This is a genomic window from Acinetobacter sp. YH12097 (genome assembly GCF_013419225.1).
Taxonomy (GTDB): Bacteria; Pseudomonadota; Gammaproteobacteria; order Pseudomonadales; family Moraxellaceae; genus Acinetobacter; species Acinetobacter amyesii.
Window position 1 is genome coordinate 1 of the sequence record NZ_VPAN01000015.1, and the last position, 57,671, is coordinate 57,671.

At 39.6% G+C, this 57,671-nt stretch carries 52 protein-coding genes and 1 pseudogene (1 of these 53 running past the window's edge); 34 read left to right on the plus strand and 19 right to left on the minus strand.

Going from position 1 to position 57,671, the window contains the following annotated elements; genetic code table 11:
* Window positions 1-347 precede the first annotated feature (347 nt).
* Entirely contained in the window at window positions 348-1,310 is a 963-nt protein-coding gene (locus FTU37_RS08330; protein ID WP_180004207.1) for a TauD/TfdA family dioxygenase, read from the plus strand.
* A gap of 117 nt (window positions 1,311-1,427) precedes the next feature.
* On the plus strand, window positions 1,428-2,132 hold the full coding sequence (locus FTU37_RS08335) for a Crp/Fnr family transcriptional regulator (RefSeq protein ID WP_180124163.1): 705 nt from the start codon (window positions 1,428-1,430) through the stop codon (window positions 2,130-2,132).
* 62 nt (window positions 2,133-2,194) lie between these two features.
* On the opposite strand, the gene FTU37_RS08340 is transcribed toward FTU37_RS08335, so the two are convergent.
* Window positions 2,195-2,683, minus strand: coding sequence for a TIGR00645 family protein (locus tag FTU37_RS08340; protein WP_078189122.1), 489 nt, complete (start codon window positions 2,681-2,683; stop codon window positions 2,195-2,197).
* A gap of 327 nt (window positions 2,684-3,010) precedes the next feature.
* Between FTU37_RS08340 and FTU37_RS08345 the strand changes: the two genes are divergently transcribed.
* Genes FTU37_RS08345 through FTU37_RS08355 form a run of 3 tightly spaced genes read left to right on the plus strand, consistent with a single transcriptional unit; the run spans window position 3,011 to window position 5,911 of the window.
* Window positions 3,011-3,802: a tellurium resistance protein gene (locus tag FTU37_RS08345; RefSeq protein WP_180085848.1), complete on the plus strand. Its 792-nt coding sequence runs from the start codon at window positions 3,011-3,013 to the stop codon at window positions 3,800-3,802.
* A 16-nt stretch (window positions 3,803-3,818) separates the two neighbouring features.
* On the plus strand, window positions 3,819-4,949 hold the full coding sequence (locus FTU37_RS08350; protein WP_180009477.1) for a toxic anion resistance protein: 1,131 nt from the start codon (window positions 3,819-3,821) through the stop codon (window positions 4,947-4,949).
* A 41-nt stretch (window positions 4,950-4,990) separates the two neighbouring features.
* Entirely contained in the window at window positions 4,991-5,911 is a 921-nt protein-coding gene (locus FTU37_RS08355; protein ID WP_180124183.1) for a hypothetical protein, read from the plus strand.
* Between the two features lie 94 nt (window positions 5,912-6,005).
* Here FTU37_RS08355 and FTU37_RS08360 read toward each other — a convergent pair whose 3' ends face one another.
* The gene (locus FTU37_RS08360; protein WP_257225246.1) at window positions 6,006-6,401 is read right to left on the minus strand and encodes a DsbA family protein; all 396 of its coding nucleotides are present in this window, start codon (window positions 6,399-6,401) and stop codon (window positions 6,006-6,008) included.
* A gap of 48 nt (window positions 6,402-6,449) precedes the next feature.
* Entirely contained in the window at window positions 6,450-6,608 is a 159-nt protein-coding gene (locus tag FTU37_RS16705; protein ID WP_257222656.1) for a hypothetical protein, read from the minus strand.
* 433 nt (window positions 6,609-7,041) lie between these two features.
* On the opposite strand from FTU37_RS16705, the gene ahpF reads away from it, so the two are divergent.
* Complete coding sequence (ahpF, locus tag FTU37_RS08365; RefSeq protein ID WP_180009476.1) at window positions 7,042-8,607, plus strand: alkyl hydroperoxide reductase subunit F; 1,566 nt, start codon at window positions 7,042-7,044, stop codon at window positions 8,605-8,607.
* A 286-nt stretch (window positions 8,608-8,893) separates the two neighbouring features.
* On the opposite strand, the gene FTU37_RS08370 is transcribed toward ahpF, so the two are convergent.
* From FTU37_RS08370 to FTU37_RS08380, 3 genes are all read right to left on the minus strand, one after another.
* Window positions 8,894-9,148, minus strand: a complete 255-nt coding sequence (locus tag FTU37_RS08370) for a YfhL family 4Fe-4S dicluster ferredoxin (RefSeq protein ID WP_180009475.1) — start codon at window positions 9,146-9,148, stop codon at window positions 8,894-8,896.
* A 9-nt stretch (window positions 9,149-9,157) separates the two neighbouring features.
* A complete protein-coding gene (gene yegQ, locus FTU37_RS08375; RefSeq protein WP_180010889.1) occupies window positions 9,158-10,552 on the minus strand; it encodes a tRNA 5-hydroxyuridine modification protein YegQ in 1,395 nt (464 codons plus the stop codon).
* Between the two features lie 80 nt (window positions 10,553-10,632).
* Complete coding sequence (locus FTU37_RS08380) at window positions 10,633-11,049, minus strand: Cd(II)/Pb(II)-responsive transcriptional regulator (RefSeq protein WP_168379319.1); 417 nt, start codon at window positions 11,047-11,049, stop codon at window positions 10,633-10,635.
* Window positions 11,050-11,125: 76 nt separating this feature from the next.
* Here FTU37_RS08380 and FTU37_RS08385 point away from each other — a divergent pair, with 76 nt between their 5' ends.
* The 7 genes from FTU37_RS08385 (at window position 11,126) to FTU37_RS08415 (ending at window position 20,073) form a co-directional block, all read left to right on the plus strand.
* Window positions 11,126-11,761, plus strand: a complete 636-nt coding sequence (locus FTU37_RS08385) for a cation transporter (RefSeq protein WP_180009473.1) — start codon at window positions 11,126-11,128, stop codon at window positions 11,759-11,761.
* A gap of 302 nt (window positions 11,762-12,063) precedes the next feature.
* Entirely contained in the window at window positions 12,064-12,627 is a 564-nt protein-coding gene (locus FTU37_RS08390; protein ID WP_168379321.1) for a TetR/AcrR family transcriptional regulator, read from the plus strand.
* A gap of 690 nt (window positions 12,628-13,317) precedes the next feature.
* Complete coding sequence (locus FTU37_RS08395) at window positions 13,318-16,152, plus strand: type VI secretion system Vgr family protein (RefSeq protein WP_180124164.1); 2,835 nt, start codon at window positions 13,318-13,320, stop codon at window positions 16,150-16,152.
* Entirely contained in the window at window positions 16,152-17,153 is a 1,002-nt protein-coding gene (locus FTU37_RS08400) for a hypothetical protein (RefSeq protein ID WP_168379323.1), read from the plus strand. The genes FTU37_RS08395 and FTU37_RS08400 overlap by 1 nt, the downstream gene beginning before the upstream one ends.
* A gap of 26 nt (window positions 17,154-17,179) precedes the next feature.
* Entirely contained in the window at window positions 17,180-18,448 is a 1,269-nt protein-coding gene (locus tag FTU37_RS08405; protein ID WP_168379324.1) for a type VI immunity family protein, read from the plus strand.
* Between the two features lie 35 nt (window positions 18,449-18,483).
* Window positions 18,484-19,455 (plus strand): PoNe immunity protein domain-containing protein, encoded by a 972-nt coding sequence (locus FTU37_RS08410; RefSeq protein ID WP_180124165.1) that lies wholly within the window; start codon window positions 18,484-18,486, stop codon window positions 19,453-19,455.
* A gap of 264 nt (window positions 19,456-19,719) precedes the next feature.
* Window positions 19,720-20,073 (plus strand): hypothetical protein, encoded by a 354-nt coding sequence (locus tag FTU37_RS08415; protein WP_373685140.1) that lies wholly within the window; start codon window positions 19,720-19,722, stop codon window positions 20,071-20,073.
* 73 nt (window positions 20,074-20,146) lie between these two features.
* Here the strand turns inward: FTU37_RS08415 and FTU37_RS08420 are convergent, their stop codons facing one another.
* Window positions 20,147-20,926: a ferredoxin--NADP reductase gene (locus FTU37_RS08420; RefSeq protein WP_078189109.1), complete on the minus strand. Its 780-nt coding sequence runs from the start codon at window positions 20,924-20,926 to the stop codon at window positions 20,147-20,149.
* 106 nt (window positions 20,927-21,032) lie between these two features.
* On the opposite strand from FTU37_RS08420, the gene tsaA reads away from it, so the two are divergent.
* The gene (gene tsaA, locus FTU37_RS08425) at window positions 21,033-21,743 is read left to right on the plus strand and encodes a tRNA (N6-threonylcarbamoyladenosine(37)-N6)-methyltransferase TrmO (protein WP_180124166.1); all 711 of its coding nucleotides are present in this window, start codon (window positions 21,033-21,035) and stop codon (window positions 21,741-21,743) included.
* A 39-nt stretch (window positions 21,744-21,782) separates the two neighbouring features.
* On the opposite strand, the gene FTU37_RS08430 is transcribed toward tsaA, so the two are convergent.
* Window positions 21,783-22,754 carry a hypothetical protein gene (locus tag FTU37_RS08430; protein WP_180124167.1) on the minus strand — a complete coding sequence of 324 codons (972 nt, stop codon included), beginning with the start codon at window positions 22,752-22,754 and terminating at the stop codon, window positions 21,783-21,785.
* 186 nt (window positions 22,755-22,940) lie between these two features.
* Between FTU37_RS08430 and FTU37_RS08435 the strand changes: the two genes are divergently transcribed.
* The 4 genes from FTU37_RS08435 (at window position 22,941) to FTU37_RS08450 (ending at window position 27,292) form a co-directional block, all read left to right on the plus strand.
* The gene (locus FTU37_RS08435; protein WP_078194425.1) at window positions 22,941-24,698 is read left to right on the plus strand and encodes a GspE/PulE family protein; all 1,758 of its coding nucleotides are present in this window, start codon (window positions 22,941-22,943) and stop codon (window positions 24,696-24,698) included.
* A gap of 105 nt (window positions 24,699-24,803) precedes the next feature.
* Window positions 24,804-25,166 carry a NirD/YgiW/YdeI family stress tolerance protein gene (locus tag FTU37_RS08440; RefSeq protein ID WP_168379331.1) on the plus strand — a complete coding sequence of 121 codons (363 nt, stop codon included), beginning with the start codon at window positions 24,804-24,806 and terminating at the stop codon, window positions 25,164-25,166.
* A gap of 133 nt (window positions 25,167-25,299) precedes the next feature.
* A complete protein-coding gene (locus tag FTU37_RS08445) occupies window positions 25,300-25,968 on the plus strand; it encodes a response regulator transcription factor (protein ID WP_180124168.1) in 669 nt (222 codons plus the stop codon).
* A 4-nt stretch (window positions 25,969-25,972) separates the two neighbouring features.
* On the plus strand, window positions 25,973-27,292 hold the full coding sequence (locus tag FTU37_RS08450; protein WP_180124169.1) for a HAMP domain-containing sensor histidine kinase: 1,320 nt from the start codon (window positions 25,973-25,975) through the stop codon (window positions 27,290-27,292).
* A 174-nt stretch (window positions 27,293-27,466) separates the two neighbouring features.
* Here the strand turns inward: FTU37_RS08450 and hemP are convergent, their stop codons facing one another.
* Complete coding sequence (hemP, locus tag FTU37_RS08455; RefSeq protein ID WP_078189103.1) at window positions 27,467-27,637, minus strand: hemin uptake protein HemP; 171 nt, start codon at window positions 27,635-27,637, stop codon at window positions 27,467-27,469.
* 147 nt (window positions 27,638-27,784) lie between these two features.
* Here hemP and FTU37_RS08460 point away from each other — a divergent pair, with 147 nt between their 5' ends.
* On the plus strand, window positions 27,785-28,684 hold the full coding sequence (locus FTU37_RS08460) for an NUDIX domain-containing protein (RefSeq protein WP_180124170.1): 900 nt from the start codon (window positions 27,785-27,787) through the stop codon (window positions 28,682-28,684).
* A 390-nt stretch (window positions 28,685-29,074) separates the two neighbouring features.
* Here FTU37_RS08460 and FTU37_RS08465 read toward each other — a convergent pair whose 3' ends face one another.
* Together FTU37_RS08465 and mrcB are read right to left on the minus strand one after the other, a co-directional pair.
* Entirely contained in the window at window positions 29,075-29,692 is a 618-nt protein-coding gene (locus FTU37_RS08465; protein WP_257220948.1) for a tetratricopeptide repeat protein, read from the minus strand.
* On the minus strand, window positions 29,634-32,027 hold the full coding sequence (gene mrcB / locus FTU37_RS08470) for a penicillin-binding protein 1B (protein WP_180124171.1): 2,394 nt from the start codon (window positions 32,025-32,027) through the stop codon (window positions 29,634-29,636). Before mrcB ends, FTU37_RS08465 begins: the two co-directional genes overlap by 59 nt.
* A 152-nt stretch (window positions 32,028-32,179) precedes the next feature.
* Between mrcB and FTU37_RS08475 the strand changes: the two genes are divergently transcribed.
* Together FTU37_RS08475 and FTU37_RS08480 are read left to right on the plus strand one after the other, a co-directional pair.
* The gene (locus FTU37_RS08475) at window positions 32,180-33,118 is read left to right on the plus strand and encodes an NAD(+) kinase (protein ID WP_078189100.1); all 939 of its coding nucleotides are present in this window, start codon (window positions 32,180-32,182) and stop codon (window positions 33,116-33,118) included.
* A gap of 2 nt (window positions 33,119-33,120) precedes the next feature.
* Window positions 33,121-33,387: a YeaC family protein gene (locus FTU37_RS08480; protein ID WP_078189099.1), complete on the plus strand. Its 267-nt coding sequence runs from the start codon at window positions 33,121-33,123 to the stop codon at window positions 33,385-33,387.
* 91 nt (window positions 33,388-33,478) lie between these two features.
* On the opposite strand, the gene FTU37_RS08485 is transcribed toward FTU37_RS08480, so the two are convergent.
* Window positions 33,479-34,477, minus strand: coding sequence for a glycosyl transferase family protein (locus tag FTU37_RS08485; protein WP_180124172.1), 999 nt, complete (start codon window positions 34,475-34,477; stop codon window positions 33,479-33,481).
* Between the two features lie 408 nt (window positions 34,478-34,885).
* Between FTU37_RS08485 and FTU37_RS08490 the strand changes: the two genes are divergently transcribed.
* Both FTU37_RS08490 and FTU37_RS08495 read left to right on the plus strand, forming a co-directional pair.
* The gene (locus tag FTU37_RS08490; protein ID WP_168379336.1) at window positions 34,886-36,232 is read left to right on the plus strand and encodes a dicarboxylate/amino acid:cation symporter; all 1,347 of its coding nucleotides are present in this window, start codon (window positions 34,886-34,888) and stop codon (window positions 36,230-36,232) included.
* Between the two features lie 171 nt (window positions 36,233-36,403).
* On the plus strand, window positions 36,404-37,546 hold the full coding sequence (locus FTU37_RS08495; RefSeq protein WP_078189096.1) for an acyl-CoA dehydrogenase family protein: 1,143 nt from the start codon (window positions 36,404-36,406) through the stop codon (window positions 37,544-37,546).
* A 145-nt stretch (window positions 37,547-37,691) separates the two neighbouring features.
* Here the strand turns inward: FTU37_RS08495 and FTU37_RS08500 are convergent.
* Window positions 37,692-38,222 (minus strand): annotated as a pseudogene (locus FTU37_RS08500) (DJ-1/PfpI family protein).
* 572 nt (window positions 38,223-38,794) lie between these two features.
* Between FTU37_RS08500 and pheA the strand changes: the two are divergent.
* The 4 genes from pheA (at window position 38,795) to FTU37_RS08520 (ending at window position 43,802) form a co-directional block, all read left to right on the plus strand.
* Window positions 38,795-39,904 carry a prephenate dehydratase gene (pheA, locus tag FTU37_RS08505; RefSeq protein ID WP_078194414.1) on the plus strand — a complete coding sequence of 370 codons (1,110 nt, stop codon included), beginning with the start codon at window positions 38,795-38,797 and terminating at the stop codon, window positions 39,902-39,904.
* Window positions 39,905-39,973: 69 nt separating this feature from the next.
* Window positions 39,974-41,065: a histidinol-phosphate transaminase gene (gene hisC / locus FTU37_RS08510; RefSeq protein WP_180009484.1), complete on the plus strand. Its 1,092-nt coding sequence runs from the start codon at window positions 39,974-39,976 to the stop codon at window positions 41,063-41,065.
* Window positions 41,066-41,068: 3 nt separating this feature from the next.
* The gene (locus tag FTU37_RS08515; RefSeq protein ID WP_180124173.1) at window positions 41,069-43,318 is read left to right on the plus strand and encodes a bifunctional prephenate dehydrogenase/3-phosphoshikimate 1-carboxyvinyltransferase; all 2,250 of its coding nucleotides are present in this window, start codon (window positions 41,069-41,071) and stop codon (window positions 43,316-43,318) included.
* A gap of 112 nt (window positions 43,319-43,430) precedes the next feature.
* Window positions 43,431-43,802: a hypothetical protein gene (locus tag FTU37_RS08520; protein ID WP_180077544.1), complete on the plus strand. Its 372-nt coding sequence runs from the start codon at window positions 43,431-43,433 to the stop codon at window positions 43,800-43,802.
* An 83-nt stretch (window positions 43,803-43,885) separates the two neighbouring features.
* Here FTU37_RS08520 and FTU37_RS08525 read toward each other — a convergent pair whose 3' ends face one another.
* Complete coding sequence (locus FTU37_RS08525; RefSeq protein WP_180124174.1) at window positions 43,886-44,410, minus strand: hypothetical protein; 525 nt, start codon at window positions 44,408-44,410, stop codon at window positions 43,886-43,888.
* 284 nt (window positions 44,411-44,694) lie between these two features.
* Complete coding sequence (locus tag FTU37_RS08530; protein WP_180124175.1) at window positions 44,695-45,321, minus strand: alpha/beta hydrolase; 627 nt, start codon at window positions 45,319-45,321, stop codon at window positions 44,695-44,697.
* 125 nt (window positions 45,322-45,446) lie between these two features.
* On the opposite strand from FTU37_RS08530, the gene yaaA reads away from it, so the two are divergent.
* The 4 genes from yaaA to FTU37_RS08550 all read left to right on the plus strand — a co-directional run bounded on the left by yaaA (window position 45,447) and on the right by FTU37_RS08550 (window position 50,007).
* A complete protein-coding gene (gene yaaA / locus FTU37_RS08535) occupies window positions 45,447-46,229 on the plus strand; it encodes a peroxide stress protein YaaA (RefSeq protein WP_180124176.1) in 783 nt (260 codons plus the stop codon).
* 956 nt (window positions 46,230-47,185) lie between these two features.
* Complete coding sequence (locus FTU37_RS08540) at window positions 47,186-48,508, plus strand: NCS2 family permease (protein WP_180124177.1); 1,323 nt, start codon at window positions 47,186-47,188, stop codon at window positions 48,506-48,508.
* Window positions 48,509-48,574: 66 nt separating this feature from the next.
* Window positions 48,575-49,576: an adenosine deaminase gene (locus tag FTU37_RS08545; protein ID WP_180124178.1), complete on the plus strand. Its 1,002-nt coding sequence runs from the start codon at window positions 48,575-48,577 to the stop codon at window positions 49,574-49,576.
* 56 nt (window positions 49,577-49,632) lie between these two features.
* On the plus strand, window positions 49,633-50,007 hold the full coding sequence (locus tag FTU37_RS08550) for a hypothetical protein (protein ID WP_180124179.1): 375 nt from the start codon (window positions 49,633-49,635) through the stop codon (window positions 50,005-50,007).
* A 52-nt stretch (window positions 50,008-50,059) separates the two neighbouring features.
* Here FTU37_RS08550 and FTU37_RS08555 read toward each other — a convergent pair whose 3' ends face one another.
* Window positions 50,060-50,617 carry a cytochrome b gene (locus FTU37_RS08555; RefSeq protein WP_180106855.1) on the minus strand — a complete coding sequence of 186 codons (558 nt, stop codon included), beginning with the start codon at window positions 50,615-50,617 and terminating at the stop codon, window positions 50,060-50,062.
* 212 nt (window positions 50,618-50,829) lie between these two features.
* Here FTU37_RS08555 and FTU37_RS08560 point away from each other — a divergent pair, with 212 nt between their 5' ends.
* Both FTU37_RS08560 and rnhB read left to right on the plus strand, forming a co-directional pair.
* Window positions 50,830-51,219 carry a hypothetical protein gene (locus FTU37_RS08560; protein ID WP_078189082.1) on the plus strand — a complete coding sequence of 130 codons (390 nt, stop codon included), beginning with the start codon at window positions 50,830-50,832 and terminating at the stop codon, window positions 51,217-51,219.
* A 93-nt stretch (window positions 51,220-51,312) separates the two neighbouring features.
* Window positions 51,313-51,882, plus strand: coding sequence for a ribonuclease HII (rnhB, locus tag FTU37_RS08565; RefSeq protein WP_168379347.1), 570 nt, complete (start codon window positions 51,313-51,315; stop codon window positions 51,880-51,882).
* A gap of 91 nt (window positions 51,883-51,973) precedes the next feature.
* Here the strand turns inward: rnhB and csrA are convergent, their stop codons facing one another.
* From csrA to alaS, 3 genes are all read right to left on the minus strand, one after another.
* The gene (csrA, locus tag FTU37_RS08570; RefSeq protein ID WP_078189080.1) at window positions 51,974-52,228 is read right to left on the minus strand and encodes a carbon storage regulator CsrA; all 255 of its coding nucleotides are present in this window, start codon (window positions 52,226-52,228) and stop codon (window positions 51,974-51,976) included.
* Between the two features lie 249 nt (window positions 52,229-52,477).
* Window positions 52,478-53,758, minus strand: coding sequence for an aspartate kinase (locus FTU37_RS08575; protein ID WP_078189079.1), 1,281 nt, complete (start codon window positions 53,756-53,758; stop codon window positions 52,478-52,480).
* Between the two features lie 346 nt (window positions 53,759-54,104).
* Window positions 54,105-56,798: an alanine--tRNA ligase gene (gene alaS, locus FTU37_RS08580; protein ID WP_180124180.1), complete on the minus strand. Its 2,694-nt coding sequence runs from the start codon at window positions 56,796-56,798 to the stop codon at window positions 54,105-54,107.
* Between the two features lie 574 nt (window positions 56,799-57,372).
* Between alaS and FTU37_RS08585 the strand changes: the two genes are divergently transcribed.
* On the plus strand, window positions 57,373-57,671 hold the 5' end (the start) of the coding sequence (locus FTU37_RS08585; RefSeq protein ID WP_180124181.1) for a type I glyceraldehyde-3-phosphate dehydrogenase. Its footprint extends 730 nt past the window's final position; only the first 299 of its 1,029 coding nucleotides appear in the window; it begins with the start codon at window positions 57,373-57,375; its stop codon lies beyond the right edge, outside the window.

Genomic DNA, 57,671 nt, shown 5'->3' on the forward strand with positions numbered 1-57,671 from the left:
GGAGTTAGATCACTTAATTGCGGAATCTATTATGATTTATAATTGCTATAGACCACATTTAAGTTTAAATATGAACACCCCGAATCAGACGTATGAGCAAACTAAAACCGAGCTAATTGCTTAACTCGGTTTGAAGTGGAATACTGTCAATCTATTTCAGGACAAGACATTATTGCATTTTTAGATATGAAATGTGCAAATGTTGTTAAGCAGATTTCATTACAACCATAGCAGTTTAACTTGGGAAAACTGTCAAATAATTGACAGAGTCATGGGCACGAAGTCGGCACACTTTATTTCAACAACACCATCGTTGCTTAATAATTTGAAGAATAAGGTAGAGCCCTATGACACAATTAGAATCGAATCATTACAATCCAGACTATCAATATCAGCATATTGAAGTAAAACCTGTAACCGGTCGTATTGGTGCCAAAATTTCTGGCATTCAGTTGTCTGGAAATTTAGACAAAAGCGTGGTCGATGAATTTAATCATGCACTATTAAAATATAAAGTTGTATTTGTGCGTGGACAGCAAGATCTCACAGATTTAGAACAAGAAGCCTTTGCACGACTTTTAGGAAATCCGTTGAATCACCCAAGTGTGCCACTCAAAGATGGTACAGCACATACGTTGTCAATTGACTCACGTGGTGGGCGCGCAGATTCATGGCATACCGATATTACATTTTTACCCAATTATCCTAAAGCCACAATTTTAAGAAATGTAGTTGCACCTGAACATGGTGGCGATACGGTTTGGGCCAATACCGTGACCGCTTATGAAGATTTAAGTCCTGAGCTGCAAAAGTTGGCGGAACAATTACGCGCGGTGCATAGCAACAGTTATGACTATGCGGCGCCGAAAGGTCAGTACAATGAAGAAGGTCGCCATTTATTCCGTACTGCAGTAGAGGTGGAAACTGAGCATCCTTTGGTGCGTGTACATCCTGAAACAGGTGAAAAAAGTTTGGTGTTGGGTCACTTCTTTAAACGCTTCAGTGGATATAGTCCGGCACAGTCACGTCGTTTATTTGAACTGTTTCAAGAGCAAATCGTGCAATGGGAAAATATTGTGCGTTGGCGCTGGGCGGTAGGTGATGTTGCGATTTGGGACAATCGTGCGACGCAGCACCGTGCCATCAATGACTATGGTGATGAGCTACGTATTGCATCACGTGTCACCATTGAGGGTGATGTACCTGTCGATGTAAATGGTCAGCCGAGTACGGTGTTGAAAAACATTCAAAACACCGACATTTCAAACTTGCGTTCTGAAGCTGGCCGTATTTATGAGAAAGCATCTTAAGTATTAGAGCGTCATTTAAAACAGCATAAAAACAGATAAATAATGCGAAAAACAATGGTTTTACATTTTTCAGCACTTGCCTAAGATCAATGAGATCTTAGGCATTTTTTTATAGACGTGAGCGATCAAAAGAACACAGCCCAACAGCATTTGTTGCAAATTTTGCGTAATGAAGACATCTTTCAGGGCTTTAGCGATCAGACTTTAGAACAGCTTGTACAACAGGTGAAATATTCACGTTTTCATGCACAGCAGCACATCTTAAAACAACAACAAATCGTGCAAGATATTAATATTTTGCTTTCAGGTACGCTACAAATTGGTTGGTTGCAAAATAATGGTGAATTGATTGTAAATGACTATATCCGTCGCCAGTCGGTATTTAATTTTGTCGCAGTCTTACAACAAAAGCCTTTGAATTATGATTATTTTGCTGCGACACATGTTGAGGTGGCAATCATTTCTGGAACAACGTTTTTAGCGGTTTTACAGCGTGATCCACAGGCGCTTTGGAATGTCGTGCAATCTCTCAGTCGACGTATGTATTTGATGTTTGAGCATAATCGTTATTTGAGAACGGCAACGCTAGAGCAGCGCATCGCAAGACATTTGATTCGACTCTATGAACAATATGGATGTCGGCAGGAAATTCCCCTGAAACTCAGTCAGCAGGAATTTGCAGAGTCATTTAATATTTCACGGCAAACCTTGAATAAACATTTACAGCAATTTGTCCAAACACAGGTGATCGCGTGGAATTATGGACAAATCGCGATCTTGGATCTTGATCGTTTAAGGCGAATAAGTGAACTTGATGAATAACTAGATTTGAAATTTGACGAGAAGCCATGATCGCAAATGGCTTCATTGGACTTGTTTTTAGATTAGTGCTTACTGATTTTATCCAAATAACCCATCATAAAAGCAGAAAAAACAAAGGTTAAATGCATGATGATGTACCACATGATTTTGTCATTGGGGATGTTTTTCGCATCCATAAAAATACGCAATAAATGAATCGAAGAAATTGCCACAATTGACGCTGCAACTTTGAGTTTTAATGAATTGGCATCCATAGTACCGAGCCAGTTCAATCGATTGGTCGATTCATTTATTTTCAGTTGGGAAACAAAGTTTTCATAGCCAGAAAACATCACCATTACAATCAGTCCGCCCACCATAGTCATATCGACCAAAGAGAGGATGACTAAAATCAGGTCAGCTTCTGAATATTCTAAAATATGCGGAAGGACATGAATGACTTCTTGGAAAAATTTAATCGCGAGCAGTAGCAGTGCAAAGGATAAACCAAAGTACACGGGAGCCAGAATCCAACGTGCTGCATACATTGTGTTATGGAAAAAACGTTCCATTTAAGCCTCTAAAATTATTGATCTAATATTTGGTTCTAAAGTATATGGATTAAATTTTACGATAATTTTAATAATAATTCATGTAGAGTCAGTTGTTTAATTTAAATCTAGATTGAATCTTTGGGTATCTTAAGCTTGAATTCATCTGTGTAGGTCATCATATCCATTGAAATGATGCCGTATGGCTGCTTAGGAGGATCTATATGCGACGGTTGAATTTAATGACGAAATTTGACTGATGAAATAGATGTATTTTTTGCAAAATACTACAAGACTTTTATGGCAAAACTTGTAGTATAAAAATGATTTTATTGAGTTTAATTGGCTATGTCACAAATTGATGTATTGGTGCCGTTAAAGGATATTACGGTAGATCGGGCGGAAGTGCTTTCGATTAAGCGGAATGACCTTGTGCCATTACTGACCGATCAATATCGTCTAAATCATTATGCAGATCAATTAATTCAAGCACAGTCGGTGCTGCTAGATGGTGTTGACCCTCAGTTGACGAAACAACTTAGTCAAACCATTGAGCAGTTGATTCAAGCCTTAGCCAATTCAAAAAAATATTTAAAAACACGCAAATTTAATGCCCTGCAAAAATGGTTAGGCATTGATTTGGAGTATGGTTCAGGACAAGTTGAATATTATAAAAATCTAGATCAATTACTTGATCGGGCAAATCATCTGAGCCAAAAGTTACAGTTAGAAATTCAAAAGTCTCAAGCACGTTTTAATCAATTGCAGGGTTTACGTGAGCAAATGGCGCGTTATATCGTCGCGGCTGAAGAGTTTTTGGTGGAATACCCACAGTTTGTGAAAAATCAGCATCCGCTTGACAACTTTGCAGAGCGCTTATCCAAAAAGGTGAATACCTTGCAAACCTTACAAGCCAGTAATGATATTGCAATTACGCAAATGCAGCTTTCTCAGCAGCTTTCTTTTGGATTATTAGATCGATATAAGGAAGCTCAGCAGGTGTTGATTCCAGCATGGCAATATCATGTGAAACAAAGTCTTCAAAGTAACTCGACAAGTTCATTGGAAAAGCTTGATAATAGCCGTGAAAATTTGATTAAAACTTTAAAAAAATCATTAGAGAATTCCTCTAAGTCTTAGAAATATAAGGTGAGTTATGACCGATTTAGATGCCAAAAATTTACCCGTTGAAGTTAGCAAAGAATTGACTGAAGAAAAGTTTCAGCAACTCAATTTGCAGGAAATTGGCTTACAAACTTCCGATTTTCACGAAGTCGAAGCTGCACGTAAGGAATTGGCAGATTTAAGTCATAATAGTGTTGCTGAATATGGTAAAAACATTGCCACCAAGACGTCGACCTATACCGATGAATTATTAAATTTGGTGCAAAATAAAGATCTAGATGCGACAGGTCAAAAGCTCAATCAGGTGGTACAAGTCGCACAGCAGCTAAACACTACGAGCATTTTAAATAAATCTAAAAGCTCAGGATTTTTTGGTGGGTTACTGAGTAAATTTAAAGGTGCCAAGCAAAGTTTTGATCAGCACTTTAATACCACCAAAGAGCAAATTGATGCTTTGGTCAAAGAAATTGAAACTTCGCAAAATGGCTTAAAAGCGCGTGTAAATACCTTAGATAAAATGTTTGAAGGCGTACAAGACGAATATAAACAATTAGGGGTGTATATCGCCGCAGGTAAGTTGAAAGAGCAAGAAATTCAACAGGAAATTGCAAGCTTAACCACTCAAGTTCAAGATCAAACCACTACGCAAAAAATCTATGACCTCAATCATTTGGCAAATAATCTTGAAAAACGTGTGAGTGATTTACAGATCTTGCAACAGTCTGCGATGCAGACCTTGCCGATGATTCGCATTATTCAATCCAACAATTTGATGTTGGTTGATAAATTTTATGCTATTAAAAATATCACCTTACCGGCTTGGAAAAACCAAATTAGCTTGGCGATTTCATTGCAAGAACAAAAGAACAGCGTGCAATTGGCAAATAGCATTGATGATGCGACCAATGACCTGTTAAAACGTAATGCAGATTTGTTGCATCAAAACTCTGTCGATACAGCGAAAGCCAATCAGCGTTCAGTGATTGATATTGACACACTTGAACATGTGCAAAATACCCTCATTAAAACCGTTAATGATGTGATTCAAATTCAGAAAGAAGGTGTACAAAAGCGTGAAGAAGCGACGACACGTATTCGTGCCTTACAAAACAATTTGAATCATTTAGTAATTGAATCGAGTGGTTCAAACCCTTCTTCATAAACGGTGAGGGAGGTGAAAATATAATCTGAAGGAGTATGTCTTTGCCTCCCATTGATGAATATGCGCTAAATCCGCAGCAACTGGAAACAGGGCTTCAAACCATTAAGAAGCGTCAACGCAATTTGACGTTATTGACCTTAACCAGTGTTTCTGTGCTGATCGTTTCAGCTGTGATGTTGTTTATTCAGCATGATATGGTTTATAGCTTTTTTGGCCTAAGTTCTAGCGTACAGCAACTGCATATTCCCGTCAGTGCAGGTGATTTGACATATCAACTTGGTGAGTCCTCCGACTATTTTTCAAATTTTTTATCCTTTATTGGTTGGTTATTTCTCAAACTCATCGTTTCATTTATTGGCGCATTTTTCTTGGTTGGATTTCTAAAGAAATTTCAATTTTTTAGAATTCGCTTCCAATCTTTTGTATTGAAATTTGTCGGCTGGATTTTATCGTTTATTATGCTTTGGTCAGGCTTAACTTATGTGCAATATGACCTTAATCATGATGATCGTGCAGCAGATCAAAAATTGGTACATTATGAAAAAAATATTCAAGAAAGCCCGTTGGCTTTCGAGATGGAAGATGCACAATTGGCAAAACCTGTGCAAGACTATTTACTTGCACAAGCTGCTTTGATGCATAAGCCTGTAGATCGTGCGACAGCCATTCCTTTGGTGCAATCCTTAATCAATGCCGAGCAACAAAATCCAGCAAAATTCCGTGAATACGGTTTTCAGCCTGAACAGCTCTGGGCAATGCAAAATCAGCTATTTGATAAAACCATGACACCGATGGCGCAAAGCGTGGAAAAACAAGTTCAGCAAGCCAATGTAGTAGAAGTTGTTGTACGTTGGGTGTTGATCGCCGTGATGGTACTCACGCTGGTTTTGAGCTTAATTTTGTATCTACTATCTCAGCATTTCAAATCACGGATTAATCGAATTGAGCAGGGACTTCATTAACAGGCCTATTTTCTTTTTAGATCATTGCATTGCTCAGAATAAAAATCCCCATCAAATTGTATGGGGATTTTTGATCTTAGGTAGATTAACTTGCTCAATGAAACAGTTGTCGGAGTTCCTGTGTAGAAAAAGTCTGATCATTCACTTCGCCATCCACAAGGTAAAAAGGAATGGGGTGCTGTCCCTTTGATTTTACATATTGTGTAATTTCATGCTGACGGTCTGCAATATCTTTATGTTGAATTGAGCGCAGTACTTTTGAGCCATCTAAACCAATGCCTTCAATGATGCTTTTTAAAACCTGAATATCAGCAATATTTTGACCGTGTGCAAATAATGCATGGAATAATAAGGCTTGAGTCAGGGCATATTGATCCAGAATATTGTCCAAGGCCAAAATACCTTGATGAGCCAGTTGACTGTTTGGCATACGTTTCATGTGCTCAATATTGACAATCACATCTTCGCTATAAGCGGCAAACTTTGTCATTTCGAGTTTTCGATTTGCTGCACTTGCGCCATACTTATTGGTTAAATACTACAGCACATCTAAGCCTTGTTCAGGAATTTCAGGAACGCGTTGAATCGGCAATAGCTCTACACGGGTTGCGGTATGTTCATTCCAGTTTTGTTTTAACTTTTGAAATGCGACATAACTCATGGGATAAACAATATCAAAGACAAATTCAATTTTCATTATTCTGCTCACTGTTGATTTTATACTTGTAGATCGATGGCTGATTGATGCAAGGGATTGATTGTGGCTTTATTGATGGAACTCAAAAGCAGTCAAATCACCTGATATTTCATTTGATTTAATGCCGTCTTGCTGAAATGAAACTTAAAGCTTTATAAAGATTTTGTAATTAATCAGGACGTAAGTGGGTCTTGCGCAGGCTTGGTGTGATTTCAATAAAAAAGAAAAAAATGAGGGATTTATCACGATATATATGTACGAAATAAATCATTTTAATGTTAATATAGGCCCATATATTTATGATTTAGAAAGAAATTTAATCATTTGATTTGTAAAACCGATTAATTTTATAAAAACAAACCGTTTCACCTATTTAATGGTTTGTTCTATCATTCTCTCATCAAATAAATTTACTCCTCTGGAGACGTTAGCAATGTTAGATCAAAATACTTCTGCTCAATTAAAAACCTTACTTGAACGCCTTGAAGGCCCGATTGAAATCGTCGCGACTTTAAACGGCACTGACAAATCAGACAAAATTAAAGAATTGGTGACCGAAGTTGCTGCCTTATCTGATTTAGTGACTGCACGTTTTGACGGTAACAACAGCCGTGCGCCAAGCTTTGGTATTGCAAAAGCAGGTGAAACACCACGTGTATTCTTCGCAGGTCTACCGATGGGCCACGAATTCACTTCTTTGATTTTGGCATTGTTACAAACCTCTGGTTATGCACCGAAAGTTTCTGACGAAGTACTGAATACCATTAAAGGTTTAGGTCTTAAAACTGACTTTGATGTGTTCGTATCACTCAGCTGCCATAACTGTCCTGACGTGGTTCAAGCCTTGAACCTAATTGCGATCTATAACCCAGGTACAACTGCAACCATGATTGATGGTGCATTCTTCCAAGACGAAGTCGAAGAACGCAAAATCATGGCTGTACCAATGGTATTCCAAGACGGTGAGCACATTGGTCAAGGTCGTATGACCTTGGAAGAAATCATTGCTAAATTAGACACCAACTCTGCCGCAAAAGATGCTGAAAAGTTAAATGCCAAAGAAGCCTTTGATGTTCTTGTGATTGGTGGCGGCCCTGCGGGGAATACTTCTGCAATCTATGCAGCACGTAAAGGCATTAAAACAGGTATCGTGGCTGAACGCATGGGCGGTCAGGTCATGGATACGATGGACATTGAAAACTTCACGTCGATTCAAAAGACACAAGGTCCTAAGTTTGCTGCTGAAATGGAAGCACATGTACGTGAGTACGGTGTGGACATTATGAACTTGCAACGTGTATCTGACATCAAAGGTGCTGACCAAACAGCCAATGGTCTAGTTGAAGTAACTTTAGAGAATGGTGCAAAACTTGAATCTAAAACAGTGATTCTTTCAACAGGTGCACGTTGGAGAGAAATGAACGTTCCGGGTGAACAAGAATACCGTACACGTGGTGTTGCATACTGCCCACACTGTGACGGTCCATTGTTTAAAGGTAAACGTGTTGCGGTGATTGGTGGTGGTAACTCAGGTGTCGAAGCGGCGATTGACCTTGCAGGTATTGTGGAACATGTAACACTTGTTGAATTTGATACCAAACTTCGTGCTGACCAAGTCCTTCAAGACAAGTTAAACAGCTTACCGAATACCACTGTGATCATGAATGCATTATCTACAGAAGTGGTTGGTGATGGTTCACAAGTGACTGCACTGAACTACAAAGACCGTGCAACTGATGAAATCAAAACGATTGAATTGGCAGGTATCTTTGTACAAATCGGTTTGTTACCAAACACTGATTTCTTAAAAGAAACAGCAGTTGAACTTTCAAACCGTGGTGAGATCGTAATTAACGAACGTAACGAAACCAATGTAAAAGGTGTATTTGCTGCCGGTGACTGTACAACAGTACCTTACAAACAAATCATCATTGCGACAGGTGAAGGCGCGAAAGCTTCATTGTCTGCTTTTGATTACATCATCCGTTCGGGTCAATAAAAGAAAGGCCAGTGTGTTTCGAGAAACACGCTGGCCGCGCTGAATGTTGTCATTTGAATATTATTTTTCTTAATATTCTCGTTTTACAGGAACTTTGGATGCTAACACCGGAGTTCCTTTTTTTGTCTGCAAAATTAGGATTCAAAAATGTTCCCACACATTTTGAATCCTATTCGTTGCCCAGCTATTTTTGTTTTACAACCTTATTTTTATACTTTCCCCAAGGTTGTTTCTCTATAAAATATAAAGCGGAGTAAGCAATTAATATACCAATCACATCACGAATTTAAGATTTAAATAAATTCAAGCCTTTAAACTTCTCCATTAACTGCTCATCTGTCTCCACATGTTCAGGATGAGGCACAATGCACTCAATCGGACAAACTGAAACACAAGTTTGGTGCGCATAGAAACCGACGCATTCAGTACAACGTGCGACATCGATTTCATAAATCTTTGAGCCTTCATAAATGGCATCATTGGGACATTCAGGTAGACACATGTCACAATTGATGCATTTGTCTGTAATCAACAAAGCCATAAAGTAAACTCAAGCCTGATAAGCTAAAGTTGAAGCCGAAATATCCACTGTCGAATTGGGTAAGTTACGAATCAGTAAGGCGTATCGCATATCCACATCGGCAGGTACAGGAATATCCACGATATGACCTGAACCTTTGGCATCGTCGATTAGATTACCTTTTTTATCTTTCATTTCAGTTAAAACGAAGGTGATGTTGCCTGAAGTGGTCATCAGTTCTAAAGAATCACCTACAACAAAACGGTTTTTCACTTCGATTTTAAGAGAGTCACCATTGCGTTCTAAGACTTCACCTACAAACTGTTGATGATCAAAACGTGAAGAGCCGGTTTCATAGTTTTGATATTCACTATGTACATGGCGGCGTAGAAAACCTTCGGTATAACCACGGTTCGCAAGACCTTCAAGCTGAGACATGAGAGCAGGGTCAAATGGTTTACCAGAAAGGGCATCATCGATGGCTTTACGATAAATTTGAGCGGTACGCGCACAGTAGAAATAAGACTTGGTACGGCCTTCAATTTTTAAAGAATGAATGCCCATTTTGGTTAAACGGTCAACATGCTGTACAGCACGCAAGTCTTTCGAGTTCATGAAATAAGTGCCATGTTCATCTTCTTCGGCAGCAAACATGTCTTCTTCATTGCGTTGTAATAAAACCGGCTCGCCGAATTGGTGTTGTTCTAGGGCGTGTTGCTCATCGGCATTTTTATTATTGCAGCATGATGATTCTTTAATTTGTGTGACTGGAATAACATCACCAGTTTCATCTTCAACTGCATCGTGAATTTTATAATCCCATCGGCATGCATTGGTACATGCACCTTGGTTTGCATCACGTTTATTCATATAGCCAGAAAGTAAGCAACGACCGGAGTAAGCCATACATAATGCACCATGTACGAAAACTTCAATTTCCATATCAGGTACATTGTGTTTAATTTCTTCAATTTCTTCGATTGATAATTCACGTGACAGAATGACACGTGTCAGTCCCATATTTTTCCAAAATTTAACCGTTGCCCAGTTCACCGCATTGGCTTGGACAGACAAATGAATGGACACTTCTGGAAAATGTTCACGCACCATCATGATTAGACCAGGGTCAGACATGATCAGTGCATCAGGATTCATGGCAACCACAGGTTCAAGGTCACGGATGAAATTTTTCAGTTTTGAGTTATGCGGTTGGATGTTTACCACCACATAAAACTTTTTCCCTAAGGCATGAGCTTCTTCAATGCCAATTTTTAAATTGTCATGGTCGAAAGCATTATTGCGCACACGTAAGCTATATCGCGGCTGACCTGCATACACGGCATCTGCGCCATAAGCAAAAGCGTAGCGCATATTTTTTAAAGAGCCAGCAGGTGAGAGGAGTTCGGTTACGTGTTGAATCGTCATGTCAATAAAGGCATAAAAAATTTATGGCTTTATTGTAGTGATCTAAAAAAAGGATTCAACCAAGTATTTTAGTTGGGTTTTTAAGATATTCCGTTTTCCAAATGTTTTAAAATTTGGCAATCATTAATTTGACTGGTTTCATTACAGCTAGCACGGAGCTTACTTAACTGTATTTTAAAATTTTCTAATTCTTTAATTTTTTCAGAAACTTGACGAATGTGATTGTCAATTAATTCATTCACAGCATGACAGCTTTGCGTAGGGGATTGCTCAAGTTCAAGCAGGGTTTGAATCTCGGTGAGAGAAATATCGAGGTTTCGACAGCGCTTAATAAAAACCAAACGTTTGTACATTTCTTCATCATAATAGCGATAATTGTTGTCTGCGCGGAAGCTAGGTTTCAGCAGTTTTTTCTTTTCATAAAAGCGAATACTGTCAATGCTTACCCCAGATTTGGTGGACAATTCTTTAATCAAATAATGTTTTTGTACGTTCATGCTTGACCTTGGAGTGAGTCCATAGTTTTGAATAAGAGTAATACAAATCCATTGATTTTAAAATTGGAGCACATTTATGGCATGTACATGTAGTCATGAGCCAGCACCAAACAAACCCAACAGTAAATTTCGTATCGCACTTTGGATTGCCTTAATCATTAACGCCATGATGTTTTTGGTGGAGCTGATTGGTGGGGCTTATGCACATTCTTCTGCGCTTTGGGCGGACTCGTTAGATTTCTTTGGTGATGCTGTAAATTATGGGGTTTCATTAGCCGTGCTTGGCGCCAGTTTATATTGGCGTGCAACAGTTGCCTTGGTGAAAGGTTTTGTCATGGCAGCGTTTGGGATCGTTGTGATTGCCAAAGTGCTCTATGCCTATGCCAATGGGATCGCTCCTGAACCAATCACCATGGGTGTGATTGGTATTCTGGCCTTAGTCGCTAATGTCATCTGTGCATACGTCTTATATGCCTTCCGTGAAGGTGACTCCAATATGCAATCCGTTTGGCTATGTAGCCGTAATGATGCGATTGGTAATGTCGCAGTGATCTTGGCTGCAGTCGGGGTGTTTGGTACAGGCAGTCTATGGCCAGATTTGATCGTGGCCGCAATCATGGCGATCTTAGGTTTAACGGGTGGTTATCAGGTGATTCGAAAAGCACTGCAAGAGCGTAAGCAAAAAGATATTCTGAGTACCCCTTGCTCTTAAAATACTTACTCTTAAATCCACCGTTAATGGCATTCATTTTATCCATGTTTTTAACGCAGATGAATAGTCGTTAAATCGCTAGTTGAAATTAAAATAGCAGTCAGTTTTATACGAAATTTTCCTGACTGCTATATCGATAAATCATCTGAAATCAGACTGTATTTAATAGGGTGCTGAGGTTTTATCTACAGACTCCAATTAAGTTATGCTTTACAATAGCGCGCGAAAATCATGTTTAAAAATTAGGTTTTCTACCTTGAAAGCTTTATGTTTAGGCCCCATTGGTGCATCAGGTAAATTAAATGTCGAAAAAGCAAGACATCATTAACGTTGCGCTCCAACTCTTCAATTCTTATAGCTATAACTCGATTGGTATAGATCGAATTATTGGGGAATCGGGCGTTGCTAAAATGACGTTTTATAAATATTTCCCCTCTAAAGCCAAATTAATTGAAGAATGTCTCGTGATTCGAAATCTTAATTTACAGGAATCACTTGAAGCTGCTATTGCAGAATGTGATCCAGAAGACCATCTTTCGCATATTAAAACCATTTTTGCTTGGTACGATGCTTGGTTTCATACTGCAGATTTCAATGGTTGTATGTTTCAAAAAGCAGTAGAAGAAATATCTAAAGTTTATCCTTCGTCATTACAACCTGCGATCGATTATAAAGACTGGCTCAAATCAAAACTAAGTACTGCTTTGCAAAATCTGGGCATTCAGCAAACTGAACAACTAGCTGCATTTCTGAGTAGTATTTTGGATGGCATGACCATCCAAGCCCAAATTGACCCCAACCAAGTGCATTTAGCAGATTATTGGAAGCGAGTTGAAACCTTAATTCGTTTGGAATTGGCTGCTTAAAAATTTGTTTGTAGGCATCTAGGTTTTAAATCTAGCGACGACTTATTTGTATTGATTAACCATCAATTTTTTTCACATGACTTAAGATTCTAAGAAAATAAAAAGCGCGATTATTTGGGGTAATCGCGCTTTGCTGACAATTGTGCGTTCAAATCATTCACTTTGTTAGCTTAAGTCAATGATTTGATTTTCGAACGTTTTATACGTTTTCTCTCATTTATATTTTTACCCTCTGAATGCTAAATTCATTCGGTTTTTGCAGCAAAATAGACAGACTTGTCTGTTTTTTTTGAATTATAGGAGATCTTAGGTGAATTACAAGACAGGAAAGAAAGGGTTGTGTGTTTTTTAATCTGACTTGAGTTTAAATTAATCTACTATTTTTAAAGATAATATTAAAAAATTAATCATTAAGCTCGGTGCTAATTAGACGATAAACTATTTTTACACTTGTGTGAATGACGTTGCTTGTTGGATGCAAGTGCATGGTCTAAGACCATTTGGTGAATATTTTATATGCAAGAAGTATTTAGTGAGTGGGTTCTCAGCTTTTTAGTTTTAAGTGAATTTTTGAATCGTGGATTTTACATAACGAAACATCTTCTATGGTTTTAAGCATTAAGTTTATTGATGAATTTGACTAAACTAGCAGCAAAATTATTTCCATGATTACAATTTAGAATTTTTATTATGTTAGGCAAAATATTTGCTGTATTAGAACAATTGGGTCTATCCGCCCAAAAACGTGCCATTCATGTGCAATTTTCCAACCCTGCGTTGAATGATGAGCTTTTTATTCAACGTATTGATGGGGAGCATGTCTTAAACCAAGGCGTGCAAGCGACTTTGATTTGCCTATCTACGAATGCACTTATTCCACTAAAACAATTTATTGGCGCACAGGTCGCCGTTGATCAAGTGACTGATCAGGGCGAACTCTTCCGCACCACGGGTATTATTACCGAAGCCACCCAAGGCCAGAGTGATGGTTCACTCACGCTGTATAAACTCACTTTAGAAGATGCAACTTCACTGTGGCATAAACGCCGCAACAGCCGTGTGTTTATGAACAAATCTGTTCGCGATGTCAGTGAAACTCTCTTTAAAGAATGGCAAAGCAAAAGTCCGCTCTTTGCTGCCAGTCTAACGCTAGATCTAAGCGGTTTAAGTCAGAACTATGATGTACGACCTTTCATCATGCAGTCGAATGAAAGCGATTATGACTTTTTAACGCGTCTTTGGCGCAGTGAAGGCATCAATTGGCTCATCGATGAAGCGCAGCTGAAAGCACCACATTCCTCAGCGCCAATTGAAAAACAAAAACTTCGCCTGATTGATGACAATAGCCAATATCAAGCACTCAGCCGTCGTAGCATCCGCTTTCATCGCTCTAGCGCCACAGAAAAACAAGACAGCATCACCAGCTTGATCGGTGAGCGTAGCATTCAACCGACTGCGGTCCATGTGCAGCGCTGGCAAGCCGATGGACTCAGCCAAGAAGAAGGCGCAGGTTCAGTTCAAAGTAAACATCAGCATAGCCAAAGCCAAGACAATGCCAGCTTAAGTTTGGAACAAGCATGGCATGTCAGCCCTGCATGGATGCAAGATTTAAAAGGTGAAGATCAAGCCACTGCTTCATCCAATAGCCAAATTGAAAAACTGAATCAAAACCTAACGCGCTATCACGAGCTACAATCGAAAAAATTCAATGCACAATCGACTGTGCGCGATACCCAAGTCGGCTATTGGTTTGAGCTGAATGAACACCCAGAAATCGATCAACACAGTGGTGCAGACAAGCAATTTTTAATCACAGAAAAGAAATTCTATAACCAAAATAACTTACCCAAAGACCTTACTGAACAAGTCAATCAACTGATTGAACAAAGTCAGTGGAACATTAAACCGATCCATGAACAGGCCGAGCGTCAGGCCAATCAGCTCACATTACAACGCCGCAATATTGCGACGGTTCCTGAATATAACCCACTCGAACACCGTCCAAGCACCCATCCGCAACGTGCTAAAGTCGTTGGTCCAAGCGGTGAAGAAATTCATGTCGATGAATGGGGACGTATCAAAGTCCGCTTCTTATTTACCCGTGGTAATGACCACAGCCATGATGGCGGTGCAGGCAGCAATGACAATGATACGGACTCTGCATGGGTAGATGTACTTACTCCATGGGCAGGCGAAGGCTATGGCACACGCTTCTTACCGCGCATTAATGAAATCGTGGTCATCGATTTCTTTGACGGTAATATCGACCGACCATTTGTAGTGGGGCGCATACATGAGGCACAGCGCAGTCCAACCCAATTTGATAGTAAAGGCAAACTGCCAAACACCAAAAAACTGGCTGGAATAAAAAGTAAGGAAGTCCAAGGTGAAGGCTTTGGACAACTGCGCTTTGATGACACCACAGGACAAATCTCGACACAATTACAAAGTACCCATGGTGCCACTCAGCTCAACCTAGGAAACCTCAGTCATCCCAAAGAAACCGCAGAAAGTGAGGGAAGAGGCGAAGGCTTTGAACTGAGAACCGACCAATGGGGCGCAGTGCGTGCAGGACAAGGGCTCCTTGTCAGCACACACCCACAACAACAAGCAGCAGCAATGCACCTCGATGCACAAGCTGCGAAAGAACAAATCGAAGCGAACTTAAACAGCAGTAAAGCCTTAAGTGAAGTGGCGAAAAATCAACAAACTGACCCACTTGAAGTCTTAGATAATCTGAAAAACTTCCTTGGACAAATCGAAAAAGGCAGTAAAGAAAAAGCTGATGCCTTTAAACAAGCCCTAATGATTTTATCTGCACCAAACTCAATTGCTGTAAGTAGTCAGGAAGATATTCATCTTTCAGCAGATGGACAGATCAGCCAAAGTGCAGGCGATAGCATCAATCTCAGCAGTCAAAAATCCTTAATTGCCCATGCACAAAGCAAGATCAGTCTATTTGCAGCACAAGAAGGCTTACGTGCGTATGCGGGCAAAGGCAAAGTTGAAATCCAAGCCCAAGGCGATGGGGCAGATTTGATTGCACGAAAGGGTATTCAAATTATTTCCACGGAAGAAAATGTTGATATAAAAAGTCCAAAGGAAATTATTCTTACCGCTGGTGGGTCACAACTTAAAATTACTAGTGCCGGGATATTCTCAACGACTGCGGCAAAGTTTGAAGTAAAGGCGGGGCAGCATAAGTTTGTAGGTGGAGCAAAGCAAGCATTACAATTACCGAAACTACCCCAATTAGTCCTTGCTCAAGGCCCTTTCTCTGGGAGGTTTCAGCTTTTTAAAACAAATGGCCGAAATTTCGAAGGTTACAAATATTCTATTAAAGATAAGAGTGGGAATGTTTTAAAAGAAGGCATAACTGATGATCAAGGTTTTACTGATCAAGTTGTAACTGAAATAAGTACAAAAATTGAAGCATATAAATCAATTATGAGAGAAAGTGAACGTATTACAGAAAATTGGGAAATTAAATTAGACTCGATGGCTAAACGTACAGGGGAAGATTAATGGCAGTTCCTGTTATCTTGGGGATTATTAAAATTGCTGGCTATGCGATTGCAGCCTATGAGCTTTATCATGTAGGAATGAATATATATACAGAAGTTGAAGCATATAAAGATAATATTAATAAAGCTAAAGATGAAATGAAAAAAATGATGAAATCTTTAGATTTGGAGATTTCAGATAATATTGATAAAAGAACAGAATTAGCTCAACTTAATGCTATAACAGGATCAGATAAACAACGTCCAGTTACAAAAAATCCTTCAGGTCGAGGTGCAAGTGTAGCTGGTATTCCTGCGGCCATTATGCAAAAAATTCCTTTTAGACCTGTAATTAGTAAAGTATGTGAAACAGCTGATCAATTACCAATGGTGCAATTACGTGCAAAGCGGGGGCAAAAATTTAAGGATGTTATTCCAAAAAGTAAAGTAGATGTTGTTGCTAAACTACTCAGTATGACTGCTGAAGAGTTTGCCGATGTTTCAATTGAAGAATTTACCATTGTTCGATTAAAACAATTGGCTGTTAATTTCATGATTGAATGTATGGATGAACTACTGACATGGCGGGGGCCTTTAAAAGCTGAAGTTTGCTTTCCTTTTAATGCAAGAATGAATAAATTTCAAAATCCACCTATGGATATGGCAACACGTTTAAAACGCGCTGGTAGTGATATTAATCCATTTTGGCCTATGCCAAGTCGTGCACGTGGCACAATTAGTGCGGATATTGCAATTCCAGAATACAGAGCTGAACCACTTTCGCTGACGAATATTTTTGCTTTGGTAGAAATTAAATTTCAAGGAGATACAATTCAACAAAAGCAATTTGATGAATATGGAAAATTAAATAATCAATCTAAAGAAGCAAAAAGGGTAAGTGGAGTCACGGTTAGTGAGGGTTTTAAACTATCATTATTTCGGTATCCTGAAGACAAGTCACCAGAATCTAACGATGATAAATCACAAGGCAATTCATCTAATAATCGTCGTGGAAGAAATTAAATAGCTTAAATAATTAGGATTTATAGATGAGCACATCAACTTTATTTTTGACTGATCAAGAAATAGAAGAATTAGTTCGAGATATTCCTCTTGATACATCAATAATTTATGGGGAAGAAAAAAAAGAGTTCGGAGTTTGCCCTTATATTACATTTTATATTGATCAAAAAAAAACAAATGCGCAAGAATTTTTGATAAAAGTAATTGATATTTATGAGAAATTTGAATTCGAAATAATTGATAAGCCATTTCATTTAAGATTTCGATGTGATACTGAAGTTTGGAAAAAGGCAATTTCATGGATTAGAAGTCGTGAAGAAATATCAGCTGAAATGGCAAAAATTTATAAAAAATATTTCATTTACTATTTAGGTGCAACATCTGCACAATCTCAAGATCAAAGTCCACGTTGGGCTTTAAGTGCAAAGATTAGAGACTCTAGTGAGCGCTATTCTAGTCTAAAATTAACTTTTGGTGATCAATGGTATAGATCCAATAAAGATATTTGGTACTCATTTGTTCAAAAATGTCTAGAAATGCTTAACCCAATTCAAGCATATAGTGGATATGAAATTGGAAACACAAGTCAATTTGCATTTGTTTCTCCTGAATTTGAAACAGTTGAACGGACTTTCACGGATTATTTTTACGGGCTCGATATTGATCATCCTGGTATGGAGTTTTCTCATGAAAATATGTTTATTGCAGAAGATCGGGATGGTTTAGGTGGCGGTATTCGTACCCCAACATGGTGCTTTTTACTTTCTCCCTACTGGCTAGAGAAACTAGGCTTGAGTGAAGAACAAATTCGTGAAAAACTGGATGATCCACGAATTGAAATTACTAAAATTATAGACCTAGAAGATTCAACAAAATACAGCTTATGGATACGTTTGGGAGAGCTTTCACTTTATCCAGTTGAAGAAGGTGTTCCTGATTTATTGGTGATGGCAAATGAACTAATTAAACCGATACGTTGTGATAACTTAAAACTGACCACTTTAGATGCGTGGTCAGATGATCCAAATCCACGTTTTGATGCCGTAAGTTCAAAGCAATGGATTGCACGATTTGATGAAGACAGCACTTGGCCTGAATTAAAACGAGTGAAAGTTGAAGTTCAAGAACCAGAAAGAATAGATATTGTTATTGCCGGTAGCCCATGTCCTCACGCAGGATATTGGTATACTTTTGCTAAAGAAAACTCACGTCAATATTTTAAACAAGGTGATATATTCCCTGATTTTGAAAGTGATTGGGGTGATGTGTACTGGCAGTTTGATGGTGAAGAATGATTTATGCCCTTCGGGGCATTATTTTTGGAATAAGAATGATTTTTGATAAAAAGAAAAGACAATTATTTTTAACAGATGAAGTTTACAATAGAGTAAATATATTTTTAAAAGAATTACCCATTGAAATTTTAGAAAGTAAAAAAATATATGAAGACAGTCCATCTGATATAAGAAGATTAGATTATTACTTATCACTACATTCTTATGATTTATTAAGTCTAAATTTTACTGCTGGGTTTGATATTTCTACACTTAGAATTCAATTAGAAGATGTAATTACGAAATATGAAGAATATACAATAGCCTTGCGCAAAGACGAGGAGGATGAAGATTGGGCACCATTTTATTTTACAGCTATAGATGAGTACGAAAGATGTATGCAGTTGATAGGACTGTGTTATCTATTACACAGAAGGGACTTATTACCTCGTATTGCAGCGATGCAGGACAAAATTTACCATGAGCAAACAGACCAATTAGATACACTGTATGAGGACTTTTTATCATTTGAGTTGACGGATAGATATGATGTAGATCAATGGTTTTTTGATAATCCATATCGCCCATTAATTTTTAGTAAATATAGAGATACTAAAGAAGAGAGTATTCAAGATATACAGGAATATTTGAAATTATGGTATCCCGCATTTGAAAGTGCAGCTTGGCATGATACCCATAAAATGGATGAAGGTTTGTACTTTGGATATTGGGCTATAGAAGCTGCTGCTTATGTTTATTTGTTAGATTTAGATGATAGCGAAATAACACATATGATTTATCCAAAAGATTTGGTTAAATTTGCCCGAGAATTTGTACCTTTCGAAAATGATATAAGTAACCCATGTGTAAAAACGCTAAGATGCGAAGCAGGACAAATTTGCCCTAAAACAGGTGAATGGTATAGTCCTGCGAATAACATGGAAAAACGTCATTTTAATCAAGGAGAAGGTATGCCTGAGATTAAAGATAACCCTTGGGGTCTAACGATTTGGTATCTGACTGAATAAGTAGATGCCATTCGGGGCATTTTGGAATGGGTGGGGATGTGTACTGGCAGTTTGATGGTGATGAATAGGATAAATTTTCCTTTTGGTTATTCGTTTCTAATGGATAATATTTTTAATTTTCTTTGATTATTATTTTTAATTAAATAAATTAAAACCCCATATTTTTTAAAGGATAATGATGAATTTTTAAAAACGAATTTAATACTTATCATACTTTCAGCAATAATTTTAATAGGGTGTAATACTAATTCAACAAAAACTTATGTGTTGACCACAACATCTTATGGTTATGATGCAAGATATATTCCTTATATTGTTGAATTAAATGGAGAAGAGTTAGGTGGAGGGCTAGGTAGTGGAACGAAAAGATCAGCAGTGATAACAGGAACTCAATATATTAAATGGGGAGAAGGTAATAGCTCTAAAAAGCATATTGCAACCAATGTCCCCACATTGACGAATGAAAATTTAAAAGATAAAAAATATTTAGCTGTACATATATATCCAGATGACAGTGTGGAAATTAATTTATCGAATGAATTACCTGATGCTACTGAGAAAGGTTTAGAGTGGAGAGCAAAAATTATTGATGAATTGAAGGTAAAAGAAGAAAAATAGCTGTATCAGTCATTAGTGGCATATAGATAAAAAAAAAGCGCATGATGACATGCGCTTTTTAATTTTCAGCTAATTATTTTTCAACGAATGCACGTTCAATCACGTAGTCGCCTAGAACGCCCATCTTAGGAGATTCTTTCAGACCGTGCTGGTCAAGTAGTGCAGCAACGTCGTCTAGGAATGCAGGTGAACCGCAAAGCATTGCGCGGTCAGTTTCAGGGTTGAAACGTGGAAGCCCAATTTTTTCGAAAAGTTGTCCAGATTCAATGGCAGTTGTTACACGGCCTTGAGTATGGAATTCTTCACGAGTTACCGTAGGGTAGTAAACCAATTTTTCTTTCGCGCCTAATTCACCAAAGAATTCGTGGTTAGGAATTTCATCTAAGATTAAATCTTGATAAGCCAATTCCGAAATGAAACGTGTACCATGTACAACGATGATTTTTTCAAAACGTTCGTAAGTTTCAGGGTCACGAATTACAGAAAGGAACGGTGCAAGACCTGTACCTGAAGAAAGTAGGTATAAGTTTTTACCAGGGTTTAAGTCATCTAGAACCAACGTACCTGTAGGTTTTTTAGATACTAAAATTTCATCGCCAACTTTTACTTTTTGTAAAATAGACGTTAAAGGACCATCTGGAACTTTAATAGAGAAAAACTCTAATTCTTCTTCATAGTTTGCGCTTGCAATAGAATAAGCGCGCATTAAAGGCTTACCATTTACTTCAAGGCCGATCATCACAAATTGACCGTTTTTAAAACGTAACGCAGTATCGCGAGTGGTTTTAAAAGAGAATAAAGTGTCATTCCAATGGTGGACGTGAGTAATCTTTTCGACGTTAAAAGCAGCCATTAAAGGTCTCAATAAAATTATCAAATTAGAACAGCTTACTATTCTAATCTAAAATCATTCTCGATAAACTGAATATATTTAATTGAACTTATCAGAAAAAGTGATTATGTCTGAGCTTAAAATGCCAATTATCGGGTATATGAAATCTCCCTACCGAGAAAAATTTGGTATTCCACGTCAGCCGAATTTGGTGCAAGTCGAATCTTATATTGAAATGGTGGAACCTTATAACGATTTATTGGCTTTCGAAGGGATTGATGATTTTAGTCATCTTTGGCTGATTTGGCAGTTTCATGAAAATAAAAATGCAGATTCGACAAAATTTCGTCCGCAAGTTCGTCCTCCGCGTTTAGGTGGTAATCAAAAAATCGGGGTATTTGCGACACGAAGTATGTACCGACCGTCACCTATGGGCTTGTCGGTTGTGCAGCTCAAAGGGGTGAAAAAAGTCGGAAAATCGGTACGTGTCTATGTTGTCGGTAGTGATTTGTTGGATGGAACACCAATTTTAGATATCAAACCCTATATTCAATATTCAGATGCAGTTATGGATGCGCAAAGCGGTTATGCGCAGGATGAGCCAGAAAGAAAATCTGTGATTTTGTCAGAGCACGCTGAGCAACAAAAACAGGTATTTTTGAATAATGGCAATTTAACCGCGCAATTAAGGGCTGAACTTGAGCAGGTATTGAGTTTAGATCCACGTCCTGCCTATCAGCATGATGATGAACGTGTGTACGGCATGTTGTTTGGTGGATTGAATGTGAAATTTCAGGTCAGTAAACAACATGTTTTGATTGTTGAAATATCTCAATAAAAAAGGAGCTTTCAGCTCCTTTTTTATTAAATGTGTAAATTATTTATTTGCTGCAAAACTTTGTTTGATTGCGTTAAGAGCAACATCGTTATACATGCTGCAAGAGTTCTCAGCTAATTGTTTAAACTCTAAAAATTGAGTTTTTTGAGTAGGATTTGTTGAAGTATTTATCCAATTATCAATAATCTTAATTAAATCCTGCATATTGTATTCCACTCCTTTAGGAGATGGGTAAGCGTCATAGAAACGATTTTTATATTGAGCTACGCCATATTCACTCTCATCATCAGCTACGGTATAGGCTACAGTATCTTTCATGATGTATTTTTTCGCAGTAATATCTGTACTAAGATCAGCCCACCAGTCAGCTAAAAAACTTTGACTTTCACTATCTGAGGAATCTGTTAAATCTAAATACTGTTCACTATTTGATACTTTATTTAATTGTAAACAGCGAGAACCAGCGGGAAACTTAATATTTGAAATAGCTGTTAAGTATTTGAGAGCATCGTTAGAAATATAGTTGCTTGAATCAGTAATATTATTTTTTATGATCCAATAATTATAGGCATCAACTTGAGAGGCAATGATTTCACCTTCAAGATTGAAAGATTTCATTGTTGTTGTAATTTTTAGACCTGATGAATTAATAGAGGAATGAGGACTTAGCGTCCACACATTATTTGCAATGGATATATTGCCATTCAGATAGCCATACGAACTGTGTAGAGATCCTTCATCATACAAGCCATTCGTTGTGACCATAAATGAATCGCTACTTTCTGAAGTATATAATTTACCATTATCGATAGTTGCAGTATCACTTTCGTATGACAGCACATCACTTTCACTGTCGAGTTCAAAAGTTGACCACTGTTGGAAAGCAGCATTTGGTACTGGTGGATTTTCACTGGAATTATTATTAGATGTAGAGCTTCCACCGCCACCGCCGCAGGCAGTTAAGCTAAGAATAGTCATCGTATAAATTGCTAATATTTTTATTTTCATCATAAATCTTCTTATATCGTTGTTATAAAGCCCTGAGAGGCAAATTTATTATAGCTTAAATTTATTAATGTTTTCATTAATAAAAAAAATAGTATGCTTTCAGAAAACCTATGTGCAAAACTCAAATGACTCAAGCATGCCTTTAGAATTTTTTGCTATAGTAGTTTTATGTTTGGGGAACATAGAACAATGACTTTTAATTTTGAAATTGACACTTCTTGGTGTTTAGACCAATTACAAAAAGATGGACGTATTACTGAACGCGACAAAATGCTGATTCAAACCACGCACCGTCAGCGTGAGCAGTTGAAATGGCATCCTCTACAATGGATTGCCAATTTTAATTTAGTCGATCAGAGTCATCCGCAGTCTACCTTAACACTTAATAGACTCTGTCAATGGTTGGCAGAAAAGTCAGGTGTACCGTTTTATATTATCGATCCTTTAAAAGCTGATGTGCCTGCACTGACAGCCATTATGTCGCAGGAATTTGCAGTACGAAATCGCATTTTAGCGGTGGAATTACAAAATGAGCATGTGTTGATTGCAACGGATCAACCTTATAAAAATGAATGGATTGCCAATTTAGAAAGAACGGTATTACCACGCAAGATTCAGCGTGTATTACTCAGTCCAGATCAACTACAGCGATATTTGGTTGAATATTACCAAGTGAGTCGTGCGGTCAGTAATTCGCAAAAATCATCGAGTTATGACCGTGAAAATAAAGGCGTTGAAGCGCTATTACAATTAGGTGATACACAAAATCCAGATGCCAATGATCAGCATATTGTGAAGCTTGTCGATTGGGTCTTACAGTTTGCCTTCGAACAAGGTGCAAGTGATATTCACCTCGAGCCGCGTAAAGATACAGGAAAGGTGCGTTTTCGTATCGATGGGGTATTACATACCATCTACAACATGCCCGCAAATACCCTGACAGCCGTGGTCTCGCGAATTAAGATCTTAGGTCGGATGAATGTGGCGGAAAAGCGTAAGCCGCAAGATGGACGTTTAAAAACCCGTACACCCAAAGGCCAAGAAACAGAGCTACGTTTATCGACGTTGCCAACAGCTTTTGGTGAAAAGTTGGTTATGCGTATTTTTGACCCTGAAGTCTTGGTACGTAGCTTCCAACAGCTCGGTTTTGAAGGGCGTCTGCTGGATGATTGGAAGGCCTTAACCAGTCATAGTCACGGTATTATTTTAGTGACTGGTCCGACAGGTTCAGGTAAGACCACCACGCTTTATTCATCACTCAAACAATTAGCAACTGAAGAAGTGAATGTCTGCACCATTGAAGACCCGATTGAGATGTTAGAGCCAAGTTTTAACCAAATGCAGGTGAATACAGGGATTGATCTGGGCTTTGCTGATGGTGTACGGGCTTTAATGCGTCAAGACCCTGACATTATCATGGTCGGGGAGATACGAGATCATGATACGGCAAATATGGCGATCCAAGCTGCATTAACAGGTCATTTGGTGCTTTCAACTTTACATACCAATGATGCACCATCGAGTTTGACGCGATTACATGACCTAGGTATTCAGCCTTTTTTAACCGCAGCGACCATATTAGGGGTTTTGGCACAACGTCTAGTTCGTCAACTCTGTCCACATTGTAAGCGTGAGACTTTTATCAATGAACAAGAGTGGAAACATCTGACCTTTGAATATGCGATTCAAATGCCTGATTTTGTCTACGAGGCGGTGGGCTGTGATGAATGCCGTCAAACGGGTTATAAAGGCCGTGTGGGAATTTATGAATTTATGCCACTCAGTATTGAAACCAAGCAATTGATTGGTGCTAATGCAGATCTAACCCAACTACGTACACAGGCTCGTAAAGAGCATGTCGAGCCATTACGAATTGCCGGTGCGCGTAAAGTACTTGCAGGGGTAACCACTTTAGAAGAAGTCCTGCGTGTCGTACCGCTCAACTAATGGTTCGATCAAAGTAAATAAAAACGTCTTTGCAGCTTAAGATTCGACTCATCTTGCTTTGTTTAAATAGCGCTATCGAAATAGACACAGTAAGAGAGACCGAAGATGAAAACATTCACTCAATTGGTATGTGGTTTAGCATTTGCAGGTGTGGCATCGGTTGCAGTCGCGAATACAGCCGTTAATCAAACAGCAGTTGCACCGATGAAAACCACATCTGTGAAACATGCCTTAGGCTTAAAAGATGATAGTAAAGTTCAATTGAAAGGTTATGTTGTGAAATCGATGGGCGATGAAAAATATCAGTTCCGCGATAGCACAGGCAGCATTACAGTGGATATTGATGATGAACTTTGGCAAGGCAAAGCGATTTCAGCTAAAACACCGGTAACGCTCATTGGAGAAATCGACATTGATTACAAACCAACAAAACGTGTTGAAGTGGATGTCGATCAAGTAAAATTTTAATTTAGCCTGTTATTCATTTCAGTGCTGCGCCATGAAAAAAACCACAGCAAGCTGTGGTTTTTTTATGATATGAGTAGATATGAGCAAAAGTTCGATACACTGAAGTCGGAACCATAGAAATAGGGTAGGTAAGATGCGAATTTTATTGGCAGAAGATGATGCATCCCAAGCAGACAGTATAAAAACATGGCTTGAAATGGATGGCTACAGTGTCGATTGGGTTGAGCGAGGCGATCACGCTATTTTGGCTTTAGAACAATATCAATATGATTGCATACTTTTAGATCGTGGCTTACCAAAAGTAACTGGTGATGAAATTTTAAAACGTATCGTACAGTTGCATCCGCTTACACCAGTTTTATTCATTACTGCTCGGGACAGTATTGCAGATCGTGTTGAAGGTTTAGATCTGGGAGCCCATGATTATTTGGTGAAACCCTTTAGCTTAGAAGAGTTGTCAGCAAGGGTACGTGCCCAATTACGCTTGCATCATCAGCAGCGTGATAATTGTTTGACTTTCGGAGATTTAAGTTTAGATGTACAAGCCAAAACGCTGCGTAAAAATGCGGAATTGATTACGCTGACATCGCGTGAATATCAAATTTTGCATAAGATGATGTTGAATCCTGAGCATATTATGACGCGTAGCCAACTCGAAGAATCGCTCTATGCATGGGGCGATGAAGTGGAAAGTAATGCGATCGAAGTTTTTATTTACCAATTGCGTAAGAAGATTGGCAGTGATTACATTAAAACCTTAAGGGGGTTGGGTTATCGCATGAATCTTCCGCAACAAAGATAAGTCTATGAGTGATAAAAAAAGCATTTCCTTACAGTCGCAACTGATTAAAACCTCACTGCTCAGTGCAATTTGGGCGGGAGCAATCTCCCTGTGTCTGATGTTGGGATTTAGTCTTTATCACATCATGAGTGTACATGATGCCCTGATGGACGAAGTGGCTGACATGCTCACTGCTACTGATCTCACGCTGAAGCAAGACGAACAAATAGATGAGCTGAGTGAAGAGTTTGATATGCAATATCAACTCATACAAGGGTCGCAAGTCTTAACCACGTCGGAACAACATACAGCATTTGGACATCAGTCCAATATAAAACAAGGATTACATTATCAATGGAGAGACGGCGCGCTTTGGCGTAGCTATGCACTTCAGGAGGATGGATTAAGCGTACAAATCATTCAACCGATGAAAACACGGCTCAGAGAAACGCTGCAAAGCGTACTAGGCTATGCAGGGATTCTGCTGATTGTCTGGTTGATCCAATGGCTATTACTACATATTTTGATTAAACGTCAATTGAAAGTTTTACAGCTATTTTCCAAACAAATCGCTGAAAAAAATGTAGATGACTTACAAGCCATCGTCTTACCTGAACCTGTATTGCAAGAACTAGAGCCGATCCAAACACAGCTGAATTTTTTATTAAGCCGATTAGATCAAGCCTTAGAGGCGGAACAGCGTTTTACCTCCGATGCCTCACATGAATTACGCTCACCGCTGTCTGCGATTCAAATGCGACTTCAGGTATTAAAACGAAAATATCCCAACATTCAGCAGGATTTATTGAGCATACAGCACGATGTTAATCGAGGAACGCGCGTGCTGGAAAATCTACTTATTCTGGCGCGGCTCGACCCGACGCAATCGGAGCAATTGGATAAAAAACAGAACGACTTAGAACAGCTGAGTTTACAAGTCCTTGATGCTTTACAGCCTTTTATTGAAGAAAAGCAGATCGAATTGAAGCTACAGACCCAGTCTGTACAGTTTGCTATGAACGCAGAGTTGATGTTTAGCTGTCTGCGCAATTTAGTTGATAACGCTATTCGCTACAGTCCTGAGCAAGGACAGGTCAAGATTGATTTAACGGCTTCAGCGCAGCAAGCGACTTGGACGATCGAAAATCAAGGTGCAGGACTGACAGCCGCAGAATTGCAACGCATTGGCGAACGGTTTTACCGCGTATTAGGAACAAAGACGCAAGGTTCAGGTTTAGGTATTTCAATTGCCCAAAAAATTGTACAGTTACATCAAGGCCATTTAAATGTGGATGCATCTGAACTGGGTGGCTTAAAGGTACAACTCACTTTTCCAATCCGTTAAAAACACGATTTGCTCTAAGGAATTTAGCGAAAGAGTGTTGTGAGAGGAAGATGAGTGTTGCGATTTAAATTAAGTTTGAGTAGCTATAAAACTTAAAAAGCAGTAAGCGGATGGCTTACTGCTTGTGTCCACGATTATTTTTATTGCGCTGATAATTATTATTTTTATCAGAAATTATTTGGTCAAAATAAGGCGATTATTTCGTGTTAAACGTAGTCGATATTCTTCACCTGCATGCATAATGCGAATTTCACGTCCTAAAGCAAAAAGGTTGTTTGAATGTAGCATTGGCAGTGAGTGGTGTGCTTCATTGCTACGAGTAAAAAGGCTAAATGGTGCGTTCATTCCGTCGACTCCGTGGTGTATTTCTGAATGGTTTAAATGATAATCATTATCGAATAGGCCTGTCAACGGTAATTTTAGGATTTTATAAAAAAGATAAATTTGCTTACACTTGGATATCAATTGGAACAGAGTAGAGAGCAGGGAACTATGTCGAAACCGCAAATCGATGTCGCCATTGCGATTTTATTGCATCAAGACAAAGTACTGGTGGGTTGGCGTGAAGCAAAACAACATCAGGGCAATAAACATGAGTTTCCGGGTGGTAAAGTCGAGCAGGGTGAAAGTCCTGAACAAGCGTGTCGTCGTGAAATTTTTGAAGAGGTTGGAATTGGTTTACATGACTGGCATGCTTTTGATTTTATTCAGCATGAATATGATGATGTTGTTGTGAAATTACATTTATTTCATGCCACCGTCCCGCATGCGTTGCTGAATGAAATCCAAAAGCCATGGGCCTGGTATTCGCGTCAACAACTTATGAGTTTGAATTTTCCAAAGGCCAATCAAGCTATTTTGCAGCGCTTATATTGGCAGCAACAGATCAAAATCACCGCCGATCTACCAACATTTGAAACGCTTCAAGAGACGCTGTTGTATTATTGGCGAGTCGATGCCAGCGCAGAAAATGCAGAGGCATTAAATCAATTACCTACCGTGATTTTAAAGCAATTGATAATTAATGAAGATCTATGGTCATTACTCTCTACAGAGGTGCAAGCACATATTTCGGCTTTACATCTTAAGCAGCACCAATTGCTGAAAAAAAATAAAGGTGATTTACAGCTTGGGAAGCGCTATATCGCAGCTTGTCATGATCAAGTTTCTGCGCTGCATGCGCAAAAAATTGGCTGTGAGGCTATTTTTATGAGCCCAGTTCTGGCGACACAAAGTCATCCTGAGGCGCAAGGTATGGGATGGGCGCATTTTTCTGAGATTGCACGAGGCATAGAAATCCCTGTTTTTGCTTTAGGTGGCATGCGTCCTGAATTATTGTCTATTTCACAGCAACATCATGCTTATGGGGTGGCAGGTATTCGCAATTTTTAAATTAAAAACTGATGTTACGCAGTAACATCAGACGCACAGTTTGCTTCAGATAAAAGAATGATACGCGGTAAGGTGCATTGCACAGCAAGATGGTTTCCTTGCGAAGCACGCTGCTCATTTTGCCAAAACTAAAGTACCTCCAGCCGAAGGCTAATCCCTTTATTCAATCCCTAGATGTAAGACTCCGTTGAATAGACTTAAAAACCATTTTTAATATGCGAAATTACTTTTAGGTGCGTAACATCAGTTAAAAATACGTGCATTGAATTAAATTTGTATTTGAAAGTCGATATTCAGATTTAAAATAACTTTTAGAAATAAACTTGCTTTTAGTATGTAATGAATAAAAAAGCCTGATCTCAATTAAGATCAGGCTTTTTTACGGGGTGCTTAAAGAGCTTTAATTGCTTGTTGTGCTTTTTGAATGGTGCTGCTTTTCTTTTGCATTTGACCGGCTTTTAAAACAACATTCCAAAGCTGTTGTTTCATCGGTTTGGTTTGAGCATAGCTTAATCCGCGCAGTGCCAACGATTCTGCATTCGCAGGTTGATTTTTTCGATTGGCGATCATTGCCAAATATAAAAAAGTTTCCGCAGATTGTGGTGCCAAACGCTGTGCTTGAGTTGCCGCACTTTCAGCTTCATTCCATTTTCCATTGGCATAAGCGGTTTGCGTAGTTTGCATCAATTTTTTGAATGCAGGCAAGTCGCGGCCATCATCAAACTTTTGAATTTGGGTTTTCTGTTCAGGAATAACGATACGTTGACGTTTAATTTCTGGATGGTCATATGGCGTAATAATGACCCCAGAAGAGTCATGGATATCTGCCTTTTTTTCAGGTGGAGCAGGCGGCTTTTGCTCAGGTTCGACTATGGTTTGGCAACCTGCCAAAATGATCGTCAAAACGCTCAGAATACTGAACGTTTTTAAAACTTTAATGTTTTGCAATTTAATTTGTATACTCTCCACTTGAGATGATGCGAGGTTGATCAGATGAACCCTGATCATTATCGACATCACTTTCACGAATGTAGTCACCTAAACTATCATTTTGTTCCTGAGTTGGCTGCGTCTCTTCAGTATCAACTGTGTAAGGTTCTACTTCATATTGTGTCGAACCACATGCCGTCGCTTGATTTGGAATAGAGTTGCGCGACAGAGGAATATACATCGCACCTGTACAATGCTGTGCAGATAAATTACCTGAATAACGGTCTAACCAATGCCACTGTACGCTGTCTGGTTGACGTAAATTAACTGGTTTTTGACGTAACTGCTTCATGACATTGGTCCAAACAGGAAGTGCTCCTGACGAACCAGTTAAGCCTGTAACTTTGTTGTTGTCTAAACCTAACCAAACCACACTTAAGTAATTACCTGAATAACCTGCAAACCATGAGTCACGCGTATCATTGGTTGTTCCTGATTTACCTGCAAGTTTAAGTGAAGCCGGTAATGATGCATAAGCAGAACGGCCTGTCCCTGAACTCATCACTTGTTGTAAACCGTAGTTCAAGATAAAGGCTGCATCAGGTGCAATAGTCGGTTGTACCGTTAAGCTATAACGATCTAATAAACGACCATTGGCATCGACCACTGAACGAATAGCTTTCACTGGATATTTGAAGCCACCGGTTGCAAAGTTTCCATAGACACTCATGACTTCCATCGGTGACATATCGATAGCACCGAGGTAAATCGAAGGGTAGTTTGGAATATTAGAAGTCACACCAAACTTTTTCAGATGGTTAATAAAAGTCGACATACCGAACTCTTGACCTAAGCGTACCGCAGAGAGGTTATACGAGTTTGATAGGGCATCGACCATTGGTACGACACCATGTGCGCCACCACTATAGTTTTTTGGTGTCCAAGCTTTGCCATCACTTTGAATGCTGATAGGACTGTCTTCGATTTGACTCGCCCAGTTATAACGGTTGGATTCTATCGCACTGAGGTAAATCACAGGTTTTAGCAATGAACCGACTTGACGTTTAGCATCCATTGTACGGTTAAAGCCGGTAAAGTCCTGCGTTGAACCGACTGCTGAAACCAATTCACCATTTTCAGGATGAGACACCAGTACCGCGCCTTGTAATTCTTTCAAGCGTGCTGGATTGGCATTACTTAAACGTACCACAGATTCTTTAAATGCAGTTTGTACACGAGTTTGAGCAATCGGGTCCATCGCGGTGAAAATACGCAGACCTTGATTGGTCAAATCGCTTTCTTGGTATTCGGTACGCAATTGACGACGCACGATATCCATATAGTCAGGGAAGCGAGAAGGGCCCAATGTTGGTTTAGTAATGACATTTAATGGACGCGCTGACTCAGTTTCATATTGTTCCTGAGTTAAATAGCCCATCACTACCATATTGTTTAACACAATATTACGGCGTTTAATCGCACCTTCAGGGTTTTTCCACGGATTAAATAGGGTCGGGCCTTGTACCAAACCGACTAAATAAGCCTGCTGAGCAATATTTAGTTCACGTAGGGGTAAACCAAAATAGAATTGTGAGGCTAAACCATAACCATTGATGGAATAGTTACCGTTTTGACCTAAGTTCACTTCGTTTAAATAAGCTTCAAGAATTTCATCTTTGTCATAGTGAAGTTCAATCAGCATGGCCATTAAGGCTTCGTTGGCCTTACGCTTAATGGTTCTCTCAGGCGATAAATAAAAATTTTTCACCAATTGCTGAGTGAGGGTCGAACCACCTTGACGTTTACCACCTGTGACATTACTCACAATGGCACGTGCTGTACCACGAATCGAAATACCATGATGCTGATAGAAATTACGGTCTTCGGTAGCAATTAAAGCTTGGATTAAAGGCTTAGGCACTTTATCAAGTTTAATCAGCACACGGTCTTCATTGTGCTGAGGATAAATACCACCAATTAACATCGGCTCTAAGCGGGCAATACCACTGCTTGAAGGCTTGGTTGCACTCACTTCAGTGATTTGATCTTCACCAAAGGTCACTTTAAGGACTTGTTCAGGGTCGACACTATCACCAAAGTCAAAACCACGCGTATGGATATAGGTTACATTGCCAGAAGTAACGTAACTCCCTGTTTTCGCATAGCTATCTTGAGCGTTATAACCCAAAAGTTTCAGTTCTTGGTTGAGGTCTGCTTGGCTCACAGGCGCATTAGTATAAATTTCTAAAGGACGAGCAAATACCTTGGCTGGAATGTCCCAACGTTGACCTTCGAATTTATCCCGTACAATATTATCTAGACGAATAAGATAAATGCTGAACACGAGAAATCCGCCGATAATCAACAGCGAAAAAATCAGTGCAATTATGCCTATGCCACGTTCAGACTTCATAAATAGTGATAAGACCCTGAGAAATTTTGCTAATCATGCGAAGCTTTTCAGTATTTTGCAATATTTAAACTGTTATATGTATGCAAAATATTGGAAGCTACTTCACTAAAGTCGAAACTTTAAAGTTTTTTTAAATCATTTCTGTTAGTGATATGATACCAATGAGGCGAAGCGGAGCAAAAGCGCAGGTGCAAATTTCACATAAATCATTTCGAAACATTGGGTTGATTGGTCGTCCAGACAAATCATCAGTGATCGAAACCCTATGTTTGATCCACGATCATATTTTGAGTTTGGGATTACATCCTGTATTTGATACGCAAACAGCGCAGCTGGTTCCCTATAATAATACTCAGACGGTCAGCCGTAATTTATTGGGAGAAGTCGTCGATTTGGTGATCGTAGTCGGCGGTGATGGTTCATTGCTTCATGCTGCACGTGCCTTGGTGAAATATAATACCCCTGTGATTGGGGTGAACCGTGGTCGTTTGGGCTTCCTGACCGATATCAAACCAACAGAAGTGATTTTTAAGTTAGATCAAGTGCTCAAAGGTGAGTTTCAGTTGGATCGACGTTTCTTGCTGGAAATGGAAATTCGCTCGAAAGGTGAGTCGATTTACGATGCTGTGGCTTTAAATGATATTGTGCTGCATTCAGGTAAATCGGTACATATGATCGACTTTGAACTGAATATTGATGGGCAATATGTATACCGCCAACACAGTGATGGTTTAATTGTTTCGACACCAACTGGCTCTACAGCTTATGCATTATCTGGTGGTGGTCCGATTGTCCACCCAAGTATGGATGCGATTGCCTTAGTGCCAATGCATCCTCATACTTTGTCGTCACGTCCGATTGTCGTGGGCGGACAAAGTGAAATTAAAATTTTGATTCGTGAAAACCGTGTTTTACCAATGGTCAGTGCCGATGGTCAACACAGTGTATCATTGGGTGTAGGCGATAGTTTACATATCCGCAAACATCCATTTAAGCTCAACTTATTACATCCACCTGGTTATGACTTCTATATGGCATGTCGTACTAAGCTAGGCTGGAACCAAGATTTTGACTCATTAAAGCAGGATTAATTATGAATATTGAACAGATGCTTGCCGTACTCGATCCTGAAATTGTTGGTCGATTAAAAACGGCAATTGAAATTGGTAAATGGCCAAATGGCGTAGCGCTGACTCAAGAACAACGTCAAATTTGTATGCAAGCGGTGTATGCATGGGAAATTAAACATTTGCCAGAAGATGAGCGTAGCGGTTATATCGACCGTGGGACCAAAGAAGAAGATGAGCATTGCGACTCGCATGTGGAAGAACCTGAGTTCAAGCCGATTCGTTTCGTTTAATCCGTTTTCTTTCTGATTGAAAAAGCCAGCTTAATGCTGGCTTTTTTATTGGCTGATGCATGCCTAAATTTGTTGCTTCATATCTGCTTATTTAAGCGTGACGATTTGCCCACATGGTTTTGGCAGTTTGCATCGCTTCATCAAAACTTGCGACGGCACCCATGGTATACAGTGCGATTCCCATGGTTTCGGTGACCGCGATGTCACCATATTGATGTGTCTGGTGACCGTCCCAAACGGCTTTAAAGACGGCCAAATCGAGTTCTTCTTCGACGGGACTGCGGTTGTCCGTCAGTTTAGGCAATTCATGTTCATACATTTCACCATCCTTGATGCCACAAATTAAGGTTTTTGCATCGGGGTTACGTTCGAATTCACCACCTTCACCCTTAATGACAGCACTATTTTGATAACCCAATTGGAATGCCGCACGTTGATGTGATCCACGATAGGCTGGGTGGAAAATCGCTTGCATGGTGGCTTTGGCATTAAACGGATTTATTAGGCGGGCAAGGGTGTGAATTGGGGAACGCAAACCCATCACATTGCGCAGTGAAATTAGATCACTGAGTATTGGCGAAATGACGTCGAGCGGAATATAAGCAAAATGACGCTGATTGAGCTGCTGTTCCACATCTGTATCATTTTGGCAAATAGGAAAACCCAAATACTCTAATACTTGTTCTGTATAAAGGCGGTTAATGGTATGACCTGAAGCACCATGCATCACGACATTGTAGCCGTGTTTTGCCAGCGTTAATGCGGCCAATAAAAACCAAGGATAATGTTTACGTTTACCTGCATAAGATGACCAATCTAAATCGACATCAAGCTTTTTAAACTTGAGTTGATCACGGGAGGCTTGGACAAAGCCAGTGAGTTCATCGACAGATTCTTCTTTTACACGCAATAACATCAAGAAAGCGCCCAATTGAACGTCTAAAACCTCATCTTTTAAGATCATGCTGAACGCTTGGTAGGCTTCATCATAAGTGAGAGAACGTGCGCCATTTTTACCTTTACCCACGATACGGACAAATTGCGCAAAAGGATGTTCAAAATCTTTGTAAATATTTCGTTTATTGTTCATGCAAATACTGGGCTTAAAATTAGGACTTAAGGATAGTTTACTTCTATAGTTGGTATTTTTCAGCCTGATAACAGGTTTAAAAAAGGATATCTTTAGACTATCGTCTAATAAACTCGGTCTATTATTTAACCGAAATTAACATTTGTGGCAGAACAAGCCTTTAAAAAACAGGTAAAATTTAACCTACTTTAGTATGTGTTTCATCTCCTGATCAATGCGCTGATTTTATATCAGGTCCTGATGTGATTATTTAATCACCATACATATTTCGTTTTTCTGTATTTGGCTAAGTCAAATACCTTTGGTGCTCTTTTGTCGAAGACAAAGGGGTTTTGGGCTGTTTATTTTTTGAAAATAGACAAAAACTGAATATTTCTTTGAAGCAGAAATATATCGTGAAGTAATGTCATGGCTAAAAAACCAATTTATAAGTCACTATATTTTCAAGTGATCGTTGCCATTATTGCGGGTGTATTGGTGGGGCATTTCTCACCAAGTGGCACACAAATTATCAATGGTACCGAGCAATACGTAAAAGGCTGGGGTGAATTGTTCTATCCACTAGGACAAGGTTTCATCAAGCTGATTAAAATGATTATTGCACCTGTGATCTTCTGTACCGTGGTGAGTGGTATTGCAGGCATGGAAAGCATGAAATCTGTGGGTAAGACAGGTGGGGTCGCTTTACTATACTTCGAAATCGTTTCGACTATCGCACTCATTATCGGTCTTGCAGTGATTAATATTGCAAAACCTGGTGTAGGCATGAACGTCGATCCAGCATCTTTAGATACTGCAGGTATTTCTAAATATGTTGAATCTGGTGCAGCACAATCTACCCAAGATTTCTTTATGAATATCATCCCAAACACCGTTGTTGGTGCGTTTGCTGAGGGTGAGATTCTTCAAGTTCTATTATTTGCCTTATTATTTGGTTTTGCATTGCATAAACTTGGTGATGCAGGTAAGCCTGTATTGAAGTTTATTGATCAAATTGCACATGTATTCTTTAACATTGTAAACATGATCATGAAGCTTGCGCCAATTGGTGCCTTCGGTGCGATGGCTTATACCATTGGTAAATATGGTATCGGTAGTTTGGCGCAATTGGGTCAGTTGATCATCTGCTTCTATATTACCTGTTTGCTGTTTATTTTCCTTGTACTTGGCTCAATTGCACGTATTTGCGGTTTCAGTATCCTCAAAATGATTCGTATGATTCGCGAAGAACTCTTGATCGTACTAGGTACGTCATCTTCAGAATCTGTACTGCCACGTATGTTGAAAAAACTCGAACTTGCAGGTGCAGAAAAATCTGTAGTGGGTCTGGTTATTCCAACAGGCTATTCATTTAACCTAGATGGTACGTCTATTTACCTGACTATGGCGGCGATCTTTATTGCACAAGCGACCAATACACCGCTTGATATTTCGCATCAGATCACGTTGTTGTTGGTCCTACTCATCTCATCTAAGGGTGCTGCAGGTGTGACGGGTTCAGGCTTTATTGTCATGGCTGCAACACTGTCTGCTGTTGGTCATATTCCTGTTGCTGGTTTGGCATTGATTCTTGGTATTGACCGTTTCATGTCAGAAGCACGTGCATTAACCAACCTTGTAGGTAACTCATTGGCAACGATTGTGGTTGCGAAATGGGTGGGTCAATTAGACAAAGAAAAACTGGATTTTGCTTTGGCAAATCCTGAAGAAATTGACCGTCAGATGCAAGAAGAAGGTAATGCACATCATGCCTAAGGCTGATGCTGTGATGTAAAAGATGTGAATTAAAAAGGAAGCTTCGGCTTCCTTTTTTAATGCAAGGTCAAAGCTAAATTTGAACGCTTTAGTTTTTAGGCATGACGGCTGTTCTAAACTGCAATAGGATGGAGCTCAACAAAACAACAAACTCAACCAAGGAAGAAACACATGCTGGCTTATGATGCAGACTTAGAATTATTTCGAGATAACTTTCGCCGTTTTATGGCAGAGCATGTCGCACCACATTATGAGCAATGGGAACGTGAAGGCATTATGCCGCGTTCAGTATGGAATGCCTTGGGTGAAAATGGCTTTTTATGTGTCGATGTGCCTGAAGAATATGGCGGCTATGGCGTCCCAACGCATTATTCACTGATGCTAGTTGAAGAATCTGCGCGCGCAGGTTTTAGTGCATTATCGACAGGTATTTCATGCCATTCTGAAATTGCAGCACCGTATATTTTGCACATTGGTTCAGAAGAACAAAAACAACATTGGTTGCCGAAAATGGTCACGGGTGAAGTGGTCGGTGCCATTGGTATGACGGAGCCGGGTGCAGGTTCAGACTTACAGTCTATGCGCAGTAGTGCAATTTTGCAGGGCGATCATTATCTTCTCAATGGTTCGAAAACCTTTATCTCAAATGGTCAACATGCAGACCTAGTGGTATTGGCGGCGAAAACTGATCCACAAGCACGTGCTAAAGGCGTGTCATTACTTTTAGTCGATACCCATTTGGATGGATTTAAGAAGGGCACTAACCTGGATAAAATTGGTCTGCATGCGCAAGATACGTCAGAGTTGTTTTATGACAATGTCAAAGTGCCGAAAGAGCAACTTTTGGGTCAAGCTGGACAAGGCTTTGCTTACTTGATGCAAGAGTTACCGCGTGAACGTACCGCGATTGCTTCGACTGCAATTGGTGCGATTCGTGGTTCCATTGATGTGGCAACGCAGTATGTCAAAGAGCGTCAAGCGTTCGGACAGGCGATTGGACAGTTCCAAAATACTCGTTTTGTATTGGCGCAGGCTAAGATTGACGAATTGGCTACCGCGGCGTTTTATAATCAAAATGTTGAGCTTTATATGCAAGGCAAACTTGATGTTGAAACTGCAGCAGCACTCAAGAGCTTCTCTACCGATATGCAAATGAAAGTGGCTCATAATCTACTTCAATTATTTGGTGGCTATGGTTATATGACCGAATATCCAATTTCACGTTTCTTTGTCGATGCACGTATTCAGCAAATCTACGGTGGCACCAATGAAATTATGAAAGAAATCGTGGCACGAAGTATTTTAGGTCGATAAACAAATTATCAGGCTCAACTTAAAATAGCGAAGTGAAGACTTCGCTATTTTTTTGACAATGTATTTCTATAGTGACGATGTATTTCTATAGATTTGCTTATTTGAATTAGATTGTGTGTTTAATTTTGCGTGAATATTTTGAAACCTATGATAATGACGGTTGCCCCAAAACTTGCAAACAGACTTCAATAAATTCAGGTGTATCTAAAGTACTGCGAGACGATATATATAGGTTATTATCATTCACAACCGATTGATCCGACACCACCACACCTGCGTTTAACAAAGCGGATTTAAGTGTTTCAGATTGGGCAAAATGGCGACCTTGTATGACACCAGCTTCTAATAACAACTGTGGACCATGGCAACTGCTCAAGATCGGCTTTTGGCTATCTGCAAAATTACGTACAAAATAGATAAAACGGTCATCTAAAGCGAGTTTCTCTGGGGAATAACCGCCGGGAATAAATTAGGCATCAAAATCATGCACAGAGGCATCGTCGATACTTTGGTCAATGGTGATCTGGGAACGGCGTTTAATGCCGTAAACGATTTTTCCAACCTGATCTTCGATATTGATAATGCTGTGCCGAGCGGCTCGAAAGGCCTCCACAGGCTCAAGGTATTCAATATCTTCAAAATCGTAGGTCACTAACACTGCAATTTTCTTGTGCATACTTGTACCTATGGGTCTGTTATTTTTTTTCTGATATTTAGACTACAAAGCAATGAAAAAAATTACCTGTGTCTTTTGTAATAAATGCGTCAATGACTGTAAACACTAGATGAAAGTGCCTATTAAGTCACTGAAAAAACGATCAATGACCAAGTGTTTATATAGATCATCTTTAAGTTTCAAATTATTTCTATGCCATGAAAGCCAAGTTTAGAATTTTTTATTTTGCTTCAAGTATTGAGAGCAAAATTTAAAACTGAAATGACCAATGAAACAAATTGATTGATGGGCTTATACAAGGGGATGGATCTGATGCAAATTTGGAGGAAAAGAGAAGGTCTATTTATTGTGCTGCTCAAGATGAATGATCAATAAAGCCGTCAAAAGGTAAGATTTTCCTTAATTATGGCTTTACCTATCAGTTTGGCTGTTTTGGCTCTTAAGTTAAGCTGATGAAGCTTTAATCAACTGTATGTTTTTAAGGCTGAAACCATCAAAGTCGTATTGCGCAACATTTGAAAGCTAACTATTGTTATACTGTTTGCAAAATTTTTTTGAAGGGCGACATAACAATGATCAACGATGATCAAAACACTCCGACTTCTCTGGACTTAGCTCAAATTCGTGAAGATATCGACTCTGTTGATATGCAGATTCAACAACTTATCAACCGTCGTGCGAAACTAGCTGAAGCTGTGGCAAAAGCAAAATTTGCTGCAGAAGAGAATCCATTGTTTTATCGTCCTGAACGTGAGGCGCAAGTTTTACGCAAAGTTATGGATCGTAACGAAGGCCCATTGTCTGATGTGACAATGGCACGTTTATTCCGTGAGATCATGTCGGCTTGTTTAGCCCTTGAAGCACCGCAAAGTATTGCGTTCTTAGGTCCAGTTGGGACTTATACACATTCGGCAGTGTTGAAACACTTTGGTCAAGACGCTGTGGTGCGCCCATTACCAACAATTGATGAAGTATTCCGCGAAGTAGAAGCAGGCAGTGCGCACTATGGTCTTGTGCCTGTAGAGAACTCATCTGAAGGTGTAGTGAACCATACTTTAGATTGCTTCAAATCTTCACATCTCAATGTTATTGGTGAAGTTGAACTGCGTATTCATCACCAGTTCCTAGTGTCTGAAAACACACGTAAAGACAGCATTAAACAAATTTATGCACATCAACAAACTTTGGCGCAATGCCGTGGTTGGTTAGATGCTCATTATCCAGGTGTAGAACGTGTTGCACTCAGTTCAAATGCAGAAGCTGCACGCCGTATTCGCAATGAATGGCACTCAGCAGCAATTGCATCTGAAGTCGCTGCGAACATTTACAACCTTGAAATTTTGCATAGCAATATTGAAGACAATCCTGAAAATACTACTCGTTTCTTGGTGATTGGTCGTGAGAAAGTACCGCAATCGGGCAATGATAAAACTTCATTGTTGATTTCTGCGCATGACCGTGCAGGGGCATTACTTGAAATTCTTGCACCGTTTGCCAAGCATAATATTAGCTTAACAAGTATCGAAACACGTCCTGCATTACCAGAAAAATGGGCTTATGTATTCTTTGTGGACTTGGAAGGTCATGTTGAGCAAGAAAACGTGAAAGCGGCAATTGAAGAAATTCGTCCGTTAGTAAAAGAAATTCGTGTATTGGGTTCATATCCGATTGCTGTTCTTTAAGATCACAACTGTGATCAATTCCATCAGGAGTTGATCACCTTCATCATTTGAAAAAACTGGAAGTGTAAAATGACGTTTGTCCCAGCCAATGAAGGCATTGCAAAGCTAAAGCCTTACCAACCAGGTAAACCAATTAGTGAACTTGAGCGTGAGTTGGGTATTACAGATATCGTAAAACTCGCATCAAATGAAAACCCATTGGGTTGTTCTGACAAAGTGAAAGAAGCGGTTGCTGCTGAACTTGCAGAAATTGGTCGATATCCGGATGGTGGCGGTTTTATTTTGAAAGACCAAGTTGAAAAACAATTTGGTATTGCACATGACCGCATTACGTTAGGTAATGGTTCAAACGATCTTCTAGAAATTTTCGCTCGTGCTTTTGTTTCAGAGCAAGACTCTGTGGTGTATAGCCAACACGCATTTGCTGTGTATGGTCTGGTGACACAAGCCATTAATGCTGAAGCGATTGAAGTGCCTGCAAAAGGTTTTTCACATGACCTAGATGCAATGGCTGCGGCAATTAAAGACAATACTAAATTAATTTTTATTGCGAACCCAAATAATCCAACAGGTACATGGTTTGAAGAAGCTGAATTTGAAGCGTTCATGCAAAAAGTACCTGCAAATGTGATCGTGGTTTTAGATGAAGCTTATGTGGAATATTTCCCAGAAAACTTCAACAGCTTGAAATTCTTAGATCAATACGCAAACTTAATCGTTAGCCGTACCATGTCAAAATGCTATGGCTTGGCTGCACTACGTGTAGGTTTTGCTTTGGCTTCAGCTGAAGTGACGGATTTCCTTAATCGTATTCGTCAACCCTTTAACGTAAACCATCTTGCAATGGTGGCTGCTGTTGCTGCACTCAAAGATGAAGCGTTTATTGAAAAATCACGTGTAGTCAATAAAGCAGGTATGGCGCAACTTGAGTCAGGATTTGATGCTCTAGGTTTAGCATATGTGCCTTCACGTGCGAACTTCATTTTAGTTAATGTAAAAGCAGATCCTGCACAGACCTTTAATGCTTTATTAAAAGAAGGTGTGATTGTTCGTCCAGTTGGTATCCCTGAGCATTTACGTGTATCAATTGGGACTGAAGCTGAAAATGCTAAATTCTTGGCGGCATTAGCTAAAGTTTTGGGCTTAGAGGCTAAAGCTTAAGTCATGTCTGTGCCACTATTTGAAAAAGTTGCTTTTATTGGGCTTGGTCTGATTGGCTCAAGCCTAGCTCGCGTCATGATTGCTGAAGGTTTGGCTAAGGAAATTGTGGCGTCTACGCGTTCACAAAAAACTTTAGAAGATGCAAAAGCTTTAGGGCTTATTCAGCAGGGTTATAGCGATCCTGCTGAAGCGGTCAAAGGTGCAGATCTTGTTGTTTTGGCTTTACCTGTTCGTGCGACACAAAAAGTCCTTGAAGCGATCAAACCTTATCTATCCGAACAGACGATTATTACCGATGTTGGAAGTACCAAAGGCAATGTTGTTGATGCAGCTAAAGCGGTTTATGGTGAGCAATTACCTGCTGGTTTTGTACCGGGGCATCCGATTGCGGGGGCTGAACTAACAGGTGTGCATGCCGGTAAGGTAGATTTATTTGCTAATCACAAAGTGATTTTGACACCATTACCTAGCAGTGCAGATTGGGCTGTAGAGAAACTGATTCAATTGTGGCAAGCTGCCAAAGCGGAAGTGATTTGCATGGATGTGGAAAAACACGATGAAGTGTTGGCCCATACCAGTCATCTTCCGCATTTGATGGCATTTAACTTGGTTGAGCAACTTGCGAACCGAGAAGACAATTTAGATATTTTCCGTTATGCCGCTGGCGGTTTTCGTGATTTCTCACGCATTGCTGCAAGCGACCCACATATGTGGCATGACATCTTTTTTGCCAATAAAAAGGCAATTTTAAATGCGGTAGATGGCTTTGAAAAACAATTGGCTATTCTTCGCAAACTGATTGAAGATGAAAATTCACAAGCGTTGATGGGACTGTTGGGGCATGCACAAGCGGCACGTCAACATTTCAATCACATGCTCGCAAAGAAACCACTGATGGAGAAAAATAAAGTGACGACACAGCAATTCAAAATTTTACCGGGTCCAAAGCAATTCCAAGGTAAATTTACTGTGCCAGGTGATAAATCTGTGTCACATCGCTCTATCATGTTTGGTGCTATTGCAGAAGGCACAACGCATGTCACTGGTTTCCTTGAAGGTGAAGATGCCTTGGCAACCCTCCAAGCATTCCGCGATATGGGGGTGAGTATTGAAGGCCCTAAAAACGGCGAAGTCACCATTCATGGTGTAGGCATGCATGGTTTAAAAGCACCTGCTGGCGCTTTGTATATGGGTAACTCAGGCACTTCAATGCGTTTGCTTTCAGGCATGTTGTCGGCACAAAAGTTTGATTCGGTGATGACAGGTGATGCGTCATTATCAAAACGTCCAATGGAGCGTATTGCCAAACCATTACGTGAAATGGGTGCGCAAATTCAAACTACAGGTGAGCGTGGTACGCCGCCAGTATCTATTTCTGGAAGTCAAAACCTGAAAGGTATTCACTACGACTTACCAATGGCATCTGCACAAGTAAAATCTGGTATTTTGTTGGCAGGTCTTTGGGCGGAAGGTGAAACTGTTGTCACTGAGCCAGAACCGACACGTGACCATTCTGAACGTATGCTTCGTGCATTTGGTTATGACGTGAAAACAGAAGGCAACCGCATTTCACTTCAAGGTGGCGGCAAGTTAGTCGGTACGGACATTCAAGTACCCTCTGACATTTCATCTGCAGCATTCTTTATGGTGGGTGCAGCGATTACTGAAGGTTCAGATGTCACACTTGAAGCGGTCGGCATTAATCCAACACGTACAGGTGTAATCGAAATTTTAAAACAGATGGGTGCTGACCTGACTGTTGAAAATGAACGTATCGCTGGCGGTGAGCCGATTGCAGATATTCGTATTCGTGGTTCACGTACACTCAAAGGCATTCATATGCCAGAAGATCAAGTGCCATTGGCGATTGATGAATTCCCAGCGTTATTTATTGCTGCTGCATGTGCAGAGGGTCAAACCATTTTGACTGGTGCAGCTGAACTTCGAGTGAAAGAGTCGGATCGTATTCAAGTGATGGCAGATGGCCTAAAAATTATGGGTATCGATTGTACGCCAACCGAGGACGGCATTATCATTGAAGGTCAAGGCAAAGCGGGTGAGTGGGGTGCAATCTTCACAGGTGGTCAAATCGAATCACATCATGACCACCGTATTGCAATGAGCTTCTCAATGGCAGGTTTACGTACTTCGGGTGAAATTAATATTGTGGGTACAGAAACTGTTGCGACCAGCTTCCCGACATTTACAGAGCTAGCGACTCAAGCCGGTTTAACGATTGTGGTAAGTGAATAAATAATTCACTAAATTTGTATATTTATTCAACAACAGCCAAGCAAATGCTTGGCTGTTTGGTTTTAATTGCTTATGCTAAAACCATACAACAAGAATGTCTTTGGATAGATACATGAGAAAACTACAATTCACCGCGCATAGCGAGTCAAATCGAGTTGAAAGCAGTGCTGATACGCAAACTCAGGTTGCTGAATTATTGGCAAATAAATTAGAGTGTTATGGCTTTCAAACGTTATCGCAAAGTGGTGATCAGATTGCAGTCAGTGTCGATCAGCATGAATTGCCGCTTTCAGTGACATGTCAGGGGCAGGATGAATCCGGTCGTCTAGTCTGTGAAATTACCTCTTATCCAGATGAAGACCAAGATTGGTTAGATCGTATTACCGAGCAAAGTCTATTGAACCAATTGGCTCAAGCGGTTGAAAACAGTTTAAAAGAAGAAGAGTCATATAGTGAGTTTCAATGGAAACAAATGACAAAGTAATCTGAAAAATTGAATTAAAAATCATCCATAAAAAAGCAGCATAGCGCTGCTTTTTTGTTTTTTAACGGAATGTATTTACAACGTTATAGACATTCAATATTGATTGGATTGATGGTTCGATTGCTCTTTTTCACATAGTCACACATATTTTCTGACTCTTGTTCATTGAGTCCCCAAAACACGATCACACCACGTTGATCAGTCAATTTGCTATCGCTTAAATAAATATAATGAGTGTCATGATAGTTTTTATCGAGCATATCTTTATATTTTTGATCGGTAAAAGATGAACAAGATGAAATTTCAGCTTCTTTACACACCGAGTCACTCGAACAGCGTTGCTTAAAGGTTGAGATCATATTCATGGTGTCAGTGCTGTTGAGTTGGGCTTCGCACACTTGGCTGTTGGGAAAGTCGTAGACCATTTTTAAGCTAAAATCACGACCATCGACATTCATCTTGTATGACGCAGTCAAATAGGCTTTGGGACCATGGTTCGCAGCAACCGTAGACGCTGGCAAATTTGTCGTTGTGGATGGGGTTGAATTAAAATAATAAACCAAAGCTGCAATGCCTAGACTTAAAATCACAACAACAATAAATTTCATTTTTCCCTCTAAATTTTATCTTAATTTTTCTGGGTATTATTTCTGTAGTTGATTATTTAAACAAGTAAATAATTGGTTTTTAGATAAAAAATTGAGGCGTAATCAAAATTAAACGAGCATCGGCTTAGGTCTTTACATGTTGAATAGCTAATGATCGCCAATGCATTAAAAAGATGGATAAATCGAAGTGCTGTAGGTGAATTTATCTGAAATATGGGTGGGTAATAGAGCGGTCACTAGGCAAAAAAAATGAGCCAGTTAAGCTGACTCATTTTTGGTATTGTTTATACTAAAAAGCGTGAAATCGCAATACGAAGCTGTTTGAGATAACCCGTAAAGAAGTGGTTTGCACCTGGCAAAACCGTGATTAAATGGCGCTGTGGTTTGGCCCACTGAATCAAGTCAGATAACAGTGTGACATTATCTTCTTCACCATGAATAAATAAAATATCACCCTTAATATGCGGTGTCACATAGTGACGTACACCTGCAACTGTTGTGGTTGGTAAGCCGCATAAAATAGTCTGTACAGGCTGTAACTCCACTGGCAATAGGGTATAGCATTTAGTCATGACATTTGCACCAAAACTAAAACCGCCTGCATAAAATGGCAAGTTTGGGTGTTGGCTACGAGCAAATTCAATGACTTGCATGGTATCTTTGGTTTCACCATTGCCTTCGTCATGTATTCCTGCACTTTGGCCAGAGCCGCGGAAACTTGGGCGATAGACAACATAGCCACGTTCTAAGAACATTTGCGCTAAAAGCACAGGTACTTTGTGCTGTGGTGTGCCACCTTGCAATGGGTGAGGGTGTGTAACTACCGCGAATCCTTTCACTTCACCCTGTGGATAATCAACAAAAATTTCAAGCTGACCAACAGGCCCTTGAATGAACAGTTGTTCTGACATAATGACTAAAATGTGAAAGCGGGAGAGTCGCATAGTTTACAGATTAATATTATCTAAAACACAGATTGGATTTGAAAATACTCTACTGTTATAGTTTGTTTAATTAAAAATTAATCAGGATGTTTATGCTCGCTTTAATTTCTCCAGCAAAAACTTTAGATTACGAAACCGCTTTACCGACTGAAAAATTCACTCAACCACGGCTATTAGATCATTCTGAAGAATTGATCTCAGTCGCACGTAAATTGTCGGCAAGTGAAATTTCAAGCTTGATGAGTGTCAGTGAGAAAATTGCGACTTTAAATGTTGAGCGCTTCCGAGATTGGCAGCCTGATTTTGATTTTGCCAATGCACGTCAAGCAATTTTTGCCTTTAAAGGTGACGTGTATACCGGTTTAGATGCTTATCAACTTGCAAATACTGACCTTCAATACGCACAAACCCATTTGCGTATGCTCTCGGGTCTCTACGGTTTATTGCGCCCACTGGATTTAATGATGCCATATCGTTTAGAGATGGGGACCAAGTTGCAAAACCCACGTGGATATAACTTGTACGAGTTTTGGGATAATACAATCACCAATCTCATCAATGACGATTTGGAAAAAGCCGGCTCTGAACTTTTGGTCAACATCGCTTCAGATGAATACTATAAGTCGGTCAAAGAATCAAAAATTAAAGCCGAAATCATCAAACCTGTTTTTCTGGATCAAAAGAACGGCAAATATAAAGTCATCAGCTTCTATGCCAAAAAAGCACGTGGCCTAATGGCGCGTTATTTGTTGGAAAATAAAATTGAACGTATTGAAGATATCAAGTCGTTCAATACCGATGGTTATTATTTCGATGCAGAGAGTAGCTTAAAGGGTGAATTGGTCTTTAAGCGAGACGAACAACAAGCTGCTTAATTTCGAAATTGAAAAACTTAGACCGAAAAGAATATGAATAGCCGCTGCTTAGAAGTCAGCGGCTTTTTTATCTTCTTCACTCGAGATGTAATGGTGGGCCTGTGAAATTGATCGTGCTTTAAATTTCGTATATGAAATGATCTATGATTTGAAGCTTTTTACGGAAAAGGATTCGAAAAATCATTCAGCGATTATCTTGTCTATCAGTCTAAAATATATTACAAAATTAACATTGATCGAACAAATAGCTTATTAAATGACTTAATAATATATAAAATTGTGAAATACGTCACTTTTTTGTTTAAATTTTTTGTTATTATAGCCAAATATTTAAACATGAATAAAATTTTGTTATGAAAAAAATACTGATACCAATTTTTATACTCAGCATTGTGTTTTTAGGGTTTAGTGTTTATAAGAATGCAGAGTTAAAGCGACAGCAAGAAATTAATCAGGTGTTCAATGATGATTTGAGCGCATCACCTTATATGCGCTAAAAAAAATCAATCTTGCTGCTTTTGCATTGAGCTCAAGCATGGTCTTGAAGTGTTCGTTTAAATATTGATATTTTATTTTTATATATAATAATTTGAAACTTTATAAAGAAAACAATGTCTTAAATTTACTAAATTGAAAAGCGATGAAAATGTGGAAACATTAAAAAATCAATGTGTTATAATTTGCCGAAATTAATTTGATCAGTATTTATTGATATTAAATACGAATTAAATGACATAAATAGAGGAGCTGCATAGGTTTATGCAGCTTTTTTGTTTGCAAATTTCAACATTTGTACCGTGTTGTATGTTGTTGAAAATAGGATTTTTTAAAGCCTACAATCTGCCGAATTGGCATATTCGTTGCTTAGGCATACACAAAATTAATGATGAATACATGACATGATTAATTTTGTGGAATGCTTATATGCATAAAGTTTACTTCATAGGGGCTAGGTCATGACGACTCCTAATCCATCTTCCGAGAACATGCTTGAACGTCTGTTTAAACTGAGCGAAAACAAAACCAGTTTCAAAACAGAAGTCATTGCAGGTGTAACTACTTTCTTGACAATGTGTTACATCATTATTGTCAATCCAATGATTTTGTCCGAAACGGGTATGGATCATGGCGCTGTTTTTGTCGCAACCTGTCTAGCAGCAGCCATTGGCTGTTTGGTGATGGGGCTTGTTGCTAACTATCCAATTGCCTTAGCACCCGGTATGGGCTTAAACGCTTACTTTACCTATTCTGTATGTTTGGGTATGGGCGTGGAATGGCAAACTGCTTTAGCAGCTGTTTTTGTCTCTGGCCTTGTTTTTATCGCTATCAGCATGTTCAAAATCCGTGAAGCGATTGTCAATGCGATTCCAATGTCGCTTAAACTGGCGATCGGCGGCGGTATTGGTTTATTCCTTGCACTGGTTTCTTTGAAAAATGCCGGCATTATTGTTGATAACCCTGCAACATTGGTTAGTCTGGGTGATTTAAAACAGCCGTCTGTCTTGTTGGCTTTACTTGGCTTCTTGATGGTTGTGGTTATGCATCACTTCAAAGTACGTGGTGCAATCATCATCAGTATTTTGGTGATTACTGCAATTTCAACCCTACTGGGCTTCAACGAATTTAAAGGTGTTGTAGGTGCTATTCCTTCAATCGCTCCAACATTCATGCAAATGAACTTCGAAGGTCTATTCACAGCAAGTTTGATTGGCGTAATCTTTGTATTCTTCTTGGTTGATTTATTTGACTCTACAGGTACATTGGTCGGTGTATCACACCGTGCAGGCTTATTAAAAGACGGTAAATTACCACGTTTGAAGAAAGCATTATTTGCTGACTCATCTGCAATTGTTGCGGGTGCGGCATTGGGTACGTCTTCAACTACGCCTTATATCGAATCATCAGCAGGTGTTGCTGCCGGTGGTCGTACAGGGTTAACTGCAGTTGTAGTTGCTATATTGTTTATTTTGGCATTGTTCTTAGCGCCACTTGCTCAGTCAGTACCAGGTTTTGCAACTGCGCCAGCATTGTTGTTTGTTGGTGTGTTGATGATTCAAGGTATCGTTCATATTGAATGGGATGATATTACTGAAGCAGTCCCTGCATTCTTAACAATTGTATTTATGCCGTTTACGTATTCAATTGCAGACGGTATTGCAATGGGCTTCATTAGCTATGCATTGGTTAAATTGCTGACAGGTAAAGCGAAAACTGTACCATATATGGTCTGGATTATTGCTGTACTTTGGGCATTAAAATTTGCTGCATTTGGCGGTTAATACTGTCAAATAGCGAAAGGGTGTAAACTCAGTTTGCACCCTTTTTTATTTTTATGAGGATAAGAGATGGATCAACTTGAGCTGATTCGCGCTTTGCCAAAAGCAGAGCTACATGTGCATATTGAAGGGACATTTGAGCCTGAACTCATGTTTGCAATTGCCCAACGCAACAATATTGCAATCCCTTATCAATCAGTCGAAGAATTAAAAGAAGCGTATAACTTTCATAATTTACAGTCTTTTTTAGACATTTATTATGCAGGTGCAAATGTACTGATTCATGAGCAAGATTTTTATGAGTTAGCATGGGCATACTTTGAAAAATGTGCAGAAGATCATGTGGTTCATACCGAAATGTTCTTCGACCCACAAACTCATACAGACCGTGGGGTTGCTTTTGAAACGGTTTTGAATGGTTTACAGCGTGCTTGTGATGATGCCAAAGCAAAACTGGGCATTAGCTCACATCTGATTATGTGCTTTTTGCGTCATTTATCTGAAGACGCAGCATTTGCAACATTAGAACAAGCTTTACCATATAAAGATCAAATTATTGGTGTCGGTTTAGATTCGAGTGAAGTGGGTCATCCACCATCAAAATTCGAACGTGTTTTTGCTAAAGCCCGTGAAGCAGGTTTTCTTATCGTTGCGCATGCAGGGGAAGAAGGTCCAGCAGAATACGTATGGGAAGCCTTGGATTTGCTGAAAGTAAATCGTGTTGACCATGGTGTACGTTCAGAAGAAGATCCTGCTTTGATGCAACGTTTAATTGCAGAAAAAATGCCATTAACCGTTTGCCCGCTAAGCAATTTAAAGCTATGCGTGGTCCAAGATATGGCTGAGCATAATATTCGCCGTCTCTTGCAACAAGGTGTGCATGTGACCGTCAATTCAGATGATCCATCGTACTTTGGTGGTTATATGAATGATAACTTTGTTGCGATCACCAAAGCGCTTGATTTAAGCAATGCAGAGTTAAAGCAACTGGCAATCAACTCTTTTGAAGCATCATTTATTTCAGATACTGAAAAACAAGCTTGGATTAAAAAGATTGAAGCGTTGAATTAATAATCAGCGTATAATCTCAGGCAGTGAATATTCACTGCCTTTTTTATGTTTAAATCATGCTTTTCTCTCATTCAAATCGCTCTATATTTGCCTCATCGATTACATTTTTAGCCTCAGTATTGATTTCTTCGGCTGCTATTGCAGATAAATCAAGTTTAAGTCAGCGTATGCTAAAGCCCGTGATTGAATATCAATGCTCGCAAGAATTAAATACTTCTAAAATTTGGAAAGGCGCTGCGATGTTTATGAGTGCTCAACAGAAAAAAGACAATCAAGCTGCGATTTGTCAGTGCGTGAGTGAGCATGCCATGGATGATATCGGTGCGAAAGATCTGATGACTGCTGCAGTGAATGAAACTGAAAAGAATAAACTGATTTCTAAAGCGGTTTTAAATAGTATGCGCGGTTGTGCTCAGCAAGTACTGAATTAAAAGATAATGCTTAAAATAAAAGCCACATGATGTGGCTTTTATTTTGTCTTTATTAGGGTTTTGGTTGTCGTGTCATACTTTTGAGCACATGGTCTTTATCAATAAAATGATGTTTCAACGCTGCCAAAATATGACCCACTAAGAGCAAGCCTGCTGCCCAAGAAATCCAAATATGTAGCGGTTTCACGATGGCTAATAATTCAGGATTATCTTGTACCAAGCGGGGTATTTCAAACAAATACAAGACAGGGGCCGGGTGACCTGCGCTCCAACTAAATAAGCAACCTGTAATCGGTAAAGCCAGTAGTACAAAATACAGTGCTAAATGACCCAAATGTGCCAAGGTTTTCATGCCGGATGACATACTGTCAGGTAATTCAGGTGTGGGGTGGGTATAGCGCCAAAAGATTCGTATCACCACCAAAAAAATAATCGTAGTCGCAATATTTTTATGGAGGGTAATGACTTGTCCTTTAAAGCTGCCATCGACGTCATAACTCAGAAAATTGCCACTATAAAAGCCAATTAACCATGCCACGATGAATATGATCGCCATCAGCCAATGTAAGACCTGAGCTGTTCGAGTGTAGTATTGTGTGTTATTGCTCATGTTGATTATTTAAGCGTTCAATCTTATGCAGATTCTAATACAGACCACAAAAATATGCGTCGTTTAAAATCGGTACACAGTGTTGTGAATATGCAACACAGGCTTTGATGATTAACTACACAATTACCGAATTTATTTTAAATAGTCATATCAGATGGTGTGTGATTTGGGGCACAATATGCGCGTTAATTAACAGAACAAAGGAAATATTCGTGAAAAAATTAGTTGCTGTTCTAGCGCCATTAGCGCTTGTTCTTTCTGCATGTGCTGCGACTGGTACAACTGGTACAAGTACCTCTACAGGTACAACTTCAGCAAACAGCTTGGCAATGATGGCTGTTAAAGTGGGTGTTCAAGCGAAATGCGTGACTGAGCTAAATAACAACAGCTACTGGAAAACAGGTTCAAAATTATTAACAGAAACTCAAAAATCTGAACTACAAACTGAAGTGTGTTCATGTGTAGGCGAGAAAGCGACAACTAGCGTGACTGCAACGGATTTGGTTGTAGCAGCAATGGATAAAACTTCACAAGCAAATCTTGCGGCTAAAATCGTGACAAATACTTTAAATGCTTGCGTGATTGAAACATTTAAAAACTAAGATTTAGAACATTTTATACGACCCTGACAATGGTTTTGCTGAGTATCAGTAAATCCAAATTAAGGGTCGTATTTTATTTTGAGTGAGAGATATATGAAAATTGCTGGTGCAGATGAAGCGGGTCGCGGTCCATTGGTGGGTTCGGTTGTTGCGGCAGCTGTCATTTTAGATCCAAATAACCCGATTGAAGGTTTAAACGATTCTAAAAAACTTACTGAAAAAAAACGTGAAAAGTTATTTATTGAGATTCAAGAAAAAGCCTTGGCTTGGGCGATTGCTGAAAGTTCTGCACAAGAAATTGATGAGATCAATATTTTGCAAGCATCGTTACTTGCGATGCGTCGTGCAGTGGAAAAACTCAATGTACAGCCAGAACACGTGTTGGTCGATGGTAATAAAGTCCCAACCGGTTTAGCAATGAGCTGTGATGCAATCGTGGGCGGTGATGCGATTCATCCAGAGATTTCGGCTGCGAGTATTTTGGCAAAAGTGACTCGAGACCACGAAATGGTTGAACTGGATGCAAAATATCCACAGTATGGTTTTGCGAAACACAAGGGCTATCCAACCAAAGCGCACTTCGAAGCGATTGCACAGTATGGGGTGATTGATGAACATCGCCGCAGTTTTGGCCCCGTACGTAAAGTTCTAGAAGGGCAGTAATTAAGCTCAGTTGAACTTATATAGTAAACGCATGTTCTAGATAAATTTAAAGCGGCCTAATGAGCCGCTTTATCATTTAACAACTTAAATCTTAGCGATTATAGTTGTTTTGTGAATAATCAGTTTCTTCAAAAGATGGCTGATATTCTTGATCAATGTTTTGGAGATGTTCGTGCATTGCGCGTTCATGTTGAATTCGTTGGTAAATTTCTTCACGATGAACAGATACTTCTTTTGGAGCATTCACGCCAATACGAACCTGATTACCTTTAACACCAAGTACAGTCACGCTAACTTGGTCTCCAATCATTAATGTTTCTCCGACACGACGAGTCAGAATCAGCATGTTTCTCTCCTTGCAAAATGCAAAACCTGCAAATGATCTGTTATGTAAAATTCATAACTTGTAAAAGCAAAAAAATTTAGCAGTGCATCTGAAACAATCATTGTGACAGTCGCAAACTGAGTAAATTTTAAAATCCTCAGGTTTAATATAACAGAGCCACTATAAAAAAAACTATAGTGGCTCTGAATTTTTACGATGTTTTTCAAAATCTGTCTAACAATGACAAATTTTGACACACAGCAAGGTTAATTAAGCACGCGCGCTTGATTCACCTGTTTCACGGTCTAGACCGAATGCAGTGTGTAGAGCACGTACAGCAAGCTCTAAGTATTTCTCATCGATAATCACTGAAATTTTGATTTCAGAAGTCGAGATCATCAAAATGTTAATGCCTTCTTTTGCAAGAGCAGTAAACATTTTGCTTGCTACACCAGCGTGTGAACGCATACCAACACCAACAATCGATACTTTAACGATGTCTGCGCGAGTTGCAACTTCACGTGCACCAATTTCTTGTGCAGTCGCTTCAAGAATAGCTTTCGCTTTTGGTAATTCACCACGGTTAACTGTAAAAGTGAAATCAGTTGTACCGTCTTCTTCCACGTTTTGGATAATCATATCCACTTCAACATTGGCATCACCAATTGGTGAAAGGATGTTTGAAGCGATACCTGGTTTATCCGGTACACCAAGAATAGTTAATTTAGCTTCATCACGGTTGAACGCGATACCTGAGATGATTGGTTGTTCCATGTTGTCTTCCGCTTCAGTGGTGATTAGTGTCCCGACGTTTTGTTTAAAGTTTTCGTCGAATGCGCCATCATCGTCATTATCAAAACTTGATAATACGCGTAAAGGCACTTGGTATTTACCGGCAAATTCTACAGAGCGAATTTGAAGGACTTTAGAACCAAGTGATGCCATTTCAAGCATTTCTTCAAAAGAAATACGATCAACTTTTTTCGCTTTTGGAGCGACACGAGGGTCAGTGGTGTAAACACCATCAACGTCTGTGTAAATCTGACATTCGTCAGCTTTAAGTGCAGCAGCCAATGCAACACCTGAAGTGTCAGAACCACCACGACCTAGAGTCGTTGTGTTACCTTCAGCATCAAAGCCTTGGAAACCTGCCACAACAATGACACGTCCAGCGTCAAGGTTTGAAGTCAATACATCTGTATCAATCGCTTCAATACGCGCCTTGGTAAATGCGCTGTCGGTTTTAATACCAACTTGACGACCTGTAAGTGATTTAGCTTCAACACCAATAGAGTTAAGTGCCATTGCTAACATAGAAATCGTTACCTGTTCACCCGTAGACACCATTTGGTCTAATTCGCGTGGATCAGGTGTTTCGGTAATGGCTTTCGCTAAAGCAAGTAGACGATTGGTTTCGCCACTCATTGCAGATACAACAACCACAACTTTGTGACCGTGATCATGCCAACGCTTTACACGACGAGCAACATTTAAAATGCGCTCTGGAGTACCCATTGAGGTACCGCCATATTTTTGAACGATTAATGCCATAACTATCCTTACCAAGTAAATAAGTCTAAAGACTTAAAGCACTTACACATATTTTAAGACCGCACTTGAGCGCGATTTTAATATACCACGTAGCTCATGAACTCCAAGGTAGGAGGAGTTCAAATAGATACTTTGTGTCTGCAGGGGATTCACATGAACCCAGCCTTTTAGACTCCATTTTCATCATTTAGCCAGAGGTTGAATATTGGTTTCAACATGATGATTGAGTTTGCGTTTTCACGCATCAACAGTGTTTAAGCAGGATCCAGCATTAAAAAACACACTGCTTAAACCTGTTGATTTGCTCAAAGGAGGTGAGTCACTTTGAGCTATAGGACTTTTGGTCTTATTTTGCAGCTAACCATGCAACGAGGTCAGTCATTACTGCTTCAAGTTTGTCGCTATAAGGCGCACCACCTTGAGCCATATCAGGTTTACCACCACCTTTACCGCCAAGCTCTTGGCCAAGGTGTTTGATGATGTCACCGGCTTTTACAGCAGCAGTGTATTCTTTAGCAACCGAAGCAATCAGGCTCACTTTGTCGGCATCAACCGCCGCGATCACGATCACAGCATTGTCTAATTTAGATTTCACACCGTCGTGCAAGTTGCGAAGTGATTTCGCATCTACACCTTGAACCGTGGTGATTAATGTTTTGCGGCCAGCAATCTCTTGAACTTGACTCAATAACTCAGCGGCTTGGAAGCTCGCTAGTTTTTGGTTTAATTGTTCAATTTGCTTTTGCAAGCTAGATGCTGTGTGAGATAAAGCTTCAACTTTTTCTAAAGTTTGATCTTTTTGCGCTTTCAGCAAATCGTTGATTGCATGAATGTCACGATCTGCTTTTTGCGCAGCTTCAACAGCTTTAGTACCCGTAACGGCTTCAATACGACGTACGCCTGCAGCAACACCGCCTTCAGAAGTGATTTTAAATAGGCCGATGTCACCTGTGCGTTTTACGTGAATACCGCCACAAAGTTCGATAGAGAAGTTTTTCTCATCTTTGGTTGTACCCATAGACAATACACGTACTTCGTCACCGTATTTCTCACCGAATAACATCATTGCGCCTTTTTCTTTGGCCGCCTCGATGTCTAAAAGTTCAGTTGAAACAGCAGTATTGGCAATCACTTCGGCATTGACAATGCGTTCAATTTCTTGAAGCTGTTCAAATGAAACAGGTTGGTCATTAGCAAAGTCAAAACGTAAAAGTTCGCTTGCAACCAATGAACCTTTTTGCTGTACGTGCGTACCTAAAACTTGGCGAAGTGCTGCATGTAATAGGTGAGTTGCAGAGTGGTTGCGTGAAGTTGCTTCACGGATATCCGCTTTAACAATCGCTTCAACTGCTTGAGCTGCTTTTAAGTTACCCATGGTCACGATGCCTTGGTGTACAAAAGCGCCGCCTGATTTTTTGGTGTCTTGAACTTCAAAAATACCAGTTTCGTTTTTGAAGATACCTGTATCGCCAACTTGACCGCCACTTTCTGCATAGAAAGGTGTTTGGTTGAGAACGATCAGCGCTTCGTCACCTTCAAAAACTTCATCAACTTGTTCGCCGTCTTTGTAGATTGCAACAATTTGACCTTGGCCTTGAGTTGCGTCATAGCCGTCAAATTGAGTCTCGCCTTCAACTTTCACAATTGAGTTGTAGTCGACAGCAAATTTACCAGCATCACGTGCACGTTGACGTTGAGCCGCCATTTCGACTTCGAAACCAGCTTCGTCAATGGTTAAATCACGTTCACGTGCAATGTCTGCTGTTAAGTCAGTCGGGAAGCCGTAAGTATCGTAAAGTTTAAATACAGTTTCGCCTGGAATCACTGAACCTTTAAGTTGAGCTAATTCGCCTTCAAGCAATTTCAAACCTTGCTCTAAAGTTTTTGCGAATTGTTCTTCTTCTTTCAAAAGCTGAGCTTCGATACGTGCTTGCTGTGCAGCAAGCTCAGGATAAGCAGCGCCCATCACGTTGATGAGTGGTTGCAACATTTTATGGAAGAATGAACCTGTTGCACCCAATTTGTTACCATGACGTACTGCACGACGGATAATACGGCGAAGTACATAGCCACGGCCTTCGTTAGACGGGTTAACACCGTCTGCAATCAAGAAGCAGCAAGAACGTGCATGGTCAGCCACAACTTTAAGTGAAGCAGGGTATTCAACTGGTTTGTTTTCTGCTTGTGCTTTTGCTTCAAGTTCAGTGGTATCTAAACCAATGATTTCAGCAGCAGCTTTAAGTAGGTTTTGGAATAGGTCAATTTCGTAGTTTGAGTTTACATGCTGTAAAACTGCAGAAATACGCTCAAGGCCCATACCTGTATCTACAGAAGGTGCAGGAAGGGCATGCAGAACACCATCAGCAGTACGGTTGAACTGCATGAATACGTTGTTCCAAATTTCGATGAAACGATCGCCATCTTCTTCAGGAGTGCCCGGTAAGCCGCCCCAAATGTGGTCACCATGGTCAAAGAAGATTTCAGAACATGGACCGCAAGGACCTGTATCGCCCATTGCCCAGAAGTTATCTGAAGCGTATTTTTCGCCTTTGTTGTCACCAATACGGATAATACGTGAAGCGTCTAGACCAATATCTTTGTTCCAGATATCAAATGCTTCGTCATCTGTGTGGTAAACAGTGGCATATAGTTTATCTTTTGGTAGACCTAACCATTTTTCGTTGGTTAAGAAATCCCAGGCAAATGTGATGGCATCACGTTTGAAGTAGTCACCAAATGAGAAGTTACCCAACATTTCAAAGAACGTGTGGTGACGTGCTGTATAACCAACGTTGTCTAAGTCGTTGTGTTTTCCGCCGGCACGGACACATTTTTGTGAAGAAGTTGCACGAACGTAGTCACGTTTTTCAAGACCAAGGAAGCAGTCTTTAAACTGGTTCATACCAGCATTTGTGAACAATAGTGTTGGGTCGTTGGCAGGTACCAGAGAACTCGACGCGACACGTGTATGCCCTTGCGATTCAAAGTAGCTTAAAAAAGCTTCGCGAATTTCAGCTGATGTCATAAAACGAGTACTCACAACCAAGTCTCTCCTAATTTCGATTTGGTAATAGCATATCAAGCAAGTCTTACAAAATTTTAAAGCTGGCTTGAGATGCTGACATAAAATTTAAAAACGCTAAATTATAACGGAAAAAGGTGTAGTCACCAATGATTTTCGGCTATCTCTATGACTTTTTATATGTTTTAAATTTAGCACCTATACTTTTAGATTTTTAAACCTTTGGAACGCTGAAAGTATTCATTGATTAATCTAGTGAGCGCACTGTTGCTGCGTTTCATTTATATGTCTTGAAAAGTTTTTAATGTTCAAATTCAGCACGTTGATAAATGCTCTACGTGAAGGTGCTTTGCATTTATATTTTTCAGTTCATTGGGAAAATTGCATGTTTGCATCCATTTTATTAAGAGTGATTGAACTTGATCTTGGTGCCGTACATTTTCAGTGAAGCTAATATTTAGATCTATGTTGGCGCTAACGCTTTATAAAAATAAAGCCCAATAAGCATTAAACGAATAAATGATAACGTTTTCATGTTGAAATCCATTAATATATAGATGCTTTATTTTTGTTTTAAAACGAAGGATTGGTCATGCAGCGAGTGGCAATTAATGGATTTGGTCGAATCGGACGCAATGTATTACGCGCTTGGTTTGAAAATCCAAAGGAATTTCACTATGAAATTGTTGCCATAAATGATGTCGCTGATGTGGAAACCATGGTGCATTTGTTTAAATACGACACCACGCATGGTCGTTTTGCAGGCCAAGTCGACATTCTTGAACAAGATGGCGCTATTTTTCTAGAGATCTCTTGTGCCCAAGCACATCTCAAAGTGCAAGTTTTAAATGAAGCACAGCCGAGTCTTTTGCCTTGGCAACACCTGAATGT

What these genes read in the sequence shown, in the direction of transcription:
- yaaA (WP_180124176.1), top strand. Translation starts at nt 45,447, where the DNA reads ATGCTCGCTTTAATTTCTCCAGCAAAAACTTTAGATTACGAAACCGCT.
- FTU37_RS08475 (WP_078189100.1), top strand. Translation starts at nt 32,180, where the DNA reads ATGATACCAATGAGGCGAAGCGGAGCAAAAGCGCAGGTGCAAATTTCA.
- tsaA (WP_180124166.1), top strand. Translation starts at nt 21,033, where the DNA reads ATGTCTGAGCTTAAAATGCCAATTATCGGGTATATGAAATCTCCCTAC.
- ahpF (WP_180009476.1), top strand. Translation starts at nt 7,042, where the DNA reads ATGTTAGATCAAAATACTTCTGCTCAATTAAAAACCTTACTTGAACGC.
- FTU37_RS08515 (WP_180124173.1), top strand. Translation starts at nt 41,069, where the DNA reads ATGTCTGTGCCACTATTTGAAAAAGTTGCTTTTATTGGGCTTGGTCTG.
- pheA (WP_078194414.1), top strand. Translation starts at nt 38,795, where the DNA reads ATGATCAACGATGATCAAAACACTCCGACTTCTCTGGACTTAGCTCAA.
- FTU37_RS08330 (WP_180004207.1), top strand. Translation starts at nt 348, where the DNA reads ATGACACAATTAGAATCGAATCATTACAATCCAGACTATCAATATCAG.
- FTU37_RS08480 (WP_078189099.1), top strand. Translation starts at nt 33,121, where the DNA reads ATGAATATTGAACAGATGCTTGCCGTACTCGATCCTGAAATTGTTGGT.
- yegQ (WP_180010889.1), bottom strand. Translation starts at nt 10,552, where the DNA reads ATGACGATTCAACACGTAACCGAACTCCTCTCACCTGCTGGCTCTTTA.
- FTU37_RS08385 (WP_180009473.1), top strand. Translation starts at nt 11,126, where the DNA reads ATGGCATGTACATGTAGTCATGAGCCAGCACCAAACAAACCCAACAGT.
- FTU37_RS08400 (WP_168379323.1), top strand. Translation starts at nt 16,152, where the DNA reads ATGGCAGTTCCTGTTATCTTGGGGATTATTAAAATTGCTGGCTATGCG.
- FTU37_RS08435 (WP_078194425.1), top strand. Translation starts at nt 22,941, where the DNA reads ATGACTTTTAATTTTGAAATTGACACTTCTTGGTGTTTAGACCAATTA.
- FTU37_RS08460 (WP_180124170.1), top strand. Translation starts at nt 27,785, where the DNA reads ATGTCGAAACCGCAAATCGATGTCGCCATTGCGATTTTATTGCATCAA.
- FTU37_RS08495 (WP_078189096.1), top strand. Translation starts at nt 36,404, where the DNA reads ATGCTGGCTTATGATGCAGACTTAGAATTATTTCGAGATAACTTTCGC.
- FTU37_RS08490 (WP_168379336.1), top strand. Translation starts at nt 34,886, where the DNA reads ATGGCTAAAAAACCAATTTATAAGTCACTATATTTTCAAGTGATCGTT.
- FTU37_RS08520 (WP_180077544.1), top strand. Translation starts at nt 43,431, where the DNA reads ATGAGAAAACTACAATTCACCGCGCATAGCGAGTCAAATCGAGTTGAA.
- hemP (WP_078189103.1), bottom strand. Translation starts at nt 27,637, where the DNA reads ATGAACGCACCATTTAGCCTTTTTACTCGTAGCAATGAAGCACACCAC.
- FTU37_RS08540 (WP_180124177.1), top strand. Translation starts at nt 47,186, where the DNA reads ATGACGACTCCTAATCCATCTTCCGAGAACATGCTTGAACGTCTGTTT.
- FTU37_RS08440 (WP_168379331.1), top strand. Translation starts at nt 24,804, where the DNA reads ATGAAAACATTCACTCAATTGGTATGTGGTTTAGCATTTGCAGGTGTG.
- FTU37_RS08380 (WP_168379319.1), bottom strand. Translation starts at nt 11,049, where the DNA reads ATGAACGTACAAAAACATTATTTGATTAAAGAATTGTCCACCAAATCT.
- FTU37_RS08525 (WP_180124174.1), bottom strand. Translation starts at nt 44,410, where the DNA reads ATGAAATTTATTGTTGTTGTGATTTTAAGTCTAGGCATTGCAGCTTTG.
- FTU37_RS08530 (WP_180124175.1), bottom strand. Translation starts at nt 45,321, where the DNA reads ATGTCAGAACAACTGTTCATTCAAGGGCCTGTTGGTCAGCTTGAAATT.
- FTU37_RS08405 (WP_168379324.1), top strand. Translation starts at nt 17,180, where the DNA reads ATGAGCACATCAACTTTATTTTTGACTGATCAAGAAATAGAAGAATTA.
- FTU37_RS08395 (WP_180124164.1), top strand. Translation starts at nt 13,318, where the DNA reads ATGTTAGGCAAAATATTTGCTGTATTAGAACAATTGGGTCTATCCGCC.
- FTU37_RS08410 (WP_180124165.1), top strand. Translation starts at nt 18,484, where the DNA reads ATGATTTTTGATAAAAAGAAAAGACAATTATTTTTAACAGATGAAGTT.
- FTU37_RS08465 (WP_257220948.1), bottom strand. Translation starts at nt 29,692, where the DNA reads ATGATCAGGGTTCATCTGATCAACCTCGCATCATCTCAAGTGGAGAGT.
- hisC (WP_180009484.1), top strand. Translation starts at nt 39,974, where the DNA reads ATGACGTTTGTCCCAGCCAATGAAGGCATTGCAAAGCTAAAGCCTTAC.
- FTU37_RS08370 (WP_180009475.1), bottom strand. Translation starts at nt 9,148, where the DNA reads ATGGCTTTGTTGATTACAGACAAATGCATCAATTGTGACATGTGTCTA.
- FTU37_RS08575 (WP_078189079.1), bottom strand. Translation starts at nt 53,758, where the DNA reads ATGGCATTAATCGTTCAAAAATATGGCGGTACCTCAATGGGTACTCCA.
- csrA (WP_078189080.1), bottom strand. Translation starts at nt 52,228, where the DNA reads ATGCTGATTCTGACTCGTCGTGTCGGAGAAACATTAATGATTGGAGAC.
- FTU37_RS08345 (WP_180085848.1), top strand. Translation starts at nt 3,011, where the DNA reads ATGTCACAAATTGATGTATTGGTGCCGTTAAAGGATATTACGGTAGAT.
- mrcB (WP_180124171.1), bottom strand. Translation starts at nt 32,027, where the DNA reads ATGAAGTCTGAACGTGGCATAGGCATAATTGCACTGATTTTTTCGCTG.
- FTU37_RS08550 (WP_180124179.1), top strand. Translation starts at nt 49,633, where the DNA reads ATGCTTTTCTCTCATTCAAATCGCTCTATATTTGCCTCATCGATTACA.
- FTU37_RS08430 (WP_180124167.1), bottom strand. Translation starts at nt 22,754, where the DNA reads ATGATGAAAATAAAAATATTAGCAATTTATACGATGACTATTCTTAGC.
- rnhB (WP_168379347.1), top strand. Translation starts at nt 51,313, where the DNA reads ATGAAAATTGCTGGTGCAGATGAAGCGGGTCGCGGTCCATTGGTGGGT.
- FTU37_RS08350 (WP_180009477.1), top strand. Translation starts at nt 3,819, where the DNA reads ATGACCGATTTAGATGCCAAAAATTTACCCGTTGAAGTTAGCAAAGAA.
- FTU37_RS08390 (WP_168379321.1), top strand. Translation starts at nt 12,064, where the DNA reads ATGTCGAAAAAGCAAGACATCATTAACGTTGCGCTCCAACTCTTCAAT.
- FTU37_RS08450 (WP_180124169.1), top strand. Translation starts at nt 25,973, where the DNA reads ATGAGTGATAAAAAAAGCATTTCCTTACAGTCGCAACTGATTAAAACC.
- FTU37_RS08555 (WP_180106855.1), bottom strand. Translation starts at nt 50,617, where the DNA reads ATGAGCAATAACACACAATACTACACTCGAACAGCTCAGGTCTTACAT.
- FTU37_RS08420 (WP_078189109.1), bottom strand. Translation starts at nt 20,926, where the DNA reads ATGGCTGCTTTTAACGTCGAAAAGATTACTCACGTCCACCATTGGAAT.
- FTU37_RS16705 (WP_257222656.1), bottom strand. Translation starts at nt 6,608, where the DNA reads ATGAAAATTGAATTTGTCTTTGATATTGTTTATCCCATGAGTTATGTC.
- FTU37_RS08485 (WP_180124172.1), bottom strand. Translation starts at nt 34,477, where the DNA reads ATGAACAATAAACGAAATATTTACAAAGATTTTGAACATCCTTTTGCG.
- FTU37_RS08445 (WP_180124168.1), top strand. Translation starts at nt 25,300, where the DNA reads ATGCGAATTTTATTGGCAGAAGATGATGCATCCCAAGCAGACAGTATA.
- FTU37_RS08360 (WP_257225246.1), bottom strand. Translation starts at nt 6,401, where the DNA reads ATGACAAAGTTTGCCGCTTATAGCGAAGATGTGATTGTCAATATTGAG.
- FTU37_RS08545 (WP_180124178.1), top strand. Translation starts at nt 48,575, where the DNA reads ATGGATCAACTTGAGCTGATTCGCGCTTTGCCAAAAGCAGAGCTACAT.
- FTU37_RS08340 (WP_078189122.1), bottom strand. Translation starts at nt 2,683, where the DNA reads ATGGAACGTTTTTTCCATAACACAATGTATGCAGCACGTTGGATTCTG.